The sequence below is a fragment of the Flavobacterium piscis genome, from assembly GCF_001686925.1.
GTDB lineage: Bacteria > Bacteroidota > Bacteroidia > Flavobacteriales > Flavobacteriaceae > Flavobacterium > Flavobacterium piscis.
In genome coordinates, this window is the sequence record NZ_LVEN01000035.1 from 1 (window position 1) to 57,671 (window position 57,671).

Here is a 57,671-nt window from a genome sequence, read left to right on the forward strand (position 1 = left end):
GGTAATTAAGATAGTACCTAGATTAGAGATTTTGTTTTTCACAAGAACGAAAGTTTCCACAATCTTGTCATCCTGACGAAGGAAGGACCACACAAGAAACTTCGCAAAGAAAAGTCAATCGTTGTCGATCTTGCAACGGAGATTTCTCGTTCCTACCAATGACGTTTTTTAGAATTAAAATAAAATCCGTTTAAATCCGCGTCTTTGCAAAGCAAATCAGTATCATCTGCGTTTCATGGCAAAGATTATAGAATTTCTTGTATCTTCTTCAACTTCGCTAACAATGACGTCATTTATATTGCTTTTGTAAAAAAAATTAACACCCTGAATGACAAGATTGCGATAGAAAATCGCCAGTTAAAACAAAAAAAGGCACAAAACCCAAGTTTTATGCCTTTCAAAATATTATAAATCTCTCTTAGAAAAATCTGCTATGCCAGCTATCGGCAGCAGGAACTTCCCATGATTCGTTGTATTCTTCTATATTGTTTACAAGATTATTAAACACAATCGTGTTTTCAGAAACCGATTTATCCTTAACCATTTTCTTGAAATCAATTAACGGTTTATGAGCAATATGTTCCCCAAGTTTAAAAGTAACGTTCATTTTGTCGAGCAAGTCAACATTATATTTTTTCTCTAAACTCTGAATAAATTCCACCGAACTATCTATAGAACAACCAGTCGCAGCTTGTACATCCTGATTTACAGCCAAAATAATAAATCGGTTGTATTTTAATTGATATGAAGCTTCTAAACTTGTTCCGTGTGCAGCCCAACCTTCAATGAAAGTTTTCAGGTCTGCTTCTATTTCAGAAAATTCTTCCTCAGAAAATTTTCTGTTTGATTGGTAAATCCAGATTTTGGATTCGCCAGGTAAATCTTCAAAAGGTATATACATTTTAATTTTTCTTTAGTTTAATTTGTTTCAGGTTTCAGGTTTCAAGTTAAAAAACTTAGAATCTTAGCAACTCAGAACCTTAAATTAAAGATCTTGCGCATTTGCTATTAACTCCGCAATATCCATTACTTTAACCTGTCCTTCTTTCTCCTTATGTTTAATACCATCAGTCAACATTGTATTGCAAAACGGACAACCTGCTGCAATAATATCCGGTTTTACTTCCAGAGCATCTTCTGTTCGCAATACGTTTACTTCTTTATTTCCCGGTTCAGCATCTTTAAACATTTGTGCTCCACCAGCTCCGCAACATAAACCATTCGCCTTAGAACGTTTCATTTCGAGCAATTCTACATCAAGTTTTTCTATTAAATCCCTCGGTGCTTCATAAATTTTATTGGCTCTTCCTAAATAACAAGGGTCATGAAAAGTGATTTTTTTTCCTTTAAATTGTCCGCCTTCCACTGTTAATCTTCCGTCATCCATCAACGACTTTAAAAACTCAGTATGATGCACTACATCATATTGGCCACCTAATTCAGGATATTCATTTTTTAAAGTATTAAAACAATGCGGACAAGCGGTAACAATTTTTTTAGCTTCATAAGCATTCAAAACCTCGATATTCATCATTGCCTGCATCTGAAACAAAAATTCATTTCCGGCACGTTTTGCAGGATCTCCGGTACAGCTCTCTTCAGTACCCAGAACCGCAAAAGAAACATTAGTACGGTTTAAGATTCGTACAAATGCCTTCGTAATTTTTTTTGCTCTATCATCAAAACTTCCCGCACAACCTACCCAAAATAAAACTTCTGGCTGTATTCCCTGGGCTAGCATTTCAGCCATTGTTGGCACTACTAAACTTTCTGACATCTCTTTTTATTGTTTAATCGGCTGCTCGTTAAGTTTGTTAATCATTATAAACGATTAGATTAAAACTTTACCAAAAACCGAAAAATTATTTCATGCTATCAGTTAAGCGAATAAACGATTAACCAACTAAACTTTAACTCTAATTTTCGTTCTTCCAGTTCAGCCTGTCCTGCTGACTGTATTGCCATGGCGCACCATTATTTTCAATGTTAGTCATCATAGCATTCAATGGCATTGGCGCAGCACTTTGCTCCATCACCAAATAGCGACGCATATCCATAATAATAGACAACGGACTAATATTTACCGGACATTCCTCTACACAAGCATTACATGAGGTACAAGCCCACAATTCTTCGGGAGTAATATAATCGTTTAATAATGTCTTGTTATCCGGAACAAAAACACCTTTGTTGGCATCAATATTTTTCCCTACTTCCTGCAAACGATCTCTTGTATCCATCATAATTTTACGAGGAGACAATTTTTTACCTGTTTGATTCGCCGGACAAGATGATGTACAACGGCCACATTCTGTACAAGTATATGCATTCAATAGCTGAACCCAGTTTAAATCCTGAACATCACTTGCTCCAAATTTACTTGGCGCTGCATTTTCATCTGCCGGAGCTGCTGCAAACGGATCTGCATTGGGATCCATCATTAATTTTACTTCTTTTGTAACCGATTCTAAATTATCAAACTGACCTTGCGGTTTTAGGTTTGCAAAATATGTATTAGGGAACGCCAAAAGAATATGTAAATGTTTAGAGAAGTACAAATAGTTCATAAAAACCAAAATACCCGCGATATGCAACCACCAAAAAACTTCAAACAATAATGCAACCAATTCGTTTGAAACGCCATTAAACATTGGAGCAATAAACTGACTTATTGGAAAACTTCCTGCTTTATGAAAATGAGAGAATCCTCCGGGAACATTTTGCAAATGCAAATCCGAGGCATTCATTAATAAAAATAAAATCATTAAAACAGTCTCGAAATACAAAATGTAATTGGCATCACTTTTTGGAAATCCGTTTAAATCAGGATTTATAAAACGTTTTACTCTAATTATATTTCTTCTGATCCAGAATATAATAACTGCAACCAGAACTAAAAATGCTAATATTTCGAATGCGGCAATTAAAAAATCGTAAACAACACCTAAATAAGGTGCAAAAACTCTATGCGTACCAAATAAACCATCAATGATGATTTCGAGTAATTCGATATTTATAATAACGAAACCTAGATAAACAACAATATGCAATACTCCGGAAACAGGTCGTTTCACCATTTTGGACTGCCCTAAAGCAATCATCGCCATATTTGCCCAACGAGCCTTAGGATTATCTTTACGATCAACATCAACTCCAAGGTTAATGTTTCTGATAATCTTTTTTACGCTTAATGCAAAAAAGCCAAAACCAGCTATTAAAAGTATAGCAAATAAAATATTATCTAAATATCCCATTCCTTAATTATTTTTTATCTGTTGTATTCGCGTCTTCTGTCGGCGCAACGTAAGGTTTATTTTTCTTTCCAAAAAGAGAAACGTTTACGTAACGTGTTGGGTACAAACGAACATCCTGCAATAACAATTCTAATTCTTTTGAAGTTTTAGCCAAATTATTATACAAAGCATCATCATTTAATAATTTACCTGCGGTACCTTTTCCTGAGTTTAAATTACTCATAATACCGTCTACTTTAGCTAAAGTCTGATTTAGGTTTCTAACTGTTTTTCCTAAATCGGCTTTGTTCAAAGAATCAGATATCTTATTGAAGTTGTTTGACATCTTATTAAAGTTTGTCACTACTCCGTTAATCTGACCTTTATTAGTATCTAAAATAGAATTCAAAGTTCCTGATGCTCTATGAAATTGCTCCATAGTCTGACTCAATTCTGCTAATGATTTTTTTAGATCTTCCTGTCCTTTTTTATCCAATACATTATTTAGTCCGGAAACCAAAGTATTGATATTTAAAAGCATTAAATCTAATTTTTGCTGAATTGGCTCTATTTTACCTCCTAGAGATTCTGTTAAACCTAATTCTACAGTAGAAGAAAGCAATTGACCTTCTTCTGCCGGATCTTTATCAGCCAGATTAGGTAAAATCTTAATTTGTTTTCCACCAATTAAACTTGGTGAATACAAAGCAGCTTTACTTGTTTTTGAGATTGGAAAATCTGTTTTTAACTGAAGTTCAACCAGTAATTTTCCAGTTAATTCATTTATTGTAATTTTACTTACTTTCCCAATTGAAAGTCCATTTATGGTAACGGGTGCTGATGGTGACAAATCCTCAACATTATTATATTCTACATATAATGTCTTGTAATCTGTAAAAAGGTCTTTACCTTTTAAAAAGCTGTATCCCCAGATAAATAATAAAATTGACGCGATGACTAAAATAGCCGTTTTAATTTCTCTTGTTAGTTTCAAAATTCTTAGTGTTTGTACAAAATTAATATAAATATTCGAACTAAAGGCTATTATTTAATAGCGTCTTGAATACTGATCTTTTCTCCGTCTTTGGTTGCAACTAAAAAAGAAGCTCCATATCCTTTATCCTTAGCTTCTTCTAAATATTTTTTAGCAGCTGCATAATCTGAAGTTTCCTGGTAAAAATATTTATAAATATTATTTTCGTATATCATTGTTACATTTTTTAGTCCTTTAAAATTTTTAGGTTCCAATGGCGTTTTTTTAATGCTGGCAATAAGCTGTACTTTAAAGAATGTTCCTTTTGGAGTATTCTTAGCAACCGCAGGAGCTTCAACCACCTTTGCTTTTACCGGAGTAGTATCTCTTACTGGTCGCGCATCGTTTGATTCATTGGATCCTGAACCAAAATATTCTCTTTTATAACTTAAAATTGCCTCGGCAATAGCTTTTGCAATGTCGTTTTGCCCTTCTTCAGAATTTAAAATATTTCCTTCAGTAGGATTAGAGATAAATCCGGTTTCCACTAAAACTCTTGGCATATAGGCTTTATGAAGAACCATAAAAGGCGCTTGCTTTACTCCTCCTTGTCTCAGTTTTTTACCCAATTTTTCAAAATTATCTTCAATTTTACTGGCTAATGAAATACTATTGTCCTGATATTCTTCCTGCATTAAAGTTAATCCAATCATTGATTCAGGAGAATTAGGGTCGTAACCTTCATATTTACGCTTATAATCTTTCTCTAAAGTAATAACCGAGTTCTCTTTTTTCGCAGCCTCAAGATTCGATGCCAGTTTACTTAAACCCATTACATATGTTTCTGTTCCGTCTGCAGCCGTATTTTTATTGGCATTACAGTGAATTGAGACAAAAATATTCGAATTGGCTCTGTTTGCAATATTAGCTCTTTCGACCAAATCAATAAAAACATCTGTTTTACGAGTGTAAATTACATTAACATTGGGTGTGCTCTCTAAAATTTTACCAACTTTTAAAACAATAGCCAAAGCAATATTTTTTTCGATCCGTCCGCTATAAACAGCTCCAAAGTCATGATCTCCATGCCCAGCATCTAGTGTTACCTTAAAAACATTTGACTGGCTGTATGCACAAAAAGACAATATCGTTAGAAAAAAAGTAAATATTACTTTAATTTTGTTAAATCTGTTCATAAATCTAAAAGTTAATTTTAATAAAACGTAACTGCTATAATTTTTACAATTGATTATTTTTGACAAAAAATTATATGTAAGTTTGACATGTCAAAAAACAAGCCATAATTTTACAAAAATAGCATTTAAACCTTTGCATACAAACTTATTTAATATCGTTTTATTATCATTTTTCCTAACTTTAGGATGTGGTAATTTATATTCGCAAGAGATAAAAAACAAAAAAAAGCCGTTACCAACTGTAAAACAAACAGATAAAGCCAAAACTGCTGTTACAGATCTAACTCCGGTGTCTGTTGTTGATACCATAAAGTTAGATACTGTTAAAACCAAAAAGAGCGCTTTAGATGCCGTTACTAAGTATAAAGCCAAAGATTATGCGAAGTACGACAGGAAAAAGAAGACGCTTACTTTATATAATGAAGCCGAATTATATTATAAAGATGTCGAATTAAAGTCGGGTATTATTGTTTTAAATCTGGAAAAAGATGAAGTTTATGCGGGTCGTATAAGAGATTCTGCAGGTGTTTTGATACAATATCCTAATTTTAAACAAGGACCAAGCGAAGTTCAGCCTGATTCTATCCGATTTAATTTTAAAACAAAAAAGGCGTTAATTTATAATTCAAGGACTGAACAGGGAGAATTTAAAATTAAAGCGGCTATTACAAAAAAAGAAAACGATTCTGTTTACTTTTTAAAAGGTGCCCGTTTTACCACTGCAAAAGACATTGATGATCCTGAATATTATTTCAGAACGAACAAAGTAAAATTCGTTCCAAACAAAAAGGTTGTCGTAGGTACCACTCAAATGGTAATTGCAGATGTACCAACTCCGTTAATTCTGCCTTTTGCTTTTTTTCCGATGACTAAGGAAAAAAGTGTTTCGGGTATTATTGTACCAAGTTATAACGATTCAAACACCAGAGGTTTCTCATTACAAAACATGGGTTATTATTTTGCTTTAAGCGATAATTATGACTTAACGGCATTAGCTGATTATTACACCAATGGTAGTTATGCCATGCGATTTGAATCAGCGTACGCAACAAGATACAAGTATAGAGGAAACATAAATGTTCGTTTCGAGAATTTGATCAATAGCGAGCGAGGTTACCCTGACTACAGTAAAGAAAACATTTACAATATTCAGTGGTCTCACTCAAAAGACACAAAATCAAATCCCAATTCAAGTTTTTCTGCTTCAGTAAATATGGGTAGTAGTAAATATTTTAAGCGATCTATTAACCAGGCCAACGTAGGTTCGAATTTAAACAACACCTTAAATTCATCGATTTCTTACAACAAAACATTTAACACAATACCACAGGCACGTTTTTCGTTAACAGCAACGCATTCGCAAAATACACAAACGGAGCAAATACAGATGACATTACCAACCTTGCAAGCCAGTGTTGATCGTGTGTATCCGTTTGTTGGAAAAGACGGAGTTAAAAAAGGTTTTATCAAGAACATCAACTTGCAATATAACCTGAGTGGTAAAAACAACATTACCACTACAGATTCATTATTTTTTAAACCACAAATGTTTAGAGATGCTCAAATAGGTATGCAGCATAGCATTCCAATTAGTACCAATTTTAAAATATTTAAATATTTTAGCGCAGGAGCCTCTACCAATTATCAGGAAACATGGGTTACAAAAACTATTGATAAAGATTATGATCCGGATAAAGGTCAGGTGGTCAATACAACAGTTAATGGTTTTGATGCTTTTAGAACTTATAATTTCAGTACCAATTTAGGAACTACAATTTATGGTACGTTTAATTTTGGAAGCGACAAAAGAATTCAATCCATTCGTCACGTAATGCGTCCAACGGTTACTTACTCGTATACACCAAGTTTTGACCAGTATTACAATAATTATACTGTTGATGCTACTGGTAGAATTTCCACTTATTCCAGATTTGATGGTGGAATTTTTGGAGCACCGGGTAAAAGTAATTCGAATATTGTATCCTTTGCTTTAAGCAATACTTTTGAAGCTAAAGTAAGAGACAGGGACAGCACAAAAACAGAACCTAAGAAAATCATGCTGTTAAACAATTTAAACTTCAGCACGAGTTATAATTTTGATGCAGACGGAAAAGAAAGTTTAGCATGGCAACCAGTTCTTGTAAGCGGAGGAACCCAACTTTTTGACAATAAAATGAATGTGAATTTTGGTGCTACATTAGATCCTTACGCGATCGATAATGGCGGAGCCAGAATTAACACTTATAATATTGATAATGGCGGGAGTTTATTTAGAATGACCAGTGCCAACGTAACTTTAAACTATTCGTTTTCTAATAAAGGAACCGGAAAGGAAAAAGACAATACACAAAGTGAACGGAACGGAGGACGTAAAGATGATTTATTTGGCACAAATACGGATTTGAATGACAGCCGAAACAGCCAGTTTGCTAATGAAAAAGATGACGAAGACGATGTAATCACAGAATTCTTTAAAGCAAAAATACCATGGGATATGACGATGGCTTATTCCCTGACCTATTCAAATGTAAATCGGGAAAATAAAATTACAGGAAACTCTATCATGGTTTCTGCTAATATGGATATTACTCCAAAATGGAAAGGTGGAGTTTCTACAGGTTACGATTTTGTGCAAAAGGGAGTTACTTTTACGCAATTCCGTTTTGAAAGAGATTTATTAAGCTGGAGAATGGCATTTAACTGGAGTCCATTGGGTGTAAACTCCAACTGGAACTTCTTTATCGGAATCAAATCAGGAATGCTTAGTGACATTAAATGGAACAAACGAAGCACTTCTAATCGATAAGCAATCCTTTATTTAAAGTAACTTTTAGTGATAATGAATGGAATCTTTAAAGATTTAATCTTAATTTCATTATCTCTAATTATCCTATTTAGTATTTAAAAAACTATTATCATGAAAAAAATCATCTTTACAGACAAAGCACCTGCACCAATTGGGCCTTACAACCAGGCCGTATTATCAGGAAATACACTTTATGCATCTGGCCAGATTGCCATAAATCCAGCTTCTGGAGAACTTGTTACAGAAAATATAAATGACGAAACCACACAAGTAATGAATAATATTGCTGCCATTCTTGAAGCTGCAAACATGACTTTTGAAAACGTTGTTAAAGCCACAATTTTCATCATGGATATGAACAATTTTGCGGCTATAAACGCCATTTACGGTTCTTATTTTGATAAAAAAACAGCACCTGCGCGTGAAACAGTTCAGGTAGCATGCCTTCCAAAAAATGTAAACGTAGAGATTTCGATAATTGCTGTACAATAGCAATTAAAAAAACAAGAACAAACAACAACTAGAATTATAGTAATATTAATTACAAGCAAATAAAAAAACCGTTTCAGTGATGAAACGGTTTTTTGGTATATATTGAATGATGTAAAATTCTATAATTGCAACGCTATAGCATTTAATAACAACTGAGCAGAAGCTTCATTTGTTGCCAAAGGTACATTATGCACATCACAAACACGAATAAGCATATTAATATCAACTTCATGAGCATGGCTCGCCAGAGGATCTTTGAAAAAGAAAACCATTTGCGTTTTACCTTCGGCTACGCGAGCAGCAATTTGCGCATCGCCTCCCATTGGTCCTGAAAGCATTCTTTTTACCTTAAAACCGGCATTTACTGCCTTGCTTCCGGTAGTTCCTGTAGCGATCAGTTTAATATTTTCCTGAAGAAGAAGTGTTTTGTTTTTATTTAAAAACTGAACCATATCTGCTTTCTTACCATCGTGAGCTATTATAGCAATTTCCATACTTACCTTTTAATTATTGATTAGCAACATGATAAGCTATCAATCCATCAATAGGTCTTCTTAAAACATTACCTAATTGAAGCTCGTATTTATCAAAAGTTTCCTGTAGTTCGTCTTTTAGATAAAAAGCAATAGAACCTACAAAATGAACCGGAACTTCTTTACAATTATCAAATTGTTTGATGTAATTTTTTACAAAAGATTTCATTCCCTTGAAAATAATTTTTCTGCAAAACTCAGTGTCTTTATGCTTGATCAAAAACTTAGCAAAAGTCGCTAAATAAGCATTTGGATTTGGTTCTTTGTATAATTTGTTTTTGATAAAATCAGGATCTAAATCATATTCTTTTTCAAATTCTACTGCCAGTTCTTTAGGCATTTTATTGAAATAATATTTTCTGATTAATTCTTTTCCGAAAACATTTCCGCTACAATCATCCATGGCAATATATCCTAATGATTGTACTTTTTGATGCAATACTTTTCCATCAAAATAACTGCAGTTAGAACCTGTTCCTAAGATACTCACAATAGCTTCTTCTCCTTTTGGAGTAGTTGCATAAACTGCTGCATATGTATCTTCATGAACTTCTACAATAGCATTAACAAAATATTCCTGAAATATTTGCGAAAGCTCTGTTTTCATTCTGTCAGTTCCACATCCTGCTCCGTAAAAGAACAAATGTGTTGCATTTTTTTTATTTTGTAAGATATCAAAACGGTCATTTAACCTTTCGATAATTTCATGACCTTCAAGAATTTCAGGATTTAATCCTAATGTTTGTGTGGTGAATAATACTTTTCCATTATCATCAATTGCAATCCAATCGGCTTTCGTAGATCCACTATCAACTATTAATTTCATTTTATTTAGTTTTTGGATTAGTTTTTCTTTAGCTAAATAAAAAGTGTGTTTTTTACATTAATTAAAGAAGTAACAAAATAAGAAAAATCCCGTTACTTTGAAATAACGGGATTTTACAAAAATATATAATATTATTTTAAACCTGCAATATGCACAGATAAATCAATTAATTTGCTTGAGTATCCGTACTCATTATCATACCAAGATACTAATTTGAAGAAAGTTGAATTTAAACCAATTCCAGCAGTAGCATCAACGATTGAAGTTCTTTTATCAGAAATAAAATCCTGAGAAACAACTGCATCTTCAGTATATCCTAAGATACCTTTTAATTCATTTTCAGAAGCTTTCTTTAAAACAGCCATAATTTCTTCGTAAGAAGTTTCTTTAGCTACTTTTACAGTTAAATCTACTACAGAAACGTCAGCAGTAGGAACACGGAAAGACATTCCAGTTAATTTTCCATTCAAAGCAGGAATTACTTTTCCAACCGCTTTAGCAGCTCCTGTAGAAGATGGGATGATGTTGATGCTAGCAGCACGTCCACCTCTCCAGTCTTTTCTTGAAGGACCATCAGCAGTCATTTGAGTTGAAGTTGTTGCGTGAACAGTTGTCATTAAACCTTCAACAATTTCGAAATTATCATGAATTACTTTAGCTAAAGGAGCTAAACAGTTTGTAGTACAAGATGCATTAGAAACTACTAAGTCAGTAGCTTTTGCAGACTCGTGATTTACTCCCATTACAAACATTGGAGCATCTGCAGAAGGAGCAGAAATAATTACTTTTTTAGCACCACCTTTAATGTGCTCATTTGCAGTTTCGATAGTAGTGAAGATACCAGTACATTCAGCCACTACGTCAACATCAACTTCATTCCATTTTAAGTCAGCAGGATTTCTTTCTGCAGTAATACGGATATTTCTTCCGTTTACGTAAAGTTTTCCTTCTTTTACTTCTACAGTTCCGTTGAAACGACCGTGAACTGAATCATATTTTAATAAATAAGCTAAGTGATCAACATCTAATAAATCGTTGATTGCTACAACTTCTACATTATCTCTATTGAAAGTTTCTCTAAAAACGATTCTTCCGATACGTCCGAATCCGTTTATTCCTAATTTTACTTTTGACATTTTACTTAATTTTTGCTTTTGTTTTTATTACACTACTTTAAAGTCTAATTTCCTCACAATAAACTTCTTTCCTTTTTAAACTTTTTTTTTATGTTGACATGATATCAGATACTCTCAACAATTCTCTATCAATTTCAGATTTACCTTTAATTGCTTGTTCAAGAGGTGTCAGGGCAACTTTATCTGCCTGCAGACCTACCATGTAATTTGATTTTCCTTCGATTAAAGATTCTACTGCTTTTACACCTAATCGGCTTGCAAGAACACGGTCGAAACAAGATGGAGAACCACCACGCTGCATATGTCCTAAAACAGATACTCTAACATCATATTCAGGTAAATTAGCTTCAACGTAATCTTTTAATTCGAATACGTTTTTACCAATTTTATCTCCTTCAGCAATAACTACAATACTTGATGATTTTCCTGAAGCTTTACTTTTTTGAAGAGAGTCTAATAATCTGTCTAAACCTAAATCTTCTTCAGGAATAAGAATTTCTTCGGCACCAGCGCCAATTCCGGCATTAAGAGCAATGTGACCTGCATCTCTACCCATAACCTCTACAAAAAACAGACGGTTATGCGAACTTGCTGTATCTCTAATTTTATCAATACAATCTACAACAGTATTCAAAGCGGTGTCATAACCCAAGGTATGACTTGTACCAAAAATATCATTATCAATTGTACCCGGAATTCCCATTACAGGAAAACCATATTCTGAATTGAAAATTAATCCTCCGGTAAAACTTCCGTCACCTCCTATTACAACCAAAGCATCTACTCCGGCTTTCACAAGATTATCGTGAGCTTTTTTTCTACCTTCCGGTGTTCTAAACTCAACTGAACGAGCTGATTTCAGGATCGTTCCGCCTTTGTTTACAATATTATTTACGCTACGAGGTCCCATTTCTTTGAAATCTCCTTCGATCATTCCCTGATACCCTCTATAAATTCCTATGCATTCTATATTATGGTAAGCACATGTTCGAACAACTGATCGTATTGCAGCATTCATTCCTGGTGAGTCTCCTCCCGAAGTAAGAACACCAACTTTTTTTATTGTTTTTGGCATTATTTAAGTATTAAAGTGTAAAATTAGCAAACATTCAGCACTTTTCAGGTGATGTTTATCATTAATTAATAAAATTTGTTAAATTCAAACGTTTTCGTTAATAAGTTTTTCGATAGTAAAAATTTCATTTAAAATAATAAAACGTACCTATTTTAATTAAATCTTTAAAATTAACAATACATAAATGAAGTGTTATAAAAATTCGGCACTTTTTGATATTGTAAGAAAATAAATCAGCCCCTAATTTAGCACAAAAAAAACCATTCGGCGAAGCGAATGGTTTCTTTTAAGATTATTTTTAACACAATGGGCTAAAAGTCATTATCAGGAATTAAACCTTCGCTATTGTTTTTTGGCTGTGTTTCATTCTTTTCTTCTTTTTTATCAGACTTCTTTTTGTCTTTTTCTGCATCTTTTTTATTGGAGAATTTTACAAAATCAGGGTTTAGATATGAATCCTGCAGATCATCTGAAGAGCTTTTGATGGCTCTTTCTAATTTATGATTCTTAAATAATTTATTGACCAGTTCGCTAAAAGTATCAAAATCTACTTCATACGAAATACCGACTCCTTGCGTATAACCAATTCCCTGTCCTATATAATTGATATCGTTTTCTTTATTGAACAAACGAAGATTCATCGATCCGTCTTCGTTCACACGGTATAACATTTCAATATCTCCCACAATTGCGGACTCGTTTACACCGCCTATAGGTACTCCTAATTTTCCGTTTATGGTTATTCTTTCGTTTACCTGCGATGTTATATTCGCCACAAATTGACCATCGGCTTCCTGACCTATTCGTTTATCTGCCGATATAAAATTCAAATCGATATTGATCTTATCGTTGTCTGATTTAATAATCCCGCCTAATAAACTAGCAGCAGTTTCTGCAAAGGTTCCTGACAAATCGCTTTGATTGAATCCGTCCGGACTCATAAATGATCCTGTCGAAAGCAAATACAAAGCCTGCGTCTGACGAACGTCTTTATCATCTAACTTATATTGTATCTCTGATTTCAAAACATTACTCACAGAAGGAAACTGAATATCAAAATTAGGTTCCGGACTTGTTAAATCTCCCCTTAAACCAATTACAACCTCTACCGGCACTTTTTTATTGAAAGATGAATTATCTAATAAAACAGCCGGATTTGCAGATGTTTTATAAACGGCTTCAAGATTCAATTGCGCCTTCATAGGGTTTCCTTCCCAAATAATAGAGCCTCCTTTTTTAACAGCAAATTTTTTATCTATTAAACCTCCGTATTTAAAATTATAAGTTCCTTCATAGGCCTGGAAATCTCCCCACATATTAAATTTACCCAGTGTATTGATTTTAAACAACAACGATCCGTATCCTTTTCCTTTCATACCGTGACCGGAATTCCTGTCCAGAATTACTTCAACCTCGGCATCAGGCGTAATATCAAAATCAAATTCTAACTCAAGACCATTGTAATTTCTTGTTTTTTCGACAATACCATTGGCTAAGTTGTATTTTTCTTTTGGCGTTACAAAATGTATCCAGCTGCTTTCCCCAACACTTTGTGCGTTGTTTATAGGAATCTTAACTTCAGTTCCTTTCTCAGACTTAGCATCTACTTTTATAAATAGATTTTCTGTTGGACCTTTGATACTTGCTGTACCGTTTATAAAAGCTGTACCAAAATAAGCCGCATCTTCACTATCTTTTGTATCTAATGCCAGTAATCGTTTTGAGGTTATGGTAAGATCAAGCTTCCAGTCACCAAAATTATGATGTTCGATACTTCCGTTCAGCAATCCTTTGGTTCCGTATTTGGTATCTGTTAACTGATTGTTTCTGAATAAGAATTTTTCATCTGTTAAATCGATAACTGTTCGGTCGCTCAATTCGTAATCGGTATTAAGATACGGAACTGTCATTCCCGCTTTTTCTACGTAGAGCCTTCCGTTTATTTCGGGTTTTTTAAGATTACCTACAACTGCAGCATTTCCGGAAACCGATCCTCTTACATTTGATAAAACATCTCCTCCCACTGTACCTAAAGTAGCCAGATTAAATCCTTCGAGTTTTAAATTTAAATCTAAAAAAGTCTCCTTATTTTCGATTGCGAAAGTTCCGTTGGCTCTAAACGATTCTGTAAATCCATTTTGAATGGATGAATTTATGGTAAACTTTTTGAAACTTTCATCTCCGGAAATATCGAATTTTAAGGTTCCTAAATCTACTTTATTCAAATTAAGATGATCTATCGAAATGGCTGCCGTGGGCTGATACACATTCTTATTCTGTTTATAATTGATGTTACCATTCAAATTACCATTAAATACAAATTTGGAAGTTAATGGCGTAATTTTATTAATATCAACATCTTCAAAATTAAGGACGAGATCTTTGTAATCGTTTCCTTTGATTACACCATTCAAATCAATTTTCTGATTTTCATGGGATAAAATGATATTATCAATAGTGAAATTTTTAAAGAACTGATCAAATACAATCTGGTTATCCTCACCATCATCTTCGTTTAAATACCATATATAGTCTTTAAACTTCATCTCGGATTTCTTAATCCCAACGATATTATTTTTGTTCTTATCTATAGTGTGGTACAAATCGAGATTAAAATAATCTTCTCCTTTTGATCCTCCCTTAAACTCCGATCGAACAAACAGCGTATCTTTTGCAGTAACATTAATTAAATTAAAATCACGTATTTTATAGTAAGGCGTTTTTATACTATCTAACTCGACATAGGCATTGTACAGTGTGTTTTTATTATCAATGCTAATACGAATGTTGTCGAATGTATTTTTTGCCGCAGTAATTTTCTGAGATTTAAACCTAAATTTAAATTCCTGTAAATCCGAATCTATTTTCCCACGCACTACTGTACTTGAGTCTATATTAATTTCAGGATATAACATTTCGACTACTTTATCATAAACATGAAAGTTAAAACGCAAAAACTGGCCTTTTTTTACTTTATAAGGTTTATAATTGGTATATAAGCTACCAACCGAATTCATAACCAGCTTATCTAATTGCCCAAACTGAAATTTACCTACTATCTCCCCTTTTACTACATCATCTGAGCTAATGGTTATGGTACGCAGTTTATCAGCGTCGAAATTCGAACTTACCGTTACTTCATCAAAGGTGTAAGTAGCTTTAGGATTTTGGTAAACAGCATCTCTAATTAAAACGGTTCCCTGAAGGTTTTCTATAGAATTTCCGGTAACTTCAACTACTGCATCTCCGCGGAAATGAGAAATAGAATCGTTTAAGATTTTCAGTTTTCGAAGATCAGCATTCTCTACATTAATATGAAAATCATACTTACTTTCGCGTTTACTTAAATCTACTAATCCATCAAAAGTTAAACTTAAATTTGGATCATTTACAGAAAGCTGCCCTTTATAATAAGGCAATTTAAAATTACCGTTTACTACGATATTATTATAGGTATACTTATTATAGTCTAATTTGGCAATATCTCCTTTTATAATCGTATTAAGATATTTCTCTGTAAAACCCTTACCGTCAATATCTAAATTTAAAGTTGTTTTGCCAATATCTTTTCTATTCAATAAAGCACCTACATTAAAATTATCCAAAATAATATTTCCGGAATAAGATGCTCTATCAATAAAATCGATATTATTCATATGCAAATCTGCCTGACCATTCCCCAGATCTGTAACCATTTTAAAGTTGGCTTCTAATGCCGTGGTTGAAACTTTTGCTTTACCAACAATATTAAATTTCCCCAATCTTTTAAGTTCTTTAGGAAGTTTTTTACCCAAAATACCTGGCAGTATCACCACTAAATTATCATAACTGGAAACCAGCTTGTCGAATTTACCATCCATGGCAAACTTTTGAGTTTTGGTACCCAAAAGGTTTTTAAAATTTATGGTTCCGTTAATTTTAGAACCATTGGTATCACTTAGATTAAGATGTCTTAAATTAAGATCATTTAAGGTTCCTTTGATCTTGGTTTTTATTTTAAAATGCTGATTTTTACCCAATCCGTCGAAAAAATAACGAATATCGTTTGAAGCAATCGAAGCCGAATCTAATGCAACATCAAATTTTACTTTATCTGTAAATTGAAGAAAATCTCCTACGTTATAATTTAAGATCGCTTTTCCGTAAATCGAGGTTCTTTTGGTTTTTATAGCAAGGTTTTCAACTTTAATCTGTTTTTTGGTATAACTGAATTTACCTGCAAAGTTGGACACATATAAGCCGCGATGATCTAAAAAAGAAAAACGATGAATGGTCGTGTTTACATCCGGACCGTATAATTTAAAATCACTGATATAAGCGTTTAGTTTTTTAAAGTCAAGAAATACAGGTGTGGTTTTATTTTCATCAACAACAGAAAAAGCACCTTTTGAGATGTAGGCATTTCTGGCTGTCAGCAAAAAGTGTTTACTTGATTTGGCTCTTTCCGGACTAGTTTCAAACAATTTAATAAACTTATTTATATTGTTTTCGTTCTCGTTTTTATAGGTTTTCAGATTAAAAATCAATCCTGTTAAACGAAGATCACCAAAAATCAAATCACCATCCAGCGTTCTTTTAATACTTAAAATATCAGTTGTAATGATATCAGAGTAAATTAAAGTTTTGTTGTGATGGTCCAGAATTAAAACCTTCTTAAGTTTTACTCCTCCAAAAATATTGATTGCAACTTTCTCTACACTAATTTTAGTTTTAAAATCAGCGTTTAAAGATTCTGTAATGTATCTGGCAATTTTTGTCTGAACGATAGGTAAAGCCAAGGTGATAGCAAGTACTAACAAAAGTAAAATTAACCCAATTAGGGTTCGTGATATTATTTTCTTTACTTTTTTGATAACTGCTTTTATTTTAGTTTTCTTTTAAATTTATTTTGAACAGACAAAGAACGACTGTTTTTGATAAAAATTCTTTAATTTTGGCTTCTCCTTATAATAAAAGAAAATTCAAATATTTGATTTGTCAAATATAATTCAAAATTCGTGCCTTTATATGCAAAATTCAGAGGTTTTTATTCTTGCCATCGAAAGTTCATGCGATGATACTGCTGCCGCGGTTTTACATAACGACAAAGTACTCTCAAATGTTGTGGCCAATCAGTTAATTCACAACCAATATGGTGGTGTTGTTCCCGAATTGGCTTCGAGAGCGCATCAACAAAATATTGTTCCTGTAATTGATGCAGCGCTTCGCAAAGCAAATGTACAAAAAGATCAACTAACTGCCATCGCCTTTACACAAGGTCCGGGTTTAATGGGATCTTTGCTTGTAGGAAGTTCTTTTAGCAAATCATTATCATTGGCATTAAAAATTCCGTTAATAGCTGTAAATCACATGCATGCGCATATTTTAGCCCATTTTATAGATGAAGAAGGTTTTGATAAACCTGAATTTCCTTTTCTGGCCTTGACCATTAGCGGAGGTCATACTCAAATAGTAAAAGTGAACGGCTTTTTTGACATGGAAATTATTGGCGAAACCACTGACGATGCGGTTGGAGAAGCTTTTGACAAGAGTGCTAAAATTCTTGGACTGCCTTATCCGGGCGGGCCTTTGATCGATAAATACGCAAAAGAAGGAAATCCGAAAGCATTTGCATTTACCAAACCTAAAGTTCCGGGATTAGACTTTAGTTTCTCCGGATTAAAAACAGCGATTTTATATTTTATTCAGAAGAAAAAGCTGGAAAACCCTAATTTTATCGAAGAAAACCTGAATGATATTTGTGCCTCTATTCAATATACTATCATTGAAATTTTGATGGATAAATTGAAATTGGCAGTAAAAGAAACCGGAATTACACAAATTGCCATTGGCGGAGGCGTTTCGGCAAATTCAGGTATTAGAACCAGATTAAAAGAAAGTGAAGGAAAATACGGTTGGAAAACCTTTGTTCCCAAATTTGAATACACAACCGATAACGCTGCAATGATAGGAATTGTAGGATATCAAAAATATTTATCAAGTCGTTTCGAAACTTCAGCAGTGGTTTCTAAAGCGCGAATTCAATTTTAACTATGCAATTATTTTATAATACTGAAATAGACGAATCAACTGAAAGCTTTTCTTTTGATAAAGAAGAAAGCCGACATATAATAAAAGTTTTACGAAAGAAAGACTCTGATATTTTACATGTTACAAATGGTTTAGGTTTATTGTTTGAAACTCAAATTACATTGGCTTCTGACAACAAATGTATCGTTCAGGTACTTTCGATAAAAAAAACCGACGAACCTAAATTTCGTCTGCATCTTGCCGTTGCCCCAACCAAAATGAACGATCGTTTTGAATGGTTTCTGGAAAAAGCTACCGAAATTGGTATTCAGGAAATCACACCAATTATTTGTGACCGCTCTGAACGTAAAGTGATTAATTTAGAACGTTTTGAAAAGATTATTCTTTCGGCCATGAAACAATCTAACGAAACGTATTTGCCTAAATTAAACGAAGCCATTTCGTTTAAGGAATTCATTAAACAAAAAAACGAAGGTTTGCAATTGATCGCACATTGCGAGGAAACGGATAAAAAGTCATTAAAAGATATTTTAAAACCAAATCAAAGCGTCACGATGCTTATTGGTCCTGAAGGTGATTTTTCTGAAAAGGAAATTGCACTGGCTTTAGAGAATAATTACCAACCGGTTACTTTAGGAAATACGCGTTTAAGAACCGAAACTGCCGCAATTGTTGCTTGTCATAGTGTTGTTTTTTTTAATGAAAGTTCTAATTGATTAAATAAGTAATCTTATAGTTTTGTCATTTCGACACAGGAGAAATCACACGCGGGATTCGACAAAGATTTGACCATATACTCTGCGGAATTTCTAGTGTGATCTCTCGTTACTCGAGATGACAAAAAAAGTGCCTATCGCAAATGGCAAAAAAATATAAAATTGGTATGAAAAAAATATTTCTTTTGTTTTTATTAGTTTCCATTTCCTCATTTTCACAGGAAATCGCTTTACTTAAATACAGCGGCGGCGGGGATTGGTACGGAAACCCAACCTCATTACCTAACTTAATTAAGTTTTGTAATGCCAACATTAACACCAGAATAAAAGGAAAACCATCAACTGTTGAGCCTGGTAATCCTGATTTGCTTTCGTACCCTTTTGTGCACATGACAGGCCACGGAAATGTAGTTTTTAGCGATGCAGATGTTAGCAATCTTAGAAATTACCTAACTGGTGGAGGTTTTCTTCATATTGATGATAATTACGGAATGGATCAATATATTCGAAAAGAAATTAAAAAAATATTCCCAAATAATAACCTAGTTGAGATTCCGGCAACTCATCCGATTTTTCAAAAGCCTTATCCTTTCCCTAACGGATTACCCAAAATTCATGAGCATGACGGAACCCGCGCACAAGCTTTTGGAATTTTCGTAGAAAATAAATTAGTATTACTTTATACATATGAATGTGATTTGGGCGACGGTTGGGAAGATGCCGAAGTACACAATGATCCTTTGGCTGTTAGAGAAAAAGCCCTAAAAATGGGCGCCAACATTATCAATTATATTTTTACCAACTAAACCGGAACGTAAAGAATTAAAAATTGAGAATTAAAAATTAAAAATCCTCATTGCTCTTACGCTAGCTAGGAGTTTCACATCTTTAATTCTCAATTTTTAATTCTCATTTTTAATTTTTAATTCTTAATTCTTATAAAGTGCAACTTACTCACGAAGAAAACCAATTTGAAAGAAAAACATTTCCTATCACATTAGTTTGTGATCATATTTACTTTCAGCAAAATATAGGTTCTCTTTTTAGAATCAGTGAAGCATTTGGAGTCGAGAATATTATCTTTTTAGGAAAAGATATTCCGCTAACTCCCCGAAAAATAAACAAAACTTCCCGAAGTACGCATCTTCATGTACCTCATACCGTAATAGAAGAAACAACCGAATTAGTGGATTATCTTCTTCAAAATAATTTTGAAATTATTGCACTGGAAATTGCAAGTAATAGTAAACCATTAAAAGAAGTTGTGATTCCTGACAATCAAAAAATTGCACTTTTGATAGGAAGTGAAATTGACGGAATCTCTAATGAACTTTTAAAAATCTCGAATCAAATTGTACACATTAATATGTTTGGAAAAAACTCCAGTATGAATGTTGTCCAGGCTGCCAGTATTGCTTTGTACGAAATTACTAGTATCTAATTTTTTTGTTTAAATGTTAAATTTGACTAATTCGAAAGCAATCCTTTTACAAACGGCAAACAAAACCTCGATTAAAAGTAAATAAATACGTTAAAATACATCAATAAAAATATTAAGTAAGAAAAAACATCTTAAAAAAATAATTGATATTTTTGTAAGAACTAGATTATACAAGGGTTTATAAATTTCTGACAAATAAATCATTATAAAAATTTGGCTACAAAATGATTTTGTTATAAAATTGCGGAACAAACAACCAAATGTAATTTTTTATAACAAAAACCCAAATTATTATGAAAAAAGTTCTTTTTTCCGCGGTAACAGCCCTATTGCTGTTTTCTTGTCAAAATGACCAATCAGAATCAACAGATTCAGAAGCAACAGTTGCATCAACCCGCCGCGTATGTGCATCTCAACAAGTGTTAGATGACCAGCTGAAAGCTGATCCTACATTAGCGATCAGAATGAATGAAATTGAAGCTTTTACTAACAAGGCCCTGATTTCAGGAAAGCTTGTAAACGGAAAAGTTCAAATTCCTGTTGTAGTCAATGTCTTGTACAGAACTGCTGCACAAAACATTTCTGACGCACAAATTCAAAGCCAAATTGATGTCCTTAACAAAGATTTCAATGCATTAAACTCAGATTACAATAGTGTACCTGCCCTATTTTCAGGCGTAAAAGCCAACGTAGGAATTTCATTTGTTTTAGAAAAGATCAATAGAAAATCGACTACGAAAACTTCATGGGGAACAAACGATGCCATGAAAAAAGTAGCTCAGGGCGGTTTAGCACCTACTTCGCCAACCACAAAACTTAATTTATGGTCTTGCGCAATTGGTGGCGGAATATTAGGTTATGCGCAATTTCCTGGAGGAGCATCTGCTACAGACGGAGTTGTAATTGATTCTAAATATTTTGGTTTATCAGGTGCTGCAAATGCTCCTTTTAACTTAGGACGTACTGGTACTCACGAAGTAGGTCACTGGATGAATTTACGCCATATTTGGGGAGACGCTAATTGCGGAAGCGATTTAGTAGCTGATACTCCTACTCATAATGAGGAAAATTATGGTGTACCTGCTTATCCTCACTACAGTACTTGTTCAGGAACTCCTGTAGAGATGACGATGAACTACATGGATTATGTTGATGATAATGCTATGTACATGTTCTCTAACGGACAAAAAAACAGAATGGCCGCCATCTTTGTTACAGGAGGTGCAAGAGCTGCTTTTGGAATCTAAAAAAACAGATTAAAATAAGGAAGTGAAAAGCGGGATGAAATCATCTCGCTTTTTTTTGTTTATCCCTTAGTTTTAAAAGCTTTTTCCTATATTTATAATCTAAAATCAAAATATGATCACATCTAAAATTATATCTAACGGAATCTTAAGAGCTTTAGCAACTATATTAATTATTACTGTCGTTTTATATTTTCTGTACACGATACAAACCGTAATTGTTTACTTGTGTATTTCCTTACTATTGTGTTTAATTGCAAATCCGTTAATACAATTCTTAAAAAATAAACTAAAATTTAGCAATTCACTGGCCGCCACTATAGCCTTAATCCTTTTTATTTTGGCAATCGTTGGTTTTATCTTTTTATTTGTGCCCTTGATTATTTCTCAGGCCAATAATCTCTCTTTGCTGGATACACAAAGTTTGCAGCGACAGTTTATGCAAACAGAACGCAGTATCGAAGCGTATTTTAATATTCAACATGTTGATTTAAATAAAGTTTTAAAAGATTCTAAAATCACTTCACTTATTGATTTTAGCTATTTTACCATTTTTCTAAATTCAATATTAGGGTTTTTAGCCGATATGGGAATGGGATTGGTTTCTGTTTTCTTCATTACGTTTTTCTTTCTTAAGGATCAGGATTCATTTAAAGAAAGTGCGCGTAAAATTCTTCCGGATAATAATGAAGATAAAATCATCAACTCTGTTACAAAAATCAACCACTTTTTAACCCGATATTTTATTGGATTATTATTGCAATTAACCGTTGTTTTTATTTTATATCTAATTGTTTTAATGATTTTTGGAAATAAGAATGCTTTTGTAATTGCTTTTTTATGTGCTATCTTAAATATCATTCCTTATATAGGTCCGATAATAGGAACTACTCTGGCCGGCATTTTAACCATGATTAGTATGATTGGAAGTGACTTTCAGACCGAAATTTTACCTAAAACCATCTATGTAATCATAGGTTTTTTACTAGTTCAGGCAATTGATAATAATATTAGTCAGCCTATAATTTCATCAAAAAGTGTAAATTCGCACCCGCTGGAAATATTCCTGATTACTATAATCAGCGGAATTACTTTTGGGATTGTCGGGATGATTATTGCTATTCCGGTTTTTACAATGGTGAAAGTAATTTTGAAAGAATTTTTTCCTGATAACAAAATCGTATCTGTATTAACCGAAAGAATTTAGCATTGAACACTTCTATTTTAGACCAAAAAATCCAGAAATTTATAACTCAAAATAGTGGTGCCTCAATTACAAAATTAGCGCTTCAGAAAAATCCTTTTCCTGAAACAGACTGGATTTTGATTTTAAATCAAATCGAAGCAAAATCTAAAGCAAAAGATAAATTACCTACCTGGTTTAAAACAGAGAATATTATTTATCCAAGTAAAGTTTCTGTTGAACAAACCTCATCTGAGAAAACGGCTGCTTATAAAGCTTCACTAATATCAGGCGAAAGCTTAATTGATCTTACGGGAGGTTTTGGCGTGGATGATTATTATTTTACCCAACACTTCAAAAACATTGCACATTGCGAAATAAATGAAGAATTATCAAATATTGTAAAGCACAATTTCGAACAATTAAAAGTAAACAATTGTACATTTTATGCAGATGATTCAACAAATATTTTAAACCAATCTGATGAAAAATGGGATTGGATATACATAGATCCTTCCCGAAGAAGTGATGCAAAAGGCAAAGTTTTTATGCTGAAAGATTGTTTGCCAAATGTTCCTGAATTATTGGATTTTTATTTTGAAAAAAGTGATTCTATTTTAATAAAAACTGCTCCTTTATTGGATATTTCAGCGGCTTTGTCTGAATTAAAATTCGTTAAAAACATTCATATTATTGCCCTTGACAATGAAGTAAAAGAATTGCTTTTTGAAATTCACAATCATTACAAAGACGAAATTCGAATAAAAACAGCCAATATTCTAAAGGAAAAAATCGAAACTTTTGAATTTATTTTGGGCGATGATACTATTTTTCCGTCGTATCATTTGCCTCAAAAGTACGTTTATGAAGCCAATTCGGCTATAATGAAATCCGGTGGATTTGATGAAGTTAGTGCTTTTTACGACATCAATAAACTGCATAAACACTCTCATTTATATACATCAGAAAATTTAATCGATTTTCCGGGACGAACTTTTGAAATCGAAAAAGTGATTGGGTACAGCAAAAATGAGATGAAAACGGAGCTTGCCAACCAGCAGGCGAATATCACTACACGAAATTTTCCGGACACGGTAGAAAACATTCGAAAAAAATGGAAAATAAAAAATGGAGGAAATTTGTATTGTTTTTTTACAACTGATAAAAATGATAACAAAATAGTTTTAATTTGCAGAAAAATAACTCAAAAATGAAACAACTAATTACTCTAACTTTTTTTTTATTAACGATTACCGCATTTGCCCAAAAACCATGTGAATACAGTGCCAATGTAAATGACTCTATTGGTAGTTATAAAGTAACCAATGATTACCTTATTAGCGAAAAATATTTTGGAGGAACATTTGATTATGTTTTCTTTGCCTTAGCACAAACAGATGGTTTGCCTACATTAAACCTGCAGCTTATACAGAAAAGTAAAGATTTTATAAAAGCGAATTGTTTTGATAAGAATTCGAAAATCTTTTTGCAATTAGAAAACGGAAAAATAGTTACCCTAATGCATATCGACAGAGAAAATTGTGGTACGCTTATTCACGATGACAAAGGTTTTGATAATCGTATCACAACGGGCATTTTTATGTTTATGAAAGATAATTATGAAGAACTGAAAAAATCTCCTGTATCGATTATGCGAATTAAATACCTGACCACAACAGAGGATTATATTGTAAAAAGAGAGCTGACATCTGAGTTAAACGGAAAGGTTTACAAACCCAATACCTACTTTATGGAAAATATGAGATGTGTTGAATAATTAATCACATTTCCAGGTTTGGTTGGAGACTTTATCTTTTAAACCAATCTTTAAATTATAATGCCACCACTCTGAATCAAATGAATTGAAACCATTTTTGATCATCACGCTTTTAAGATATTTTCTGTTTGCGATTACAGGAATGGGCAGTTTTTTATAATTATGACTGGCCTGAATTCCAAAGAAGTCAAATTTAGTTCCCATTTCAAGCTCTATTCCATCGGCATTTACTAACGAAATATCTACGGCTCCTCCTCTATTATGGATGGAGCCTTTTTTAGGATCTGCAACATACTCTGGATTGGATACTATCTCCCACATTTTCTTTTGAATGGATAAAGGTCTGTAACAATCGTATATTTTTATTTTGCACCCATTCTTCATAAATTCTTTATTGGCCGCTATAAGCGCCTGAACGGTCTTGTAACGCAATACACATTCGGCACAATCGTATACTTTTGCTTTAAGAAAATTATCTTCGGTAGCGTATTTCATATCATAAATAAAATCTTTGCTGTAATCTTTTAAATTTACAAAAGTGGTGTCTGCAATTTCCTGTTTCTGAGGTTCTGCATACACTTCGTTTTGGGCTTTTGCATTAGGCACAAACAATATGATACCGAAGATTACTAAAAAACGAAATTTTGAAGATGTGCTTATTTTCATTGTAAAATGTGTTGTATGATGTAAATATAGACATAAAAGTGTTGTACAAAAAATGCAATTTTAGATAATACTTTATTAATCTTTGTACTTTAAACTATGATCTTTAATTATTTTCTGGCTTTTGAGTTTAACGGGTTTGGGTAATTGTTTCCAGTTTTCATCGTGTTCAATTTTATAAATATCATCTTCATTACCTGAAGGATAATAAGCTGTTGCTTTAGATTTTACGAAAATCTGATTCACTGATTTTTCAGGAATTGTATAAATAATTTGTTTGAACGGCTTTGCATCCAGTCCATCGCTGTCTCCCATGTACGACAAATAAAATTCAGGTTTACCGTCTTTATCTTCATCGCTAATAGTACATTTTTGATAATCAAATTCAGGCCAATATACGACATTGCCAAAATCCTGAAATTTGGCTTTTTCTATCAATCCTCCGTGATCATGCAATAAAACAAAAGCATATAAATTATGTTCGCTAAAAACTATTGTATCCTTAGGTTTACCCTTCATATCACTATGTTTCCAGGTTTCTTCTTCATGAACCCATTTTTTTGTTTCAAAATTATAAACCTCACCAACGGCGCCATCTTTATAATCAATCATACGGCTGAGTTTGCTGATCTTCTTTTTAAAAATAAATTCAAAATGACCGTACTGGCTTTCGCAACGAATAATCATTGTTGTTTTGCCATATGATTTGCTTTCATAATTAAACTCCCCATCCGGAATGGCTTTGCTATATTTTAGGGAATCTTTAGGATAATAGCGTTGTACTATCAAAGGTTTTATTTGAGCTGTGACTGAATTTACAAAGACTAAAAAAAGCAGTAAAAAAAGGTAATTTGGTTTTAATTTCATTTTTTTTATTTTTAATGTAAAGCCGCACTAATTTACCATAGTAGATTATCAATCATAATTTTAATTGATTTTCTTTACTATATTTCCTTCCTTGTCGGTTATATTTGGTTTATGGAGTTCGTGCCATCTTTTTACAAAGGAATCAATATTTGCCATGTCTTTTATTACCAAATTCCTTAATTTATTCAGCTGTTTTTCAAAACTGCCTTGCGTGGTATACTTTCCTATTTTATACTCGGGTAAAAAAAGCATGTAAAACAAAGGAGGGCCTTTGTAATCATCGCTCCTTAATTGCATACGAGTGGAATCATTAGGCGGCAGGTGAAAATGTATTCCGTCACACTCTTTCAAGTCTGAAATTGAATTTATCTTTTCATGAAGTTCGAAAATATTCAAGTCTATTTTAATATACTTACTTTCTCTCATAATGTCAACTGTAATATCGAGCAAATGATTTTGATCTGTCAGCTTGCATAATTCATACGAATATCCTCTTATATTCGAATCGTATTCACCATACCAGGATGTTTTAAATGGTGATCTTACAAATCCATTTTTTTCAAGTTCGGGAATGCCATAGTCTTTAAAAATCGTATTTCTTGTTGTCAGAAGTTCTTTATCTGATATTTTAAATTTATCTTTCATGTTCTCCAGATATCTAAACGATTCGAAAATTACATCGTTGGATAGTGATTGTTTAATTCTTTTTTCTTAGATCCAAAAAAAAACAACATTACTTGTGTACTATATCCCAATTTTCAAGTATGTAAGTATTACAAATACCTTTTTTAACTTGTGCTACAAAATAATAGTTTTCAAATTTACCATTATCTTTAATATCTTCCATTATTGGCTTAAAACCATTTACAAGATTAGTTTTTCCTTTAAACTTATAAAATATAGTTCTGTTTTTTGAATAAGTGGATATACCTGTAATTTCACATTTTTCTGAACTTACATGACTTTCTTTCGAATTGTAAATTGTATAATAATTAAATGGAATTAAAATTATTCCGGAAACAAAATAAGCAATTACTGCTATTTTAAGGCCAATTATTACTAAGAACAAAGGCTTATCCTCTTTTTCAGTCTTACTATACTCTTTTTGTATTTTTCGATATTGCCAAATAGCAACAATAACAAGTACAATTGCCAACGCAGTAAATAATAGCCAATAGGGATAATTTATAATTACATCTTTTGACTTGATAAAGAAAAAATAAACCAATACGAATCCTATTAACTTAATCCAATCGATAATAGTTAGTTTACTTTTTATTTTAGCTTTTTTATTTTTCATTTGATACGGATTCATCCCCAACTTTAACTATAAAAAAACCATCATCTGACTCTACTAAAGAAACTTTAGTTTTAAAATTTCTTTTTGTTATGTTTATCATAGAATCCTGAAAATCTTTTATATCGGAATGAATTCCATAATATTGAATTAAAATATATCCTTTTCTAAGTACTAAACTATCATTATAAAATTTTAAATATCTAGAATACTCTTTTACATAGTCTTCAGCTTTTACTTTTTTGCAAGTTCCTGATAAAGCAAAATTAAAAATATATTCACCTTTTTTAAAACGCATTTGATAAGCACTACAATCCTCTGAAATATTTTTTTCTGTTAATGTATAAGGATCTGGCCTTCCAATTTCTTCATCTTTATTTTTGCATGATAGCATTAAAAAAGAACTATAATAATTAATGTATATTTCATATGCGTTTTTTTATAATAAACGGCTTTTTTAAACTTTAAAACTTAATGGCAGATATGGTAATAAGATTACTTTTTTTTTAAAACTATCTATAAAAAAACTTCAATATTCCTTAATCTGGTATATAGTAATCATTTATAAACTCTTCTATCAAAAAACGCATACGTTCTAAAGAATGAGAATCAGCAGCACTATAAAATCTAATGATTCTTTCACTATCAATATTTCTTAAGCATTTCTCAGGGTGTTTTTTATGAATAAAATCGCTAAAAGAGTCAAAAAAAATCAATAACTATTGAATCATTTTTACCAATTGAATATCCCTAAAAAAAAATAAAGAAAGATTCAACATTTTGAATTGAAAAAATTGCCGGTCTTTTTGCAACAAGTTGAATTAAATCGATATTTTCTATTTTAAAATCACTTTGCATTTTGGTACGTATTAAAAATTGCGAATGCGAAGTCAGGAGATTTCGCATAGCTTTTCATTAGAACTCTTCGGCGATCGGATTTTACAAACTATATTAATCTTTATACACTTTAAATAATTCTTCATCCACATATATTTTATAAGTGTTTGATCTGTAACCCGCCATAATTAACGGTCTGATTTTTTCTATTTTTATATGGTGCTTTTCAATTGTCCCCACTTCAAAATCATATATTTTTGAAAGATTAGTTGAATAAAGTCGAAAATCACTTTTAACTTTTTTTCCGTTGACAATAATTTTAACATTACCCCAGAACTTATTAAAACTATAACTTATAATCTGCTTTTCTTTTTCTCCTACTTCAACAGTAAACTTCATTTCTTTTTGAGTATAAATTAATTTAATTTTCTACGCTTTCCTCCATCACTAAATTCTTCATCTTTGTTTCTCTTCAAATGAATTTGATTAAAAGTTATAATCCTATATAGAAAGCTAAATTTATAGTGTTTACAGCCATAAAAAAAAATCTTTATAAATGTAAATTTCCTTTTCGCCATTCATTCAATGTCGTTTCTGCAGTAAGTGAATGTATTCCCGATGTTTTTTCAATACTTTCCAATGCTTTTATGGCCTCTTTTTCATTATACGACAATAAGTAACTAGCGGACCATAAGCGAACACCAACTGATTCATGTGATAAAAAATTTTCTAATTTGTTGATTGCATTTTCATTTTTTAAAAAATTTGCAGCTAATACAATTTTAGCATGAAATTTATTTCCTGTTTTATAATCCCCTTTCTCTGTTGCTTCCGATTGATTGACGGAGGCTTCTTCAAAAATTGATAATGCTGTTTCTATGTCTTTAATTTTCATCACTGTTCACTAAATTTTTTAATTATTTTAACTCCAAAATCATATTGCTCCTGAAAACTTTTCGTACTTAACCATTTTCTCACAGTTTGCCCACCTGTGAAGGGTTGTTTAGAAGAATAGTATCCTGAAATTTTAGCATGGATAGTTCCCGCACCATGGTCTAATTTTATTAGATTTTTAATATTATGAATTTTCTCCGCACCAAATTTAGCAATATTATCTGCATTTTGCTCAACAATATGGTGCCATGCTTTATCTTTTCCAGCCGTTCCATAAACTTTTTTAAATGCATTAAAAGAGCTAAATCCTTGAACTTCTTGTGCTACTTTTGGTGCTTTGCTTAATGATTTAGCTGCGCCAACTCCACCAAGGGCAACAGTAGCAACATCTGCACCGGTTGCAATATTTTCTGCCGTATTTTCATTTGCGCCAGCAGCTGTGGCTGTGGCTTTTACCCCTTTATGAAGTAATGTAGTTTGATTTTCACCAGTTATCATCTGATTAAAACCAGTGACAGTATTATCACAGCCATTAGCCAATATTGCGTATCCAACCACTGCACCGATTCCAGTTTCTGCTGTGACGACACCTCCAACTCCTCCTACAACTGCTTCAACAACTCCTCCCACCATTTGAACTGCCCCAAATGTTCTTGTCCAAAATTTGGATTGTTTACCATTTGGGTCGTAAAAAAGTATAGGGTTTTGATAACAATATCCATAAGAGCTTAAATTTCTACTATTATAAAGCCCTCCATTATGATCTCCGTCAAAATAAAATTCATCTTCAAACGTAGGATTATATACTGCCAGCGGATCAACATTTAACCATACGCTTGTTTTAGCATCATAATATCTCGCACCAAAATACGATAAATTCGTTTCTCGATCAAGTTCTTTCCCATTAAATAAATATGGCGAGCTAAATGATGAGCTATGCTCTTCAAACAAAACCTCTCCAAATGCTATGTACTCGACATGCTGTGAAATAGAGCCATTTTTTGCAGTAATATAAGATGTGCTTCCTAAATGATCCGGATGGAAATAAAAAATATCGTTCTCAGGTAAACCAATTCCTGTAAATCCTTCACCAGCTTTAACAGTAGTGGGTTCTATAGGGTGACCAAATTGTACAGGAGGACCAGGCACATCACCAGGTGCATTAAAAACGGGGTTGCGTGGCCAGCCTTCCGGTGGTTCTTGGTTTTCTTCCACCGGTTTTAGTGCTTCACTAGGATACGGATCTCCAGTAAACTCAGGAGTGGCATAAATGCCTTGCTGAGTGGGAGGTCCCGGAGGTACCCCCAAGCTTTTTACGTAATTATCCAAGGCCTTTTGTTGTTCGGCAGTTAGTTTTGTATAATTTACTCCCCCTGCGGTTATACCCAGTGGTTGTGCAAAAGTTCCGTTACCCAACTTGCTTACTATACGTCCTCCACCTTCAAAATAATGTTTGGTAAACTTTCCTTTACTTATTACAAAATAAGGACTTACATAACCCGTATAGTCATCTGTGTGTACAATCGTCGCTGCTGTTTCTCCATTAATAGCTACATTTTGAGAATCTCCGGAGCTTTTAATCACTCGCTCACCCTCTGCATCATAGGTATATTGATGTATTCTACCATTGTCATTAATACCCATTAAACGATTTTCCTCATCCCATGTCATTTTTCTGAAACTCTGGTGCTCGCTATAACTTGTTGGGTTTCCATTGCCATCATATATATATTGTCGAGGTTCAGGTTTTCCTACTTCGATAATCTTGTTTGGTGCATTTGGATGCAGTTCGTTATCGTAGTTATAATCTAGAACATACCCTTTCTGTTCGTTATTTACCGTGTGAACTAAGTTTTTACTGACAATATTATGCATTTTGTTGTAACCCATATTGAGTTCATAACTTGCCTTGGTGAATTCGCCCTGGTACGTGGCTTTTGCTGACTTTAACCTATAAAAATCATCGTATTCATACTCATGATTTGACATTCCACCCAAGGTATTGTTTACAATAGGAGAGTTATTTTTTATACCTAAAACATTCCCAACCAAATCATAACTATAAGTGTTATTCATTATTTGTCTTGCTCCGCTTTTTACTTGCAATTGTTGTAATCTGCGTAATACAGGATCATATGTATAATTGGTTTCGGTATCGTTACCATATTTTAAATATTTACGCTGCTCAAACTCATCATAACTCAATTGTTTGATGTAATCGTAGGTATGACTTTCTTTTTTACCCTGCATACTCTGAAGATTTCCGGCGCGGTTATAAGTATATTCCACAGCCTCACCATCAGGATAGGTCATTTTTTGAATTCGGTTCCAGGTATCGTATTCATATTGCGAAATATAGGTTTGCACATCAGTAGGGGTAATACGGAGTGTACGGATTTCTTTTTCAACCTCCCCTAATTTGCCATAAAAATATTCCTGACCACCACTGGCATCCTGTTTAAACCATAATCTTCCTCGGCGCGATGCTGTTCCATCGGCTTTGCCATAATTGTACTGCACATTGTTCTGTGGGTTTTTAGGATATTTAATGGTTTCTAATCGATTATAGTCGTACTCATATTGTATAGCCCCTCTATTCGGCACAGTATTTTTAATATCCTGAGTAATGCGAAAAATCAGATTGCTGGCTAAATCGTATTGAAAAGATGTCGTTCCAAAGTCAGGATTCGTAAACTCAATTCGCCTGCCTAACCAATCGTAATTACTTTTAGTCACATGATTTGTAGGATCCGTAACCTCAGTAATTTCACCTAGCGCATTGGTATCAAACTTAGTCAACAAATCATTTTGCATGCTCGCTATATTCTGACCTGTCGCACCTGTATAGATTTGACTGGTATTGTTTAAGGCATCTGTTTGACTTGTGTGCAATGTTATTTGTCCATTATAGCTCTCCAATGTAAAAACAGTGCTGTTTGTGGTTCCGTCGGGCAAGGTCACTTTTACTGCACGACCTATTTCGTCGTACTCCGTTTTAGTTGGTGTCAATGTCGACACGGTATTACTAAAATTATTATCTATTGCAGTCGTAATCGTTGGATAATAATTATCTGTTGGTCGTCCTAATCCATCGTAAATAACTTTTCCTGAAACAATCTGTCCCTCCTGATCTGGACTACCAGTTTGCGTAAATAAACTAGCTGTTTTTTTTACTTGTAGCGCTCTACCTAATCCATCAGTATAGGTATAAGTTTCGATATCTTTATCCAATTCAGGATCGTAATTACGCGTTTTCGCATACGGCACTTTCGCTTCCGGAAAGTACTCATATGCAATGGTGTATGTTTTTCCAGATGCTATTTCATAAGGACCTCTTATGGTAGACATACGTCCTTTTGCATCAAATGTATAAGTGGTATTTTGATCATTGCGATCTGTTGTCTTGAGTACTGTTCCAAAACGGTAATCATATTCTATTTTATTCTGGTACCCAAAAGCATCTTTTATTTCGATTAAATGACTGTGGTTGTCTGTATCGTAAATATAATCTAGAGTCATGCGCTGTCCTTTGTAGTTGCTTGCTCCAGTAAGTTTTTTTAGGTTACCGTAAACATCATACTCAATATCAGTAATCCCAATTTTATCAGCTGCGCTATAATTTCTTATTTGAGTAACTTCTGCTGTTGTGGAATTGATAGTCGTAGCTCTTTTGCGGCGCAATCCTTCAGTTGTAAAAACTTCGAGTTGCTTTGGAATTCCACCATAGTAAGGTGTTGTACTTTCGTAATAACTAACTTTTGCCGTTACTTTATCATCAGCAGAACCATTTCCTAAATCTTCGTATTGAGTGATATTTCCGTTGGCATCATATTTATTAAAGATATTGGTTTCCAAATAATCGCTACCACCTTCATACATTTTTTGATTGACATGAACGAGTCCTACAAAAATGCGTTTGGCATCACAGGAAGGTAAGTGAAGTTCCGATACCGAAACACTAGCCTGCGTATTTACATCTATAAAACTATATTCGTTTTCAGATTCCTGACGCATTTTGTTATTTTTATCTAATGTATAATTATGCTTCAAAAGATTTTTTCGAAAATGATCCCGATTATAAAACTCCTGAAAAGATGTTAAAAAAACCGAATTATTAGTCGCATCAATTTGTTCCTTAATTACTTTTCCAAAACCGTAAAATTCTCTTTCTCGGCGATCGTAATAACCGTCTTCGTATCTGAATTTTGCAATAGAATGATCTATACCATCGCCTAAATGTCCGTCAAAAACATCTACGGATTGCAACACCCATTTGGCTGAAGGATTTTCATAACTTGGTTTTAGTAACTCATAATCGATTACATAACTATTTCCTGCACCATTGGTAACGCCTTTAAGTTTGTTTGTTCTTTTGATGTTGGAAAGACGAACCACCAAATGATCTTCATCTTCAGAAAGAACATAATCCACGTTTCCGTCACCATCCATATCATTAAAAGTAGCTTCGGTACGTGAGGTACTAAAACCAGCAGAAGCACCGAGACTAGGCGTAATTCTAATCAGGAAAATAGGAATATCATAACTAAAACCTGTACTAAGGCCGTAATTCGTACTATTATTTTCATTCATTCTTGAATACTTAGGATACTCAACAGGTGCCATAAAGCTATCGCCCATATTTAAAGCGACCATCATTTTACCACCACTATAAATCACTTTATCGGTAAGTCCGTCTGAGTTAACGTCAAGCATTAAAGTTTTAGAATTGTCTGTTCCTTTTCCAAAATTGAATCCTCCAGTAAATGAACCTGATTTATATGACATTCCGCTAGAAGGACTTATCGCCCAATTCTCAGAATAACCCGTTGCAATACCATCGAAATTCCATTTTTCTTCGGTTAAAAACCCATAACCTGAATTTAAAGCTACTTCTCCAGTTTTCTTGATTCTGTCAGCAAGTCCGTCACCATTAATATCAATATGCATATACTGAGACTCATCTTCATTGGTTCCCATATTACCGGATAATGACATAGTTGCCGAAATACCTATTGATTCCTCTACAGATCTCATCTCGTTTACCATTGAGCAATTACTATCTGAAACGGCTACCATCTTTTGAACCGTTTTTGTAAATCCATGCGAATAACTTCCATCGGAACTAATACCATCTGATTTGCTCTCTCCATGACTGTAATTGTAAATTTCGGCTTTTTGATTACTTATTCCACCTATCGGAGAAGTAAACTGTACCTCTTTTCCACGAACATAATCAGGAAAACGGTCACCATTAAAATCAGCCATAGTTTGGGTAACATAACTTTTCCCATCCCCTTTACTTCCTCCCGGTCCAAGCGGTCCTACTTTTAGTCCGGCTGAATAACTGGTACTTTCGTTCTCACTTAAGATATTTAATGCCATAGTCCCTCCGCCGTCGAGACTTGGCAGACTTGCATCGAAATAAGAGGCAATATCATCTTCGCCAAGACGCGAAGTTCCCATAAATCTGCTATCGATAAAAGTGGTTTCTTCAAGACCAACCATATTATTTTTAGCATACATACTTTGCATGGCTACAAAATATACTTTAGCAATATCATAACCTTGCTGCTCTGTTTCTGATTGGTTGTCAGGATCTAAGTTTGGTTCGGCATTATAAGCATCCGATGTTTTTAATTGAGACACCACTACCAAATCAGAAGCAAAAGCTCCTGTATTATTAATAACAAATCCGCCCCACTCTCTGTGCCCTAATCCTAACTGCAATTCTTCAGCAAAAAATGGCGAATAAACAGCGTATTTATTCGTATCTGAAGACCAGGTTGCTGCCAAATCTCCTAACACATTTAAATAAATTGGCATTTGAAAAAGAGCAGCACAATATTGAGTTATCGCATTAGTTTCCAACTCAGGAACACTAATTTCTAAATCAATTGGCAATCCGTTTATAACTTTTGAAAAATCAGTTACCGGTTCTAAAACAGTCAAATCTTCCTGTAAAACGGCATTCACCATTTTGTAATATTTTCTGGCTACTAATTGGTTATTTTGCTTTGCCGTAATGATTACATTACCATTTAATTTTGTTTTAAGAGGATTAAATCCGAGAATTAAATTAAGATCAGTAGCTGCTAAATTAATGGAAAGAATTCCATCAATAGTCGAACTTTTTTTCTCAATAAGATAATTTCCCAGTCGTTTTTTATAACGCTGCAAATACACATCTATTTTTTTATTCTCAGATACAGCCGGTGCCACAGCAGGCATATTTATCGAAGGATTAAAAGTAATGGTGTTCCAATTTACATTTGTCTTACTTTCTAAAACAAAACGAATCTGCGAAGTTGCATTATTATTTAATACTCCAATGGTACTCATATTAAAATTAGCAACTTGATTTGCATTAAACTTCTTTTCGTATAGCACTGTTTCAACCGCTCCTGCATCCAGGTTTTTTCTAAATATTCGAAGCGTTACATGGTCTGATGTAATAGGCTTTATCAAAGATCCCGCAAAAGAAATAGTACCTGCCGAAACTAATAAACCTGAATTTGTGCTGCTTAAAAAGTCTTTCTCGGCATCATAATTTTTCAATGAATATAAGTTGGCATCTACAGCATCATCAGCTATGGGTAATAAACTACCAGTATTGTCATTTATCGTAACATATGAAATCTTTGGACTCCATAATATCTGATCAAAACTTCCATCCAAAACAGAACTTACCCTAAAAAATAGCTTTTCCCCTCTTGTTACAGTAATTAAGTCCTCTTTGGTTTTACTATTATAATCGTCTGCGGCAATAGCTTGCTTCCATACTAAACCATTCCCTTGCTGAAAAAACAATTGCACACCATCGGCTTTATCTTTTCCATCATTGGTTAGATATTCCGTTCTTTCTTTTGATAAATCTTTTTGTAATTCATAGGTATGAGAAACTCTGATCTGTCCGGTTACTGGTGCTTCCCAAATACGAACCACATCATGCAGTGGATTTTTAACCTGCATCTCCTCGAAAGTCATTGCAGGTGCCGGAAAACTCAGACTAAGTTCTCCATCTCCTGAAACTGGTGAAGGTGTACCTGTACTGCTAGTTTTAAAAGTTGGAATTCCATTAACTAAACGGTTGTAATAAACCTGCCCGTTATTGGCAAAGTCAACTAACCCGTCACCGTTAAAGTCCATAAAATAACTTTTGGTTTTGCTATTGGTATATTGTTTATCAAAACCAACACTAGCACTAACTTTTGAATATCCTATAACTAAATCTACTCCCCAATTAAAAGTTTTACTGGATGAATTTCCTATGTTATTTAATGAGATTTCCTGAATTTCACCAAAACCATTAGTTCCCTGGTTCGAAAGATTCTTTCGATAATAAACATTATCTCCTTTTCTAAATACTTTGTCCGGAAGCTGATCACCATCTAAATCTTCCAGGGTTACAATAGTTTCAGATGATCCCCAACTGTTTCCTCCGTGTGCTCCGACAGTATTTTGCTTGAAATTTCCAGAATCGGCAGATAACCCAACTCCAATTCGATAATTTATTCCTGCTGATTTACCATTCGAACTATTACCCAGCGTGTGTTTTCCCGAAACATCAACATTAGGTAAAATATTATTTTTTAAATGGTCATCAGGCACACTCCAATTCTGCTCCGGCCCAAAAGGATTATATTTCCCTGAAGCATCACGAACATCATCAAAATAATCCATTGTATTAGTATAAAACAAATTTGATTCAGAATCATATTCAGATATTGATTCCAGCAATGTTTTCTTAAAAGCGCCTTCTTTATACTTTAGCTCATAACTGCGAACCATATCGCTTTTGTAGCGTACTTCGATTTTGCGTAATAACTGGTTGTTGAGTTGTTTGAAACCTAATCTTGCCGAAACCTGAACATCAGCACGGTTGGCTTCGCCTAAATCACTGTTTTTTACAAAAGTGACGCTGTAATTTCCTTTTTGTGAACCAAAACCGGTATAATATACTTTTTTAAGATAGAGTTCTCCGTCCTTTTTATCGTATTCGTATTCAACTGTATTTCCTTTTAAATCGACCTGAAGACATAGTGCCCAATGTCCGATATTGCCGGATCCATCCTGTAAAACTGCATCGGTTGAAAGTCCTGACGCATTTCCCCCGTAATAACTTGCTACTCCGCTTTTGTCTCTTACTACCCAATAATAATTTTTAGGAGAGGATCCTTTACGGATAATTTGCTGGAATGCTCCTTCACGTCTTGGGTAAAATTGTTTGTCGGTGGTTCTTCCCACCCATTCGGCTCTGTGCGAATTGGGGATTAATTGTTCTCCGGCTATTGCATAAGTTTCAGTTTCTTTTGATGCATCGTATCGTGGTGCTCCCCAACGGGTTTCGATACTTACTGCAGGTGCCGAAATATCCCAGCCCATACCTGCCCAACTATGACCGCCATCGCTATCATATTGAAGGTTAAAAGAAGGCTGCATACCGCCTCTTCCGTTTGGAATTACGATTGAAAATCCTGTACTGGCCGTTCCTCTTCCGTTTGCAGAAGGTGGCGCGATAGACTGAATTCCAACCAGCGGACTCGCCGCTTTTAAATCTTTGATACTTGTTGGAGTATAACCTGAAGTCTCGGGAGATTCCGGCATTTTTATAATTCCGGCAATAAAATCGGTAAAATGAGTGGTTCTGGCCTTAATAATTCCTTGTTTGATATCCAAAGAGTCTTTGGTTACTTCCTGCCATAATCTTTTATTTTCATCAAAATAAAAGATATTAATGTCTTTCTCGGTATAACCTTCCGGGATTGTTTTTTTGTCATAAGGCAATGATAAGGTTACAGCCTTTTCGAAAATAGTTCCGTGTGGCAATAACCTGAAACCTGCATTGGTTCCTGTAACGTTTACCATGGCAGAATTTAGCGGTGCAATGTCTATTTTTCGAAGTCCGCTTACCGATACTTTTACATTTGTTTTTAAAGCTCCAACAGGAAAAACTGCAGAGAAATCTTTGTAATCTAATGTATTAACGGTTTCAATATTGATGGTTTTAGCAATACGCTCTTTTGCATTTTCGAGTGGTCTGTAACCCGGAACTTTCAAAAATTGATTGAGTTCTAATTTTTCATTTACAATAACTCCGGTAGCCGTTTCTTTGGTTACTAAAATAGATTTTCCTGTAGTTGCAGCATCCAAAACCAATTCGAATTCCGGCTGGTTGACATCAATGGAAATTCCGCCAATGCTCATTTTTCTGATTTGAGAAGGAAAATTGGTTCCCTTTATATAAAGTTTATTGTCTGATTTTAATAAAGTAAAGTCAGCCGAAGCAAGAGCAGTTTTATAAACAATACGAACATTTTTTATTCGGTATGAATTTGAAATTCCTTCGGGAGCCGTAAACAATACAACGTTGTCTCCTTCTCGCAATGACTTTTCTGAAAGTAACTCCGATTGTTTGCTCCAGTTTTTATTTTGAGATACAAATTGCCCTCCAATACTAGGCTGATTGTTTAAACTTCTTGAAATAGAAGCTGCCTGATCGTAACCGTACAAATCGTATTCCAGATACGCATTTTCTTCCTGAGATGGCAAAGCATCTACTTTTAAATGAAAAACATTATCGTAGGCATCATCAACATCAGATTCATCCTTTATTCCTATAATACCTTCGGCAATATCTGCACTAAACGACTTTGTGTTTTTAGTTTCGTTTTTAAGAATCGCTATCGAATCTGCTTTTGCTTTTTCGATAATCAATTCGTCATCATTACCTTCAGTAAATAAAGAAACTATTTTGTAGGGACCAAAATTGGCAGCAAACAAAAAAGAACCTATTAAAAATACCAGTATTATAATTTTATTTTTCATAAAGCAGGGGTAATCAATTATGGGGCAATCTGTTTATTTTTTCAAGTTGCAATTCTTTTAATCTGTTTAAAAACCAGATTTGAATTACTTCACAATCACTTTGAACGTTTTGGTTCCAAAATCTGAACTTACCGTTACTAAATACATTCCTGAAGCACTTTTTATAACATCTTCGTACAAATACGTTTCTATCTGACTGAATTGTTTTTGTTTTAAAAGTGAACCGGTTGGCGTATAAATACTAATGTTGGCATTTGTCTTTTTAGGAAATTGCATGGCAACAGAAAAACGGCCGTCTGTAGTGGGGTTCGGGTATAAAATAAGTACGCTGGAATTTGTTATTTCTTTTCCATCAGTAGCAACAGCAATTTTGGTAGCGGTTTTACATTCCTGATTGTTTACCAATCTAAGTTCATATGCTCCCGGTTGATCGATGAGTATTTTTGGATTATCGTCTATAAAATCACCTTCGTAAAACCATTGGTATTCATAATTTCCTTCTGGTAAACCGGCACTGGCATCAAGAGTCAATGCATTTCCGTCTTTCAATAGATAATCTGGTTTCAGGTTTGGGAATGTTCCCTGTTTATCTGCCACAAAAACAGTTTCTGAGTACAAATTTCCCTTGGCATCCCTTACGATATAATCATAAGTTCCTGACGAAAGCTGTACTCCTGTTGCACTTTTTGCAGCCTGGTTCCATTGTTTTACAGCAACATCGCTGCCTTCTTTTTTTACCGTAACAGTAAATGGCGCTTCACCGCCTTCTATAGAATAATTTAATTGCCCTGATCCTGAAACACCACAAGTTGCCTCTGTAATCCAGACACGGCTGAACATTTCCGGGGCGACTTTCAGCGTAAATTTGGCTTTGCCTGATTTTTGTTTGTCCCAGTTAAAATCATTCAACACCAGTTTTTCCTGGCTAGAAGTACTGGCTAACTTAATGTATTCTGAATCCTTTTCGTCATATGTTCCTTTACCGGAATAATCTACTAACAACCAGAAATAAGTATCTTTTGGTAAAGTGCCTTTTATGAATTTTGGATTTAATGTCCAGTCAAGACTTAAATCGGTTGGGTTGGTAAAATCCAATTGCCATTCTTTGGCAATTCCAATAGGTTCTCCTTGCTCCTGCTTTTTTACCAGAAGGTTCTTTCCGTTATCACTCCAAAAAGCAAAATAATTATCCGGAATAGTTTTCGATTTACTTTTAAGTGCAATTGTTAAGAGTCCTTCATCGACCATATTACTGCTTTTGGGCTGCAAGAGTCCGCTTGCATCATCACGTCCTACTCCGGTTATAGCATTTTCAAATCCTTTATGCTGATTGATGTCCCAGATGGTTTGCCCTTTACTATTAAGATAATTTTTGATATCAAACTGCGAAAGCGAAATACCATATTTTACGGCCAGATAACTTGCCACTTTTTGAGTTTCTAAACCTGATAAAACCCTGTTGTATACCAAAATCTCACTGATGTTTCCTTTGAATTCTTCAGGAGGTAATTTTTCAAATTTCGACTTTTGACCAATAGTCAGCAATGATAACTTTGCAACACTATCAGTTACATTTTGCTGAAAGAAATGAATATTGGCTTTATTGGGTTTTATTTTCTCCTGATAGGTTTGATACGAGTATTTTTTTAGATCAACCAACCGTTTATTGGTGGCTACAGAAAGTGTTTTTTTAGTATCGTTTATGGTCCATAAAAATTGTTCTTTCAGACTGTCTTTTACTTTATACACCATAAACAGCGTTTGTTTTCTTTTACTTTCTGTTCCCAGAGGTAAAATCAAAGAATCTTGTGTGCTGTCGAAAACAATACTTGGGTTAAAATTAAAAACTGCACCGTTATGTTTTCTGGCTGATATTTTGGCTTCCTTTTTCGTCAGACTTTCCCAATAATAAGCCTCACCATTATTTTGGGATTTAATCCAAAATTGTGGCTCTTCAACTAATCCGGGCAGCACTTTTTGCTGAGAAAAAATTAAATTACTCGTCAACAAGGTTGCAAAAACGGATATTAAAAAAATCTTTTTGTACATAATTTTTATGTTTATAATGAGAAGCGACTATTTAGAAATTGGCTAAATCATCAAAATCAAAAGAGTAACCAATAATGAGTGAAATACTATTGATTTTGTTTTTATTTTCGCTGTAGCGATGTCCGTTTTCCTCGGTAGTCAGAGCATCTGTAAGTCCTAGCGTATAACGCGCTCCTACGGAAAGCCTTGAATTAAATTCATATCCGGCAGAAAGCATACCATAGAAATAGTTTTTCCCCGTTAGGGATTCTTTCAATACTTTTTGCACATTCGCATCCGGCTCAAAGTAAGTGCCTGAATCAGCAAAAATTTCCTGGGCATTCGAGCTGTATTTTATATTATCACTGGCAATATTAAATCCTACATAAGGGCCTGCGCCAATATAAAAACCTTCAACCGGATAATATTTAAATTGCGCACCAACATTTAAATAACTGTATCCAAAAGTCATGGTATATTTTAACCCTTTAATATCCTCATATTTTAAATCGGTACTCTGACCTGAATAAGACAACTCAGTCTGAATACTCACTTTGGCATACGGATATTTCCAGTTGATCATGATTCCTGCCGTTCCTCCAAATTTGCCTTCTTCTTTTAAAGTATATCCTTCGTAAATTCCTTTTGGCACAATTACATCAGGAAGATTAGACATTTTAGAATAAATTCCGCCTGCAAAAAGACCATAAGTAATCTCTCTGTCACCTTGTGCAAACAGCGATTTTGTGCTTACTAATAATAAAAGCAAAATAATTTTTTTCATGTTTTTTATTGAAATTACCATTGATGAAAACTATAACCTAAAGAGAAGCAAATGACACTGCTTTTGTTTTGATTTTCGATAAACTGAAAGGAAGAAGAATTACTTTTTACCACATCTTTTACACCTAAATAATAACGTAAATCGAAGTGGATACTTTGATGCAATTCATAACCCAATGCAAAACACAGGGAAAAATCGTCTGTACCGTCAAGACCATCTTTATAAAATTGTCTTGTTGCAACATCGTACATTCCTCCCGCCTCATTCGATTTATAAGTAACATTATTAGACGATAAACTGATGCCGTAAAATGCGCCAAAACCTAAGTTTAGTCCTTCATACGGATATACTTTGTACAGCGCACCAATTTGCAAATAAGAATAATGCAAACCCAGTTCAAATTCTTTTCCGGTAGCATCGTGATAATTGACTGTTTCTCCCGATTGTCTGAATAAAATTTCGGGCTGAATAGCAACACGCGTATCATAAAGTTTGCAGTTTAAAAAAAAGCCTCCCTCTAATCCGTATCCGCCTTTACTTTCCATCACACTATTGTCGTACGTATTGTCACGACCTTTAATGCTTTCCGGCAGATTACTAATTTGAGAAAAAAGTCCGCCAAGCTTGAGCCCATAAGTGATATTGGTCTCATTTTGTCCGTAAAGTGTAACGTTAAAAAAACAACCCAATATTAATAAGTGTAATATTACTTTCATTCACAAAAATTTTTGCGAATATATGTATTAATTTTTAATAAATATTAACATAAAAGTCGACCAAAAACAAAATTATTCGACAAATTACTTATTTCTTAAAATTAAGGGCAAAATGCCTTACAATTAGTACAATAATGGTTTACTTATTATAAAGCTGATTTTTTTTTCACAATTGTTTATCGAAAACAAACAAAAGAAGAAAAAATATGCCTTGTAGATAAACATTTTGAATTCTCCACATCAAAAATAAATAAGGCTCAAATTCAAAAAAATAAAGATCCTTTTGAGAAATTATCTAACTTTACTTTTCTCCTAAAAGCTAAGGCGTTCTAAAAAGAAAATAACTTTTATGGCTTTACAAACTGCGAAGACTAGATAAACTTTCAACCCATTTTGATAATGAAAAAAAGAGAAAAACTAGAAATTATTAGAAAATATTATCCTGATGCCTTAACTACTATTGATTTTATGAACAAAATCATAGATTATGTAGAAGAAAAACTAGATCTGGAACCAGCGCAAATCATGTTTGCAGACAGTATTTGCAGTGATGATGTCAACAGTATTCAATACCCTGTAAGAACAAATGAATTTTTGGGTCCTTTTAAAATGGGAGGATTAGACGGATTTCCTTTTACGGGATTAACCGGCATGCAGGCATTTGCGAGTCATGTTCCTGATGATGGAGCCGTTTTTATTTATTACGGACCACATATTGGTATTTCGAAAGAAGGAATTATTGGTGAGATTAATCGCTTTGGACAAAATAAACCTTCGGGTTGCTGTGGTGCAGCCAATGGTGCTTTGCATAAACTAATCAATAATGCTATAAAACCCGGCCATATTACAGAAATTGATTATCAGATGAATACTATTGAACAAATCCTATTCAAACAAAAAGAAAGAATCCTAAAAGCCGAAATACCACTTTATGAAGCAACAGAAATAATCTACGATTCGATCGATAAACGCATTGAGGAATTAGTTGCTGCGACTACATACAATTGCAAATATGTTATTCTTGTGGGTGGCATTTTGATCAATAGTGACACCGATATAGGTTCTTTTTCTTCTACCAAAAAATTTGAAGTTATTGATTTAAAAACGGGTCGTAGAGAAAATGCAATAGCCACTATCAATCAGAAAAACAACAATTTTAAAATTTAATGAAAAATTCGATACTAGTAATTTGTTTAATAATAATCAGCTTCTTTTTTCAGGCCGACTGTAATGCCCAAAAGTCAAAAAAAACGAGATTCAAAGCTTTGGTTTTATACGAAAATGGCGGACATCATCTGGCTTTTACCAAGGCTGCAAAACCCTGGCTAAACAAATTGGCTGTCGATAGCAGTTTTACAATTGATTATATCGAAAGTACCAAAACAATAAACGAAGCTTTTCTAAAAAAATATCAGGTTTTTATACAACTGGATTATCCTCCTTACACCTGGAGCGAGGAATCCATGTCAGCTCTTGAAAAATACATGAACAATGGCAAAGGCGGATGGGTAGGATTACATCACGCAACTTTATTGGGCGAATTCGACGGATACCCAATGTGGCAATGGTTTTCTGATTTTATGGGCGGTATAAAGTTTTTAGATTATATTCCGACTTTTGCAAGAGCCAAAGTAAATATTGAAGACACATCACATCCTATAACAAAAGGAGTTCCTTCAAACTTTTTTGTAAATACCGAAGAATGGTATACGTATAACAAGAGCCCACGGCCAAATGTACATGTCATAGGCTCGGTAGACGAATCTACTTATGAGCCGGAATCAAAAATAAAAATGGGCGACCACCCGGTAATTTGGACCAACGATCATTTTAAATCCCGAAATGTTTACATTTTTATGGGACATTCACCTGAATTGTTTCAAAATGAAGCTTATACTACCCTTTTAATAAATTCAATATTTTGGGCTGCAAATAAAAAGTGATTCGGTTTGAATTTAAAGTAATTTAAAAGATACCCATATTTTCTGGTTTGATTGTAAATCCTATACGCACCATACTTTTGTGTTCCTGATAGTCAATCAAACTTTCTGTATAGCCCACAAACCACTGAAGCGTGAGATAATAGTTCTCACTTTTGTATGGCCTCCAGTTTACTTGTGTCTGCAAGGATCCGTAATTAATAAGACCGCTTCCTTTCCTGAAAAGAATATCAGCACTCCACCTTCCGGGCTGTATTTGATATGTTGCGCTGGCTTCGCCATAACCTACATATTTAGTTAATCCGGGATTATCTTCTTTATCAACCAATGGAATCCATCCTCTTAAACCAACAATCCATCGTGGAGAAATCTGGGATTTTAAGGAAAAAGCCAGCATGTTCCATGTTCTCGAATAAATAGAATCCCTACCATTTGATTCATGTTCGAATGAGACGCTTCCGTAAGTCAACCTATTGCCTTTTAAATAAAACGGACGAACGATGGCCACACCGGGATTAAAATTAATTTCTGAGAATGGTTTTGAACTTGCATAAATATCCCAAAATGCCTTTTGGGTATACATTAAATACGGAAAAAATCCTCCCCATAAAGGCTTTGAATTCAATCGTAATTTAAAACTTACCTGATATTTTACATCGGCATTATTACGGGTAATATCAGTATTTATAGGCACTCCAGTTAAAAAATAATTATCTTTATGAACAGAAAAACTAGGTTCTTTCAGTAGAGAATCTGCTGCTCGGAAATTTTTTTTCTCTTCGACAATTTGAGAAATTTGCGAATTTGATTTAATTGAAAATAAAACAAAAAAAATCAGTAGGTATTTGAAATGCATTTATAAATAGTAATTGTAATTATTTTTTAATTTTAAAATAAATGTACTCCATTTTAAAGCTCCGCATTAACTCAATAAAAATAAAGTTGACTCAATAACTTTCCGGTAATTTTTTTTTAGAAAATTACAGCTTTTTAGAGCAGCAGTTCATCATCCGTAAAAAACGATCATAGTCACTTATTACAGAATGATCTGTGTCTGTTTTTGCACATTTTAGGATGTATTATAAAGCCACTTTATGCAGCCAGACATAAAACCCAATAAATCTTAATGACCCAAAAACAGGTTGTTTCCTAATTAAATTTAGTACCTTGTAGTACCAAAGTTTCTTTTGCACTAGTAAAAGTGTGAATTTTTATTTCCACAAAATGTAATCCATAAGATCTGTTTTATGAAAAAAATCCCTCTAATAGTATTCCTTACATGTCTCTTTATTTCATGCGAAAACAAGAAAGAAATTGAACTGCAAAGAAGAGAACAAGCTTTGAATGTAAGAGAAGAAAAAATCGCCGAAAAAGAATCAGACTATCAATCCCTACTTCTGTTTCGTGACAGTATTTATGCCTTAAAAGATACCGTAAAAGACATTACTTCATCTATAAAAGAATGGCCGGAAAACATTCAGGGAATCTGGAACAGTAAAATGTTGTGTCGTGAATCGAACTGCAGCAAATATGTAATAGGAGATCAGCGTAACGAAACCTGGCAATTTTTATCAGACTCAACAGGAATTTACACCCATGTATTAAATAACAAAAAGCTTATTCGTGTGTTTCAGGCCAAATATAGCGATGATAAAATCCTGCTTGAATTTAAAACCGACAGTATTTCTAAAAATAGTACCAAAATAAATGTGGTGCTTGACGATATCAAGAATAATGTCATTAAAGGAACACAGACTATAACAGGACAAGATAATTGTACGGCAAGATTTTCTGTAGAACTTACTCTTCCTCAAAAAAAATAATATATGTTATTAAGTATACAACACGTTAGCCTTCCTATCGAAGATCCACTGCTAAAATTCCTGATAGAGCTTATTATAATCTTGTGTATTCCGCTTTTATTGAATAAAATAAAAGTACCACATCTTTTAGGTCTTATTATAGCGGGAGCCGTAATAGGTCCTAACGGTTTCAACGTGCTTGCGAGAGACAGCAGTGTGGTGGTAACAGGTACAACGGGACTTCTGTACATTATGTTTTTGGCAGGTCTTGAGATCGATATGGGCGATTTTAAAAAGAACAAGTGGAAGAGCATCACTTTTTCACTCTATACTTTTATAGTTCCTTTTGTACTGGGACTTATTGGCGGTTATTATGTATTGCATTTTTCTATTCTAACCACAGTACTTTTTGCCAGTCTTTTTTCGTCTCATACTCTTATCGTATATCCTATGATAAGCAAACTTGGCATCGCCAAAAAACTAGCTGTAAATATCACTGTTGGCGGAACAATGATTACCGATGTACTGTCACTGGTCGTTTTAGCCGTAGTTGTAGGCATGTCGCAAGGAGAAGTAGGAACCTCTTTTTGGGTCAAACTATCCGTTTCTATGATCGTATTTGCCTTGATCGTTTTACTCGTGTTTCCTATTATAGCCCGCTGGTTTTTTAAGAATGTCGAAGATAAAATTTCGCAGTACATCTTTGTCATTGTCATGATATATCTTGCTGCTTTACTCGCAGAATTAGCCGGAATTGAAGCCATCATTGGAGCTTTCTTTGCCGGTCTTGCCCTTAACAGGCTTATACCTCACACTTCGTCGCTTATGAACCGCGTAGAATTTGTTGGAAACGCGATTTTTATTCCCTTCTTTCTTATAAGTGTTGGTATGCTTATCGATTTTAATGCTTTTATTCAGAGTTGGGAAACACTTGGAGTAGCTTCGATCATGCTGATAGCTTCTATTGGAGGGAAATATGTTGCTGCTATTTTGACCAAAAAAACATTTAGCCTTACCAATGATGAGGGTACTCTTATTTTTGGAATGAGCGCCGCATCTGCAGCTGCAACATTGGCTTCGGTAATGGTAGGGTATAATATTATTTTGTTCGAAAATGAAGCAGGAGAACCTGTCCGACTTTTAAATGAACATGTCCTTAACGGAAGTATTTTACTTATTCTTGTTTCCTGTACAATTTCGTCATTTGTTTCAATGGCAAGTGCTCAGCGAATCGCAGATTCAGATAAAGAAGAAACTGTGGCAGGAACTAGTCATGAAAAAGAAAAAATACTCCTGGCATTAAACCATGAAAATACCGTTGAAAAACTAGTCAATCTGGGCTTGCTCATCAAAACTCAAACCAATAAAGACAGTCTTTTTGCCGTAAATATTATCAATGAAGCTAAAAGCGAATCTTCATCAAAAAATGCAGAAAAACTACTTGGTGAAGCCGTAAATATGTCCGCCGGAGCAGATGTAAAACTTAATCCCATTACCCGACATGATAATGATGTTGTATTAGGAATTAGCAATGTCGTCAAAGAACAAAACATTACGGATCTAATTATTGGCCTGGAAGAAGAAAAAGGTTTCTCCTCTTCTTTCACCTACAATCTTTATAATGGTTATTTGCGCAATAAGGAAATAAATGTCATTATTTATCATGCCGTTCAGCCTGTTGCTACGATAAAAAAATATGCTGTATTGATCCCTGCAAATGCAGAGCGTGAACCTGGTTTTTTCCATTCATTATTAAGAGTCTGGAATATCGGTAAAAATTCAGGCGCGAAAATGAGTTTTTACGCCAACGATAAAACAACTGAAATTTTAAGGAGCATTATTAAAAAGGCAAATATCGAAGCTGTTTTTAATCCAGTAACGACCTGGCAGGAAGCTCAGGAAGCTGCCTGTAATTTAGAGGAGGACGAAGGTTTGATCGTATTAATGGCAGACAGAGGCATGCATTCTTATTTTTCTCAAATGCAAAATGTGCCTGAAATTTTAAACAAAAACCTGAATAAAAATAATTATATCTTAATTTATCCATTTTCGAAAATTGACAAAACGGTTACCGAAAAAAGAGCCGTAAGCAATCTGGATGATTTTGCTGATATTGGAAAAATTATTGGACGAATATTTAAATAATACAAACAATCAATTCAAATTAAAATGCAAGAAATGAACACAATGCAAAAAGAAGTAAAATTATACCGAAATGCAAAAAAAACAAAAAAACTATTATTCACTTCTTTAGGAGTCTGCGTTATTCTGCTTCTTGTTATTCTTTATAGTGCCGGAATATTTGACGGTGAACTCAAAATAAAACCATTGGTATTTTCCGGCGGAGCGTTCTTAATTATGTTGATTCTTTTATTAAAAAGTGTGCTGAGTTTAAAAGACAAGAGCCCGTTAATTGAATTAAACCAACACAACTTTTATGGCAAAACTACTCCTATGTCAAAATCATTTGGTATTGTAAACTGGGAAGATGTAGCCGATATTCAATCACAAAAAACCGGAGGCGACACTTTGGTTGTGGTTACTATTAATAATCCTCAAAAATACGAAGGAAGACTTTCTAAAATGCTTTGGAATATGGCTCTTAACAAAGAAACCAATCAATTAACATTAATGTATTCCGCTTCTGAAATCGACGTTGATCACAACGAACTTTTTAGCCTGTTTAACACATCATGGCAAGAAAGTAAAGAAAGTACTCTTGTAAACAGATAAACATTCTAAATACATAATAAACACAGCGTTTTTTATTTCAATATTTAAAATAGCGAACTAACGAATAATAATCTTGCACTATTGTTTAAATTTGCAAAATTATTATTCGTTTTAGTTTCCCTAAATAAAATATCTCAATAACAAAATCCGGTCAATATCAAACAACTTAAAAGAGCTGTTTGCTATTAGAAATATATCTAATGAACATAAAAAGGTCCGAGCTTAAGAAAATCATTCAAAAAGCAGAAGATAAAAATTTATCTTTCCGTGTTTTTGATTTAGAAAAAGAACATCTAAAAAACTATTTGCAACCGCACAAAAACGATCACTTTTTTATTGTAATTGTGGCAACAGGAAAAGTCGAAATACAGATCGAAGACAAAATTCATTTTCTTAAAGCAGGAAAAATTTCAATTGTTTTTCCGGAACAAATTTGTTTTATCTCTAATTTCAGCGATGATTTAACCGGTAAAATAATTTTATTTGAAGAAGTATTATTTTGTTCCGATATATTAAAAAACGAGTTAAGTCCTTATAACGTAAATCTTTCTGCCAATCTTAATTGTACAGCGCTTCCTAATCAGGAATTCGAAGAAGCGATTGCCCTTGTAAAAAACATTCAGAATATTTACAACAAACCAAGCCTTGTCAAAAAAGAACAAGCCCGTTTTTATATCAAAGTCTTTTTATTGGGACTTATAGAATCTGTGCACGGTCAGCATCCTGTATTGCATCAAAAAACAAATCAGCATATTTATATTGGTTTCAAAAAACTATTAAATCAACAATATCGAAGTGAACGCACGGTGCAATACTACGCGTCGCAGCTTTCTATTACTCCTAAAAAACTCAATGAAATAACTAAAAAACATTGTGGTGAAACGGCTATAAATGCAATTCATAACAGGATCCTGACCGAAATAAAACGTCAATTATTGTTTTCTGATCTCTCTCACAAAGAAATTGCATTTGAACTCGGTTTTAGCTCACCGTCAGCGCTTAATAAATTTGTACGGGCAAAACTCAAAGAAACACCTACCGAACTTCAGCAGGAATTGGCGCAAATTTATACCGCGTAGTCTTGTTTGTATAACATATTGCCCTGCCCTCACATTTAACTTTGCATCAATAATTAAATACTATTAAAGATGAGCAAATTATTTGTTGCAGGAGAAGTTTTCCACGGTCCCGGAACTCTTGAAGAATTAAAAAATATAAAAGGTAAAAAAGCTTTTGTTGTAACCGGCGGAAGTTCTATGAAAAAAAGCGGAACGCTTGATAAAGCTGTAGCATATTTAAACGAAGCAGGAATCGAAACTTTTGTTTTTGATGGTGTAGAAGAAGATCCGTCATCAGCAACCAGTTTTAAAGGTGCAGAAGCCATGCGTGAGTTTCAGCCGGACTGGATCGTCGGTATTGGTGGATGTTCTGCAATTGATGCGGCAAAAACAATGTGGATTTTTTACGAACATCCAGATACCGAATTTGATTCACTTATTAAACCGTTTAGCGTACCGGTACTTAGAAAAAAAGCCAGATTTATAGCCATTCCGTCTACTAGCGGAACAGGAACTGAAACGACAGGTTTAGCCGTAATCACAGACCGCGAAAAAGGAGTAAAATATCCAATTGTTTCGTATGAATTAACTCCGGATATTGCCATAATCGATGGAGAAATCTGTGCTTCGATGCCCGCTCACGTAACATCAAATACAGGATTAGATGCTTTGACACATTGCGTTGAGGCTTATGTTTCTAATATTGATGACAATTTTGCTGATGTTTTAGCAAAAGGCGGATTACAAATTGTTTTTGACAATCTGGAAGAAGCCGTAAAAAACCCTTCAAACATTACTGCACGTCAAAATATGCACGACGCTTCATTTATGGGAGGTTTGGCTTTTAATAATGCCTGGTTAGGAATTGTTCACTCTTTATCTCATCAGGTTGGTGCTTTGTATGGTATTCCGCACGGATGTGCAAATGCGATCTTCTTACCTAACGTTATTCGATATAATGATTCGGCTACTACTAAATTTCCATCATTAGCAAAAGTAATCGGACTTGAAACTGCTGAAGAATTGGCACAGTCTATTGAAGGATTAAGAAAAAGAGTCAACAATATTTCTTCTCTAAAAGAATTTGGAATCTCAAAAAAAGACTGGGACAAAAACCTGGATTACATTGCCAATAATGCATTAATCGATCCATGTACCGGTTTTAATCCAAGAGTAACAAACCTGGAAGATTTAAAAGACATTTATAATGCTTGCTACGAAGGAATTGTTTATGCTAATGATGCATTAGTTACAAACTAGTTCTCAAAAACAGAATAAAAAAAGAAACCAGACATTCAAAAGATGTCTGGTTTCTTTTTTAAAATACTATTCTAAACCCGTTGGGCAATGTCATTAAGTTAAGGAAATTCAATGGAACAATTTGTTAAGGACAATACCTAATCACTTTGTTTTTTGTTCCATCGGAACATTTCATTGGTAGCCCAATAAATACGCCGTTTTTTTACGTTCCGTATGAACGTTTGATTTTATAAATAATAATAATAATACAGATTACATATACAATTTATCAAACATCCCTATGGGACGATGTTTATCACGATGCATTTTTTTTTCTACCGACGAGGTGTTCCGATGGAACACAATCTAAAATATCTTAATTTAATGGCATTGCGCTTTTGAATTATATTACTATGTGTTAAAAATTATTACACCCAACGGGTTATTTTAATTTTTAAAGTTCTGACTTTAAATCGATTTTACCTTTCTGAAGTCCTTTACCTGTTACTTCTAATTGTATTGCTCCTGCAGTTTTGACTGCTTTAACCAAGACCACCAATTTACCGCTGAAAAGCTTCATTTTATTGTCATGAAATATTTCTAATGATGTAGCATCGCCATTACAAGCAGCTCTGTACGTTGCAGCTCCGGTTACTTTAAAGTTTAATTCATTAACTGCTGTAGGACACGGAATTCCGTTTTTATCCACAACCGAAACCGTTACAAAAGAAATATCATCACCATCGGCTTTGATCACTTTGCGATCTGCTTCGAGAATGATTTTATAAGGATCTCCAGCGGTTTTAACCTCACTTTCGGCAGCTATTTTTCCATTCGAATCAAATGCTACCACTTTTACCGTTCCCGGCTCATATTTTACATCATTCCACATTAAGCGATAGCGGTTTTGCGGAGTTGAATTGTTTTTTTTCTGCACGCCCATACTTTTTCCGTTTACGAAAAGTTCTGCGCTGTCATAATTGGTGTAAACAAAAACGGGAGTAATCTCGCCTTCTCTTCCTTTCCAGTTCCAATGCGGCAATATATGAAGCGTTTTATCTTCCTTATTCCATCTGCTTCTGTACAAATAAAAACGGTCTTTAGGCAGTCCTGCCAAATCAGAGATTCCGAAATAAGAACTTCTTGATGGCCATTTTTCATCATAAGGCGTTGGTTCTCCTAAATAATCAAAACCAGTCCAGACAAATTCGCCAATTACCCAAGGTTTATCATCCTGAAGCACAAAATCTTCATCAGGAACATTCGACCAACTGCAAGCTTCAAGATCATAAGATGAACTTTGAAAATCATCGTATTGCTTTTCTTTTTGCTGCACAACAGGAAATTTATAAATTCCTCTTGAACTCACTGTCGAAGCAGTTTCTGAACCCAAAATAAATCCTTGTGGAAATGATTTGTAAGCTTCTTCATAAAGATGTACTCGATAATTCAGTCCCGGTACATCTAATAAAGCCCCAAACCCAGATTCCATAGTTTGTTTTACCTGATCCATTCCAACCGTTACCGGACGCGTAGGATCTTCTCTATGAAAAACATCCTGTAAAAATTTAGCTCTTGTCAAGCCTTCAGCTCCATATTGATCCGGAACTTCATTTCCTGAACTCCACATTACAATACAAGGATGATTTCTCGTAGCTCTCACTAAATTTACAATGTCTTTTTCTGCATATTCTTCAAAAAAGCGATGATATCCGTTTTTCACTTTTGGCTTTGCCCATTCATCAAAACTTTCAGCCAGAAACATAAATCCCATTTCATCGGCTAATTCAAGCTGTTCAAAAGAAGGCATATTATGAGAACTTCTGATCGCATTACATCCCATATCTTTTAGAATTGTAAGCTGCCTTCTTAGCGCCGCTTTATTGACCGCTGCACCAAGAGGCCCAAGATCATGATGGAGACAAACTCCCTTAAATTTTGTTACTTTTCCGTTAAGGCTAAATCCTTTATTGGCTTCATATTTAATCGATCTTATACCAAATTTGATAGTTTGCTCGTCTTTTAAAGTTCCGTCGGCTGCGTATAATTTAGTAATCGCTGTATATAAATAAGGCGTTTCAGGACTCCATAAATGAGGTTTTGCAACATCAATAGCTTGATGAAACTTTCCATCTTTTATTTCTGTCACTTTCTGTGTTGCTACAATAGTATTAGACGCGTCTTTTATTTCCGTTACCATCGACAAATTATTGCCATTAACCTCAGCTTTAAGATCAACAACGGCACTATTTTCGTTGATGTCCGGAGTGGTAATAAAAGTTCCCCATTGTACAAAGTTTTCCTGTTCTTTTACTACAATACTCACGTTTCTGTATAAACCTGCTCCGGGATACCATCTTGAAGAAAATGGTTCATTAGTCAATTTTACTGCCAGAACATTTTCTGCTCCGGCTATTAAATCTTTCGAAATATCAATATAAAAATAGCTATAGCCGTAACCCCATTGTCCTACCTTTTTTCCGTTTAAATAAACCTGAGGTTCGCTCATGGCTCCTTCAAAAATAAGAAGTGCTTTTTTCCCTTTTTTAAACTCCGGAATCGAAAATGTATTGCGATACCAGCCTGTACCAATATGCGGAAGCGCACCTGTACGTCCTGTTTTTTCGGTAGGCACTTTTTCTCCGTTTTGTTCAATTGCCGAAACTTGTTTATCCCATTCTTTATCAAACGGTCCGTAAATGGCCCAATCGTGAGGTAAACTCACTTTTTCCCATTTAGAAGCATTAAAATCTACAGAAAAGGCATCTCCTTTTATTCCTTTAGAAAAGCGCCAATTGTCTTTTAAAACAGTTGTGGATTGTGACATCATTTTTCCGGAAGAAAAAACCAGAAGAAATACGAGCAGTATTGATCTAAAAATTAATTTCATTTTATTTTTTATTTTTTCACCATTAAGATATTAAAAGCACTTAGCTTAAATCACTTAATCCGTTGAATGAAATGTATGAAAATTTAATTAAACACATAGAAACATAGATTTTATGATTTTGAAAAAGTAAATCAAAAAGAAACTTGTTTCTCACACATAGCTATGTGTGTTAATGCAAGTGAAACGCCTTTTTTGAGTTCAGTAATGCTATGTTTCTATGTGTTAAAAATAATTACACCCAATGTGTTAACTTAGTTTCTTAATAGTAAATTTAATTTTTTATTTAATTTTTGAAAGCATCCAGTGCTGGTGACGGTTTTCCGTCAGGAAGCCAGGCGTTTAACTGATAACTACTCCAGCTTTTTTCGCCTTGTGGTTCCCAATAAATGACACCTAAACCTTTGTTATCAGGCACGCTTTTTACGGCTTTTATAGTAGCTTCAAGCATCTCTTTAGTGTTTTGTACCTGTTCGAAATCACCACCAACTTCGACCACCATCACTTCTTTATTGTAGCGGGAAGCCATGTCTTTTAGATTATTTTCTAAATCTAATATAGTACTTTGATAATCGGTTTTGATCCAATACGGATAATATGATAAACCAATTACATCATATTTTACCTTATTTTCAGTCGCTTTGTCAAAAAACCATCTGAATTTTTCGCTTTTATTTCCTTCATCCAAATGAACAATTACTTTAATTTTTGGATCGATGGCTTTTGTAGCTTCGTATCCTTTATCAAGTAATTGTGCCAGCTGACTGAAATTATCTGTACTGCCTTCCGGCCAAAGCATTCCGCCTGGGATTTCATTTCCAACCTGAACCCATTCCGGAGTTACTCCTGCTTTTTTCAGCAGTTGCAAAACGTCATAAGTATGCTGATACACATCGGTTAACAATTCCGGAAAAGAATGTTTTGCCCATGCTGCCGGTTTATTTTGTTTGCCGGGATCTGCCCACGAATCGCTGTAATGAAAATCGATCATGATACGCATTCCCATTTTTTGCGCACGAACTGCCATGACAACTGTTTCCTCAGGGCTGCAGTGTCCGCTGGCTTTATCATTATTCGGGTTTACCCAAACACGTAAACGAATGGTGTTTATTCCTCGGTCTTTTAATAATTGCAGACAGTCTTTTTGAGAACCGTCTGCATCATAAAATTTATAGCCTGTTGCTTCCATTTGTGGCAGCCAGCCTACATCTGCTCCATTTGAAAAGGAGTTTTTTTCGCTAATCATTTTTGGTTTACAAGAAGTAAATGCAAATATCATTAGCATTAAAAAAGATCCAATTGTAAGTGATTTTTTCATATTTTACTCTTTACTGAATGCTTGCATTACGGATAAGGCATTATTATCAAAACTATACAATGCCTGATTTTCGAAGGTAGAACCGCTTGCTGATTGTGGTCCTTTAAAAGCAACCCATTCTCCGCCCCAATACGCAAATCCTTGTCCAAATTCTGATGTTTTTACGATGTTTTTAATATCCATAACAAAAGTTCTTTGTCCTGTTGGCGTTGCCGGATAGCCGGGTACCAGCTGATCGTTTGTTCCTACAATATTATTTGTCTGATCATTATGTAATAAGGTAAAAGGATAAGCGGTTTCTGCGATCAGGACTCTTTTACTGAATTTTTGTCCTAAAGCATCAATGGTATTTTTTACTTCTGTTAAATCTTTACCGTGCCATATAGGATAATATGATAATCCAATATAGTCGTAATCAATACTTTTCATTTTAGTAAAAAACCAATCTGTGCTGCCGCCATTTACACCTGCATAATGAATCATTATTTTTGTGTTTGGTGCTTTACTGCGAACTGTTGCGCTGGCAGCACTTAATAAAGCGATACATTGTTGTTCGTTACTGATTAAATTTCCTTGTGGCCATAATAATCCGCTATTGATTTCATTACCAATTTGAATAATATCCGGCTTAATTTCTGTAATTATTGTAGCGGTATAATCAGCAACCGCTGTTTTTAAATCGGTAAAAGACAAATTTTTCCATTCTTCAGGAGTAGTCTGTTCTCCCGGATCGGCCCAATTATCAGAGTAATGAACGGTAAGCCATACTCTTAAACCGGCTTGTCTTGCTTTTTGAGCCAATTGTTTTACTTCGTTTAAACCGGAACGACCGTTTACAGGATTTTTCCATAAACGAATTCGGACGGTATTACAACCTGCATTTTTTAGTGTTGTCAGCATGGGTTCGGCTTTGCCATTGCTGTAAAATTTAGTTCCCAAAGATTCCATTTGAGGAAGAAAAGAAACATCTGATGCTCTGATAAAAGTATCCGTTGCATCCGGCGGATTCACCGCTTCTGTATCGGCCGAATCATTACTCGAGCACGAAAACTGAATTGCAGTGATCGCAAGTAAACCAAGAATTTTTATATATTTTTTCATGATAATTAGTGAAATTTTGAATTTAAAATAAGGTCTTTTTAGATAAAGAAGAAGCCTCAAAATAACCTTATTGAGGCTTCTCTTATTTTTTTAATTCAATTTATGGAGTTGCAATGAACGCATAACGACCATCTAAGTCATTGAACCAGATTTCATATTTTCCGGCCTCAACAATAATATCTCCTCCATTATCGCCCCAGCTTACATCCCATCCGCCATTAGCCTTAAACTTCATTTTTCCTGCTTTTAAAGTTTGAGTAACTTTCCAGATATGTCCGTCAAAATCCGATTTCACTAAAGGAACATCCATATTCCATCCGGTGTCATCGCCTGTTAATACCGATCCTGTCAAAGTAATTGTGGCATATGTTGTCATTGGGCCTGTATAGGGCTCAATTTTATAGGTTAGTTCTTCAAGATTAAGTTCAAAACTATAATAACCTGCAGCTGCCGTAGGGAAAACGCCCGGATCAGTATCGCTTTCTGTTGCTCTGTATTGAACTTTTGCTCCGTTTGTTCCGTAAGCCGGAGCCCAGAAACCAATTTGTTCAATTAATTTGAAACCATCTTTATTAAAAAATCCTGTATAATAGAATTTTGCAGTTTCTTTTGTATCTCTGTAAATTGGCATATTGTTACTCGTTACACTCCATCCTGCAGCGGTACCAGGTCCTACTAAAAACAAATCAATTTTAGGGAACACACCTCTGTAAGGCGTTAATGCAATGGTAATTGGTGTAGAATTTTTTGGCTCAGAAAGCGTTGTTCCAACTGTAGATTTAATTCTAACATCAATTGTTCCTTCAACATCAGGCGTAAGACCCAATTCAAGTGCTTTTGCATTAAGCTCTGCCACTGAAATAGCAGCGTGAGTAGAAGTCGTAGACGTAATATCTACCGGAGCTGCAAATTCAGTATTACTGGCTGCAAACTGTACCGTATAAGTAACGATTGTAGGTGTTCCGTAACTTACTTTTTCCCAGGTAAATGTCAAAGCAATATTGTTGGGTGTGTCTTTATT

At 34.1% G+C, this 57,671-nt stretch carries 43 protein-coding genes (1 of these 43 running past the window's edge); 17 read left to right on the plus strand and 26 right to left on the minus strand.

Annotation, left to right across the window (positions count from 1 at the left end):
* Nucleotides 1-418 precede the first annotated feature (418 nt).
* The 5 genes from FLP_RS14880 to FLP_RS14900 form a co-directional block, all read right to left on the minus strand.
* Nucleotides 419-901 (minus strand): ABC transporter ATPase, encoded by a 483-nt coding sequence (locus FLP_RS14880; RefSeq protein ID WP_065450321.1) that lies wholly within the window; start codon nt 899-901, stop codon nt 419-421.
* 84 nt (nt 902-985) lie between these two features.
* Nucleotides 986-1,777, minus strand: a complete 792-nt coding sequence (locus tag FLP_RS14885; RefSeq protein ID WP_065450322.1) for a (Fe-S)-binding protein — start codon at nt 1,775-1,777, stop codon at nt 986-988.
* A gap of 139 nt (nt 1,778-1,916) precedes the next feature.
* Nucleotides 1,917-3,254 (minus strand): 4Fe-4S dicluster domain-containing protein, encoded by a 1,338-nt coding sequence (locus FLP_RS14890; RefSeq protein WP_065450323.1) that lies wholly within the window; start codon nt 3,252-3,254, stop codon nt 1,917-1,919.
* Nucleotides 3,255-3,261: 7 nt separating this feature from the next.
* Nucleotides 3,262-4,227 carry an MlaD family protein gene (locus tag FLP_RS14895; protein ID WP_065450324.1) on the minus strand — a complete coding sequence of 322 codons (966 nt, stop codon included), beginning with the start codon at nt 4,225-4,227 and terminating at the stop codon, nt 3,262-3,264.
* Nucleotides 4,228-4,277: 50 nt separating this feature from the next.
* Entirely contained in the window at nt 4,278-5,402 is a 1,125-nt protein-coding gene (locus FLP_RS14900) for an N-acetylmuramoyl-L-alanine amidase family protein (RefSeq protein WP_065450645.1), read from the minus strand.
* An 82-nt stretch (nt 5,403-5,484) separates the two neighbouring features.
* Here FLP_RS14900 and FLP_RS14905 point away from each other — a divergent pair, with 82 nt between their 5' ends.
* Both FLP_RS14905 and FLP_RS14910 read left to right on the plus strand, forming a co-directional pair.
* Nucleotides 5,485-8,208 carry a putative LPS assembly protein LptD gene (locus FLP_RS14905; RefSeq protein ID WP_065450646.1) on the plus strand — a complete coding sequence of 908 codons (2,724 nt, stop codon included), beginning with the start codon at nt 5,485-5,487 and terminating at the stop codon, nt 8,206-8,208.
* 111 nt (nt 8,209-8,319) lie between these two features.
* Nucleotides 8,320-8,700, plus strand: a complete 381-nt coding sequence (locus FLP_RS14910; protein ID WP_065450325.1) for a RidA family protein — start codon at nt 8,320-8,322, stop codon at nt 8,698-8,700.
* A 119-nt stretch (nt 8,701-8,819) separates the two neighbouring features.
* Here the strand turns inward: FLP_RS14910 and FLP_RS14915 are convergent, their stop codons facing one another.
* The 5 genes from FLP_RS14915 to FLP_RS14935 form a co-directional block, all read right to left on the minus strand.
* Nucleotides 8,820-9,194: a methylglyoxal synthase gene (locus FLP_RS14915; RefSeq protein ID WP_065450326.1), complete on the minus strand. Its 375-nt coding sequence runs from the start codon at nt 9,192-9,194 to the stop codon at nt 8,820-8,822.
* A gap of 13 nt (nt 9,195-9,207) precedes the next feature.
* Entirely contained in the window at nt 9,208-10,059 is an 852-nt protein-coding gene (locus tag FLP_RS14920) for an N-acetylglucosamine kinase (protein ID WP_065450327.1), read from the minus strand.
* Nucleotides 10,060-10,190: 131 nt separating this feature from the next.
* Complete coding sequence (gene gap / locus FLP_RS14925; RefSeq protein WP_065450328.1) at nt 10,191-11,195, minus strand: type I glyceraldehyde-3-phosphate dehydrogenase; 1,005 nt, start codon at nt 11,193-11,195, stop codon at nt 10,191-10,193.
* 88 nt (nt 11,196-11,283) lie between these two features.
* The gene (pfkA, locus tag FLP_RS14930) at nt 11,284-12,270 is read right to left on the minus strand and encodes a 6-phosphofructokinase (RefSeq protein WP_065450329.1); all 987 of its coding nucleotides are present in this window, start codon (nt 12,268-12,270) and stop codon (nt 11,284-11,286) included.
* A 311-nt stretch (nt 12,271-12,581) separates the two neighbouring features.
* Entirely contained in the window at nt 12,582-17,069 is a 4,488-nt protein-coding gene (locus FLP_RS14935) for a translocation/assembly module TamB domain-containing protein (RefSeq protein ID WP_243397563.1), read from the minus strand.
* A 208-nt stretch (nt 17,070-17,277) separates the two neighbouring features.
* Between FLP_RS14935 and tsaD the strand changes: the two genes are divergently transcribed.
* The 8 genes from tsaD (at nt 17,278) to FLP_RS14975 (ending at nt 24,661) form a co-directional block, all read left to right on the plus strand.
* Nucleotides 17,278-18,300, plus strand: a complete 1,023-nt coding sequence (tsaD, locus tag FLP_RS14940; RefSeq protein WP_065450331.1) for a tRNA (adenosine(37)-N6)-threonylcarbamoyltransferase complex transferase subunit TsaD — start codon at nt 17,278-17,280, stop codon at nt 18,298-18,300.
* 2 nt (nt 18,301-18,302) lie between these two features.
* On the plus strand, nt 18,303-19,016 hold the full coding sequence (locus tag FLP_RS14945; protein ID WP_065450332.1) for a 16S rRNA (uracil(1498)-N(3))-methyltransferase: 714 nt from the start codon (nt 18,303-18,305) through the stop codon (nt 19,014-19,016).
* Between the two features lie 167 nt (nt 19,017-19,183).
* Nucleotides 19,184-19,822, plus strand: coding sequence for a DUF4159 domain-containing protein (locus FLP_RS14950; RefSeq protein ID WP_065450647.1), 639 nt, complete (start codon nt 19,184-19,186; stop codon nt 19,820-19,822).
* 137 nt (nt 19,823-19,959) lie between these two features.
* Nucleotides 19,960-20,457 carry a TrmH family RNA methyltransferase gene (locus FLP_RS14955; protein ID WP_065450333.1) on the plus strand — a complete coding sequence of 166 codons (498 nt, stop codon included), beginning with the start codon at nt 19,960-19,962 and terminating at the stop codon, nt 20,455-20,457.
* 293 nt (nt 20,458-20,750) lie between these two features.
* On the plus strand, nt 20,751-21,704 hold the full coding sequence (locus tag FLP_RS14960; RefSeq protein WP_065450334.1) for a zinc metalloprotease: 954 nt from the start codon (nt 20,751-20,753) through the stop codon (nt 21,702-21,704).
* A gap of 112 nt (nt 21,705-21,816) precedes the next feature.
* Nucleotides 21,817-22,908 (plus strand): AI-2E family transporter, encoded by a 1,092-nt coding sequence (locus FLP_RS14965; protein ID WP_065450335.1) that lies wholly within the window; start codon nt 21,817-21,819, stop codon nt 22,906-22,908.
* A gap of 2 nt (nt 22,909-22,910) precedes the next feature.
* The gene (locus tag FLP_RS14970) at nt 22,911-24,098 is read left to right on the plus strand and encodes a THUMP-like domain-containing protein (RefSeq protein WP_065450336.1); all 1,188 of its coding nucleotides are present in this window, start codon (nt 22,911-22,913) and stop codon (nt 24,096-24,098) included.
* Complete coding sequence (locus FLP_RS14975; protein ID WP_065450337.1) at nt 24,095-24,661, plus strand: hypothetical protein; 567 nt, start codon at nt 24,095-24,097, stop codon at nt 24,659-24,661. Before FLP_RS14970 ends, FLP_RS14975 begins: the two co-directional genes overlap by 4 nt.
* Here the strand turns inward: FLP_RS14975 and FLP_RS14980 are convergent, their stop codons facing one another.
* The 11 genes from FLP_RS14980 to FLP_RS15030 form a co-directional block, all read right to left on the minus strand.
* Nucleotides 24,662-25,327, minus strand: a complete 666-nt coding sequence (locus tag FLP_RS14980) for a M15 family metallopeptidase (RefSeq protein ID WP_065450338.1) — start codon at nt 25,325-25,327, stop codon at nt 24,662-24,664.
* Between the two features lie 75 nt (nt 25,328-25,402).
* A complete protein-coding gene (locus tag FLP_RS14985; protein WP_065450339.1) occupies nt 25,403-26,191 on the minus strand; it encodes a hypothetical protein in 789 nt (262 codons plus the stop codon).
* 60 nt (nt 26,192-26,251) lie between these two features.
* Nucleotides 26,252-26,836, minus strand: a complete 585-nt coding sequence (locus FLP_RS14990) for a hypothetical protein (protein ID WP_065450340.1) — start codon at nt 26,834-26,836, stop codon at nt 26,252-26,254.
* 88 nt (nt 26,837-26,924) lie between these two features.
* Nucleotides 26,925-27,491 (minus strand): hypothetical protein, encoded by a 567-nt coding sequence (locus FLP_RS14995; RefSeq protein ID WP_065450341.1) that lies wholly within the window; start codon nt 27,489-27,491, stop codon nt 26,925-26,927.
* Nucleotides 27,481-27,882 carry a hypothetical protein gene (locus FLP_RS15000; protein ID WP_065450342.1) on the minus strand — a complete coding sequence of 134 codons (402 nt, stop codon included), beginning with the start codon at nt 27,880-27,882 and terminating at the stop codon, nt 27,481-27,483. Before FLP_RS15000 ends, FLP_RS14995 begins: the two co-directional genes overlap by 11 nt.
* A 557-nt stretch (nt 27,883-28,439) precedes the next feature.
* Nucleotides 28,440-28,724 (minus strand): hypothetical protein, encoded by a 285-nt coding sequence (locus FLP_RS15005; RefSeq protein ID WP_065450343.1) that lies wholly within the window; start codon nt 28,722-28,724, stop codon nt 28,440-28,442.
* A gap of 151 nt (nt 28,725-28,875) precedes the next feature.
* Nucleotides 28,876-29,220, minus strand: coding sequence for a DUF2019 domain-containing protein (locus tag FLP_RS15010; RefSeq protein ID WP_065450344.1), 345 nt, complete (start codon nt 29,218-29,220; stop codon nt 28,876-28,878).
* Nucleotides 29,220-39,044, minus strand: coding sequence for a SpvB/TcaC N-terminal domain-containing protein (locus tag FLP_RS15015; protein WP_065450345.1), 9,825 nt, complete (start codon nt 39,042-39,044; stop codon nt 29,220-29,222). Before FLP_RS15015 ends, FLP_RS15010 begins: the two co-directional genes overlap by 1 nt.
* Nucleotides 39,045-39,128: 84 nt before the next feature.
* Entirely contained in the window at nt 39,129-41,093 is a 1,965-nt protein-coding gene (locus tag FLP_RS15020) for a T9SS type A sorting domain-containing protein (protein ID WP_065450346.1), read from the minus strand.
* Between the two features lie 31 nt (nt 41,094-41,124).
* Complete coding sequence (locus FLP_RS15025; RefSeq protein WP_065450648.1) at nt 41,125-41,856, minus strand: outer membrane beta-barrel protein; 732 nt, start codon at nt 41,854-41,856, stop codon at nt 41,125-41,127.
* Nucleotides 41,857-41,870: 14 nt separating this feature from the next.
* Nucleotides 41,871-42,572, minus strand: coding sequence for an outer membrane beta-barrel protein (locus tag FLP_RS15030; RefSeq protein ID WP_065450347.1), 702 nt, complete (start codon nt 42,570-42,572; stop codon nt 41,871-41,873).
* Nucleotides 42,573-42,971: 399 nt separating this feature from the next.
* Here FLP_RS15030 and FLP_RS15035 point away from each other — a divergent pair, with 399 nt between their 5' ends.
* Nucleotides 42,972-43,739, plus strand: a complete 768-nt coding sequence (locus tag FLP_RS15035) for a hypothetical protein (RefSeq protein WP_065450348.1) — start codon at nt 42,972-42,974, stop codon at nt 43,737-43,739.
* The gene (locus FLP_RS15040) at nt 43,739-44,515 is read left to right on the plus strand and encodes a ThuA domain-containing protein (protein WP_065450349.1); all 777 of its coding nucleotides are present in this window, start codon (nt 43,739-43,741) and stop codon (nt 44,513-44,515) included. Before FLP_RS15035 ends, FLP_RS15040 begins: the two co-directional genes overlap by 1 nt.
* A gap of 22 nt (nt 44,516-44,537) precedes the next feature.
* Here FLP_RS15040 and FLP_RS15045 read toward each other — a convergent pair whose 3' ends face one another.
* Nucleotides 44,538-45,206, minus strand: a complete 669-nt coding sequence (locus tag FLP_RS15045) for a phospholipase A (RefSeq protein WP_243397562.1) — start codon at nt 45,204-45,206, stop codon at nt 44,538-44,540.
* 553 nt (nt 45,207-45,759) lie between these two features.
* Between FLP_RS15045 and FLP_RS15050 the strand changes: the two genes are divergently transcribed.
* The 5 genes from FLP_RS15050 (at nt 45,760) to FLP_RS15070 (ending at nt 51,365) form a co-directional block, all read left to right on the plus strand.
* On the plus strand, nt 45,760-46,335 hold the full coding sequence (locus tag FLP_RS15050) for a hypothetical protein (protein ID WP_065450351.1): 576 nt from the start codon (nt 45,760-45,762) through the stop codon (nt 46,333-46,335).
* A gap of 3 nt (nt 46,336-46,338) precedes the next feature.
* A complete protein-coding gene (locus tag FLP_RS15055; protein ID WP_065450352.1) occupies nt 46,339-48,459 on the plus strand; it encodes a cation:proton antiporter in 2,121 nt (706 codons plus the stop codon).
* 33 nt (nt 48,460-48,492) lie between these two features.
* Entirely contained in the window at nt 48,493-49,047 is a 555-nt protein-coding gene (locus FLP_RS15060) for an STM3941 family protein (protein ID WP_123921676.1), read from the plus strand.
* Between the two features lie 200 nt (nt 49,048-49,247).
* Nucleotides 49,248-50,126: an AraC family transcriptional regulator gene (locus tag FLP_RS15065; RefSeq protein WP_065450354.1), complete on the plus strand. Its 879-nt coding sequence runs from the start codon at nt 49,248-49,250 to the stop codon at nt 50,124-50,126.
* Nucleotides 50,127-50,195: 69 nt separating this feature from the next.
* Nucleotides 50,196-51,365 carry an iron-containing alcohol dehydrogenase gene (locus FLP_RS15070; RefSeq protein WP_065450355.1) on the plus strand — a complete coding sequence of 390 codons (1,170 nt, stop codon included), beginning with the start codon at nt 50,196-50,198 and terminating at the stop codon, nt 51,363-51,365.
* 433 nt (nt 51,366-51,798) lie between these two features.
* Here the strand turns inward: FLP_RS15070 and FLP_RS15075 are convergent, their stop codons facing one another.
* The 4 genes from FLP_RS15075 to FLP_RS15090 all read right to left on the minus strand — a co-directional run.
* Nucleotides 51,799-54,234 carry a DUF4982 domain-containing protein gene (locus FLP_RS15075; protein WP_065450356.1) on the minus strand — a complete coding sequence of 812 codons (2,436 nt, stop codon included), beginning with the start codon at nt 54,232-54,234 and terminating at the stop codon, nt 51,799-51,801.
* 283 nt (nt 54,235-54,517) lie between these two features.
* Nucleotides 54,518-55,549 (minus strand): glycoside hydrolase family 53 protein, encoded by a 1,032-nt coding sequence (locus FLP_RS15080; RefSeq protein ID WP_065450357.1) that lies wholly within the window; start codon nt 55,547-55,549, stop codon nt 54,518-54,520.
* Nucleotides 55,550-55,552: 3 nt separating this feature from the next.
* Nucleotides 55,553-56,650, minus strand: coding sequence for a glycoside hydrolase family 53 protein (locus FLP_RS15085; RefSeq protein ID WP_065450358.1), 1,098 nt, complete (start codon nt 56,648-56,650; stop codon nt 55,553-55,555).
* A gap of 100 nt (nt 56,651-56,750) precedes the next feature.
* On the minus strand, nt 56,751-57,671 hold the 3' portion of the coding sequence (locus FLP_RS15090; RefSeq protein ID WP_065450359.1) for a SusE domain-containing protein. Its footprint extends 147 nt past the window's final position; 921 of the gene's 1,068 nt are visible here — the last part of the coding sequence; its start codon lies off the right edge, out of view; the stop codon is at nt 56,751-56,753.

Excerpts from the sequence above, each read along its gene's own strand:
- FLP_RS14975 (WP_065450337.1), top strand. The coding sequence starts at position 24,095 with ATGAAACAACTAATTACTCTAACTTTTTTTTTATTAACGATTACCGCA.
- FLP_RS14920 (WP_065450327.1), bottom strand. The coding sequence starts at position 10,059 with ATGAAATTAATAGTTGATAGTGGATCTACGAAAGCCGATTGGATTGCA.
- FLP_RS14990 (WP_065450340.1), bottom strand. The coding sequence starts at position 26,836 with ATGAAAGATAAATTTAAAATATCAGATAAAGAACTTCTGACAACAAGA.
- FLP_RS15070 (WP_065450355.1), top strand. The coding sequence starts at position 50,196 with ATGAGCAAATTATTTGTTGCAGGAGAAGTTTTCCACGGTCCCGGAACT.
- FLP_RS14950 (WP_065450647.1), top strand. The coding sequence starts at position 19,184 with ATGAAAAAAATATTTCTTTTGTTTTTATTAGTTTCCATTTCCTCATTT.
- FLP_RS14900 (WP_065450645.1), bottom strand. The coding sequence starts at position 5,402 with ATGAACAGATTTAACAAAATTAAAGTAATATTTACTTTTTTTCTAACG.
- FLP_RS15055 (WP_065450352.1), top strand. The coding sequence starts at position 46,339 with ATGTTATTAAGTATACAACACGTTAGCCTTCCTATCGAAGATCCACTG.
- FLP_RS15030 (WP_065450347.1), bottom strand. The coding sequence starts at position 42,572 with ATGAAAGTAATATTACACTTATTAATATTGGGTTGTTTTTTTAACGTT.
- FLP_RS15080 (WP_065450357.1), bottom strand. The coding sequence starts at position 55,549 with ATGAAAAAATCACTTACAATTGGATCTTTTTTAATGCTAATGATATTT.
- tsaD (WP_065450331.1), top strand. The coding sequence starts at position 17,278 with ATGCAAAATTCAGAGGTTTTTATTCTTGCCATCGAAAGTTCATGCGAT.
- FLP_RS15020 (WP_065450346.1), bottom strand. The coding sequence starts at position 41,093 with ATGTACAAAAAGATTTTTTTAATATCCGTTTTTGCAACCTTGTTGACG.
- FLP_RS15035 (WP_065450348.1), top strand. The coding sequence starts at position 42,972 with ATGAAAAAAAGAGAAAAACTAGAAATTATTAGAAAATATTATCCTGAT.
- FLP_RS15010 (WP_065450344.1), bottom strand. The coding sequence starts at position 29,220 with ATGAAAATTAAAGACATAGAAACAGCATTATCAATTTTTGAAGAAGCC.
- FLP_RS15085 (WP_065450358.1), bottom strand. The coding sequence starts at position 56,650 with ATGAAAAAATATATAAAAATTCTTGGTTTACTTGCGATCACTGCAATT.
- FLP_RS14960 (WP_065450334.1), top strand. The coding sequence starts at position 20,751 with ATGAAAAAAGTTCTTTTTTCCGCGGTAACAGCCCTATTGCTGTTTTCT.
- FLP_RS15000 (WP_065450342.1), bottom strand. The coding sequence starts at position 27,882 with ATGCTATCATGCAAAAATAAAGATGAAGAAATTGGAAGGCCAGATCCT.
- FLP_RS14915 (WP_065450326.1), bottom strand. The coding sequence starts at position 9,194 with ATGGAAATTGCTATAATAGCTCACGATGGTAAGAAAGCAGATATGGTT.
- FLP_RS15050 (WP_065450351.1), top strand. The coding sequence starts at position 45,760 with ATGAAAAAAATCCCTCTAATAGTATTCCTTACATGTCTCTTTATTTCA.
- FLP_RS15040 (WP_065450349.1), top strand. The coding sequence starts at position 43,739 with ATGAAAAATTCGATACTAGTAATTTGTTTAATAATAATCAGCTTCTTT.
- FLP_RS14985 (WP_065450339.1), bottom strand. The coding sequence starts at position 26,191 with ATGAAATTAAAACCAAATTACCTTTTTTTACTGCTTTTTTTAGTCTTT.
- FLP_RS14910 (WP_065450325.1), top strand. The coding sequence starts at position 8,320 with ATGAAAAAAATCATCTTTACAGACAAAGCACCTGCACCAATTGGGCCT.
- FLP_RS14880 (WP_065450321.1), bottom strand. The coding sequence starts at position 901 with ATGTATATACCTTTTGAAGATTTACCTGGCGAATCCAAAATCTGGATT.
- FLP_RS15060 (WP_123921676.1), top strand. The coding sequence starts at position 48,493 with ATGAACACAATGCAAAAAGAAGTAAAATTATACCGAAATGCAAAAAAA.
- FLP_RS15065 (WP_065450354.1), top strand. The coding sequence starts at position 49,248 with ATGAACATAAAAAGGTCCGAGCTTAAGAAAATCATTCAAAAAGCAGAA.
- FLP_RS15015 (WP_065450345.1), bottom strand. The coding sequence starts at position 39,044 with ATGAAAAATAAAATTATAATACTGGTATTTTTAATAGGTTCTTTTTTG.
- FLP_RS14995 (WP_065450341.1), bottom strand. The coding sequence starts at position 27,491 with ATGAAAAATAAAAAAGCTAAAATAAAAAGTAAACTAACTATTATCGAT.
- FLP_RS15025 (WP_065450648.1), bottom strand. The coding sequence starts at position 41,856 with ATGAAAAAAATTATTTTGCTTTTATTATTAGTAAGCACAAAATCGCTG.
- pfkA (WP_065450329.1), bottom strand. The coding sequence starts at position 12,270 with ATGCCAAAAACAATAAAAAAAGTTGGTGTTCTTACTTCGGGAGGAGAC.
- FLP_RS14885 (WP_065450322.1), bottom strand. The coding sequence starts at position 1,777 with ATGTCAGAAAGTTTAGTAGTGCCAACAATGGCTGAAATGCTAGCCCAG.
- gap (WP_065450328.1), bottom strand. The coding sequence starts at position 11,195 with ATGTCAAAAGTAAAATTAGGAATAAACGGATTCGGACGTATCGGAAGA.
- FLP_RS14980 (WP_065450338.1), bottom strand. The coding sequence starts at position 25,327 with ATGAAAATAAGCACATCTTCAAAATTTCGTTTTTTAGTAATCTTCGGT.
- FLP_RS14890 (WP_065450323.1), bottom strand. The coding sequence starts at position 3,254 with ATGGGATATTTAGATAATATTTTATTTGCTATACTTTTAATAGCTGGT.
- FLP_RS14945 (WP_065450332.1), top strand. The coding sequence starts at position 18,303 with ATGCAATTATTTTATAATACTGAAATAGACGAATCAACTGAAAGCTTT.
- FLP_RS15005 (WP_065450343.1), bottom strand. The coding sequence starts at position 28,724 with ATGAAGTTTACTGTTGAAGTAGGAGAAAAAGAAAAGCAGATTATAAGT.
- FLP_RS15075 (WP_065450356.1), bottom strand. The coding sequence starts at position 54,234 with ATGAAATTAATTTTTAGATCAATACTGCTCGTATTTCTTCTGGTTTTT.
- FLP_RS14965 (WP_065450335.1), top strand. The coding sequence starts at position 21,817 with ATGATCACATCTAAAATTATATCTAACGGAATCTTAAGAGCTTTAGCA.